Annotated in this window: 23 protein-coding genes (1 of these 23 only partly in view); 7 read left to right on the plus strand and 16 right to left on the minus strand. The window is 39.2% G+C overall.

Annotation, left to right across the window (positions count from 1 at the left end; all coding sequences use genetic code 11):
- The 3 genes from B9A18_RS20185 to B9A18_RS20195 all read right to left on the minus strand — a co-directional run.
- Positions 1-2,823, minus strand: partial view of a SusC/RagA family TonB-linked outer membrane protein gene (locus tag B9A18_RS20185; protein WP_159452709.1) — the 5' portion only. Its footprint begins 618 nt before the window's first position; the window shows 2,823 of its 3,441 coding nt (coding positions 1-2,823); the start codon lies at positions 2,821-2,823; the stop codon falls past the left edge of the window.
- Between the two features lie 277 nt (positions 2,824-3,100).
- On the minus strand, positions 3,101-4,315 hold the full coding sequence (locus B9A18_RS20190; RefSeq protein ID WP_084291358.1) for a FecR family protein: 1,215 nt from the start codon (positions 4,313-4,315) through the stop codon (positions 3,101-3,103).
- Positions 4,316-4,392: 77 nt separating this feature from the next.
- Positions 4,393-5,001 carry an RNA polymerase sigma factor gene (locus B9A18_RS20195; RefSeq protein ID WP_084291359.1) on the minus strand — a complete coding sequence of 203 codons (609 nt, stop codon included), beginning with the start codon at positions 4,999-5,001 and terminating at the stop codon, positions 4,393-4,395.
- Positions 5,002-5,293: 292 nt separating this feature from the next.
- Here B9A18_RS20195 and B9A18_RS20200 point away from each other — a divergent pair, with 292 nt between their 5' ends.
- The 4 genes from B9A18_RS20200 to B9A18_RS20215 are packed head-to-tail and all read left to right on the plus strand — an operon-like array spanning position 5,294 to position 11,077.
- Positions 5,294-7,681 (plus strand): TonB-dependent receptor, encoded by a 2,388-nt coding sequence (locus tag B9A18_RS20200; protein WP_084291360.1) that lies wholly within the window; start codon positions 5,294-5,296, stop codon positions 7,679-7,681.
- Between the two features lie 18 nt (positions 7,682-7,699).
- Positions 7,700-8,959: a DUF4374 domain-containing protein gene (locus tag B9A18_RS20205; RefSeq protein WP_084291361.1), complete on the plus strand. Its 1,260-nt coding sequence runs from the start codon at positions 7,700-7,702 to the stop codon at positions 8,957-8,959.
- A 51-nt stretch (positions 8,960-9,010) separates the two neighbouring features.
- A complete protein-coding gene (locus B9A18_RS20210; protein WP_084291362.1) occupies positions 9,011-10,333 on the plus strand; it encodes a PepSY-associated TM helix domain-containing protein in 1,323 nt (440 codons plus the stop codon).
- Between the two features lie 30 nt (positions 10,334-10,363).
- A complete protein-coding gene (locus tag B9A18_RS20215; RefSeq protein ID WP_084291363.1) occupies positions 10,364-11,077 on the plus strand; it encodes a nickel transport complex protein, NikM subunit, transmembrane in 714 nt (237 codons plus the stop codon).
- Positions 11,078-11,174: 97 nt separating this feature from the next.
- On the opposite strand, the gene B9A18_RS20220 is transcribed toward B9A18_RS20215, so the two are convergent.
- The 11 genes from B9A18_RS20220 to B9A18_RS20265 all read right to left on the minus strand — a co-directional run bounded on the left by B9A18_RS20220 (position 11,175) and on the right by B9A18_RS20265 (position 33,793).
- Positions 11,175-14,375: an MBG domain-containing protein gene (locus B9A18_RS20220; protein WP_084291364.1), complete on the minus strand. Its 3,201-nt coding sequence runs from the start codon at positions 14,373-14,375 to the stop codon at positions 11,175-11,177.
- 35 nt (positions 14,376-14,410) lie between these two features.
- On the minus strand, positions 14,411-15,877 hold the full coding sequence (locus B9A18_RS20225) for a tail fiber domain-containing protein (RefSeq protein WP_084291365.1): 1,467 nt from the start codon (positions 15,875-15,877) through the stop codon (positions 14,411-14,413).
- 461 nt (positions 15,878-16,338) lie between these two features.
- Complete coding sequence (locus B9A18_RS25210; RefSeq protein WP_159452710.1) at positions 16,339-16,509, minus strand: hypothetical protein; 171 nt, start codon at positions 16,507-16,509, stop codon at positions 16,339-16,341.
- A gap of 137 nt (positions 16,510-16,646) precedes the next feature.
- On the minus strand, positions 16,647-19,001 hold the full coding sequence (locus B9A18_RS20230; RefSeq protein WP_084291366.1) for a hypothetical protein: 2,355 nt from the start codon (positions 18,999-19,001) through the stop codon (positions 16,647-16,649).
- A gap of 27 nt (positions 19,002-19,028) precedes the next feature.
- Positions 19,029-21,182: an alpha-galactosidase gene (locus tag B9A18_RS20235; RefSeq protein ID WP_084291367.1), complete on the minus strand. Its 2,154-nt coding sequence runs from the start codon at positions 21,180-21,182 to the stop codon at positions 19,029-19,031.
- Positions 21,183-21,300: 118 nt separating this feature from the next.
- On the minus strand, positions 21,301-23,019 hold the full coding sequence (locus tag B9A18_RS20240; RefSeq protein ID WP_084291368.1) for a RagB/SusD family nutrient uptake outer membrane protein: 1,719 nt from the start codon (positions 23,017-23,019) through the stop codon (positions 21,301-21,303).
- Between the two features lies 1 nt (position 23,020).
- Positions 23,021-26,467, minus strand: a complete 3,447-nt coding sequence (locus B9A18_RS20245; protein ID WP_159452711.1) for a SusC/RagA family TonB-linked outer membrane protein — start codon at positions 26,465-26,467, stop codon at positions 23,021-23,023.
- A 173-nt stretch (positions 26,468-26,640) separates the two neighbouring features.
- Entirely contained in the window at positions 26,641-27,786 is a 1,146-nt protein-coding gene (locus B9A18_RS20250; protein WP_084291370.1) for a FecR family protein, read from the minus strand.
- A 65-nt stretch (positions 27,787-27,851) separates the two neighbouring features.
- Positions 27,852-28,388 carry an RNA polymerase sigma factor gene (locus tag B9A18_RS20255; protein ID WP_159452712.1) on the minus strand — a complete coding sequence of 179 codons (537 nt, stop codon included), beginning with the start codon at positions 28,386-28,388 and terminating at the stop codon, positions 27,852-27,854.
- 326 nt (positions 28,389-28,714) lie between these two features.
- Positions 28,715-30,469, minus strand: a complete 1,755-nt coding sequence (locus B9A18_RS20260) for a RagB/SusD family nutrient uptake outer membrane protein (RefSeq protein WP_084291372.1) — start codon at positions 30,467-30,469, stop codon at positions 28,715-28,717.
- A 12-nt stretch (positions 30,470-30,481) separates the two neighbouring features.
- On the minus strand, positions 30,482-33,793 hold the full coding sequence (locus B9A18_RS20265; RefSeq protein ID WP_084291373.1) for a SusC/RagA family TonB-linked outer membrane protein: 3,312 nt from the start codon (positions 33,791-33,793) through the stop codon (positions 30,482-30,484).
- Positions 33,794-34,182: 389 nt separating this feature from the next.
- On the opposite strand from B9A18_RS20265, the gene B9A18_RS20270 reads away from it, so the two are divergent.
- Positions 34,183-35,580 (plus strand): alkaline phosphatase PhoX, encoded by a 1,398-nt coding sequence (locus B9A18_RS20270; protein WP_084291374.1) that lies wholly within the window; start codon positions 34,183-34,185, stop codon positions 35,578-35,580.
- Positions 35,581-35,639: 59 nt separating this feature from the next.
- On the opposite strand, the gene B9A18_RS20275 is transcribed toward B9A18_RS20270, so the two are convergent.
- Together B9A18_RS20275 and B9A18_RS20280 are read right to left on the minus strand one after the other, a co-directional pair.
- Entirely contained in the window at positions 35,640-37,592 is a 1,953-nt protein-coding gene (locus tag B9A18_RS20275) for a hypothetical protein (protein ID WP_084291375.1), read from the minus strand.
- Between the two features lie 14 nt (positions 37,593-37,606).
- On the minus strand, positions 37,607-39,046 hold the full coding sequence (locus B9A18_RS20280) for a 3-keto-disaccharide hydrolase (protein WP_084291376.1): 1,440 nt from the start codon (positions 39,044-39,046) through the stop codon (positions 37,607-37,609).
- Positions 39,047-39,370: 324 nt separating this feature from the next.
- Between B9A18_RS20280 and B9A18_RS20285 the strand changes: the two genes are divergently transcribed.
- Together B9A18_RS20285 and B9A18_RS20290 are read left to right on the plus strand one after the other, a co-directional pair.
- Positions 39,371-40,240 (plus strand): alpha-L-fucosidase, encoded by an 870-nt coding sequence (locus B9A18_RS20285; RefSeq protein WP_084291377.1) that lies wholly within the window; start codon positions 39,371-39,373, stop codon positions 40,238-40,240.
- A gap of 33 nt (positions 40,241-40,273) precedes the next feature.
- On the plus strand, positions 40,274-40,582 hold a 309-nt coding region (locus B9A18_RS20290; protein WP_144009506.1), incomplete at its 3' end, for a transposase.

Consider the following 40,582-nt stretch of genomic DNA (forward strand, 5'->3'; position numbering starts at 1 on the left):
ATGACTGCTGAGATCGGCAGTATTTTTAAATACACCAAGCACGGTATAGCCATACATAATGCCAAGCGGCTGGCCAACTTTTACCTGGTAAGCGTTATTCCATCCAAAAATAGCAGCAACAGCAGGTAAAGCAGATGGACCTCCAAGGTCAAGTACTTTAGTTCTGTAGCTAGAGAGGTTGGCATTTACTTTCCATTTAACACTGCCAATACTGAAATTTGTGTTGGCGCTAAATTCTAATCCTTTGTTGTTTAGTTTTCCCAGATTAGCCTTGTAGGAAGAAGCATAGCCTACAATAGCCGGCAATGCTTTATTCAACAACATTCCCTCAGAAATACGATTAAAATAATCCACAGTAATGGTAATCCTATTCTCTAGCACGCCCAAATCAACACCAAAGTTGGTTTGAGTATTCTTTTCCCATGTCAGGTAGGGGTTCGCAAAACCTGTTTGTTGCGCCCCATAAATTTTGGTATTCCCTGATGCATAATTCTTGTTGAGCGCAATTGAATTGGCATAAGTAAAGCTTCCAATATTGGCATTACCGGTTTTACCATAGCCACCTCTTAATTTTAGCTCATTAACACGAATCTTTTCAAATATTGGCTTAAAAAAACGTTCTTCACCTAATCTCCAGCCCAAAGAAAATGACGGAAATACTGCGTAACGGTTACCTGGGCCAAATTTGGAAGATCCATCCTGTCTTATGGCTGCAGTAAGCAAATACTTTTTACTATAGTCATAAGTCAACCTTCCGGCATAGGAAACAAAATCGTTGGCATCAAACCCTTCTGTACCAATGGTATTTGTAGAAGCCAATGGACTCTCTACTGCGGTTGTCACAAAAGTTCCCGGTAAGCCGGCTGTATAATTAATCTGCGACGTGTATTTTTGTGCCGAGAATAGTCCCAATAAATTGAAATGATGCTTGCCATAAGTTTTGTCAAATGTTGCTGTATTCTCCCATACCCATCCAAAACTGTTGCGTGCATTATCAGAAGCATAGATTCCGACAAGTGATGGATTGGAAAATGAGGCCATCGGAGACTGGCTTGAAGCCATTGTTGCAGGAATATAAGCGTGAACTAATGTATTCTCTAAAGTGGCACCAATGAAAGTTTTCAAGGTTAATCCTTTAATTGGTGTATAAGTTAAAAAAGCATTACTAAGGGTTTTAAAAGACCTACCCCTGTTAATAGCCTGAGTAATGATATTAAGCGGATTAAAATAATTTGTAGGAAAGAAAGGTGAGGCCGGTGGTAAGATATAATTTAAAGCTGGATCATAAGCCTCCGCAAAATCTCCATTATCACGATAAACAGGCACTACCGGAGGCATTGTAAGGGCTTGATTTAACGGACCCGGAAGATTATAATTTGAAAGAAGACCTGGTACACCTATGAGTTGATCGGAAACACCCGCCCCGCTAAACTGTCCTGAAGCAGGTTGCCTATATTGTTCAGTGTATGATGGTGATACGGAAAATCCGAATTTTAAATTCTTGATGATATCAGCATCCAGGTTTAACCGCACAGTAGTCCGGCTATATTCAGTACCTATTAATACCCCCTTCTGCTTAAAATATCCTGCAGAAGCATTGAATCTTATTTTATCACTACCCCCCGAAGCATTAAACTCTATGTTACTGATTGGAGCATTGCGGAATATCTGCTCCTGCCAGTTAACATCTGGCAGTGTAGTAGGACTTGTATTAAAAATACTCGGATAAGTTCCTTTGTTAATCCGATAAATATCTTTCATATTGGAGATAAACTCATCGCGGTTCAGGACATCAACCAGACTAGTTACGGTTTGTACGCCGGTATGACTAGAAAGTGCAAATACGGTTTTACCTACTTTACCACGCTTAGTAGTAACCAGTATTACCCCATTTGCGGCCCTGGATCCATAAATCGATGCAGAAGCTGCGTCTTTTAATATTTCTATGGACTCAATATCACTGGGATTCAGCAATGTAAAATTAGCAGAAGACTCTAAAGGATATCCGTCAACTACGTACAGCGGGTCGTTAGATGAACTTAATGAACTAATCCCCCGCACACGTATGGTCGGTGCCTCTCCGGGTTTTGCACCTTGATCACTTTGAACCTGAATACCAGCGGCTAAACCAGCTAAAGCCTCACCAGGGGTACCAACAGGCTGATTAGCTAGACTTGCCCCATCAACTTGTGAAATGGAAGAGCTGACCAGTTTGCGCGATTGGGTGCCATATCCCACAACTACAATCTCATTAAGTTTTGAAGAGGCCGACTTTAACTTTACTTTAATTTCAGTTTGTCCATTAATATCGATTGATTGCGATTCATATCCAATAGAGCTAAATTCGAGCGTAGCCTTATTTCCCGGAACATTTAAAGTGAATACACCCAAATTATTACTTGTTGCACCAATAGCACTACCTTTAAGCCGAATAGTAACACCAGGAAGTGGCTTCCCATTTTCATCGGAAACTATACCGGTTATTTTGAGTCGCTGTACAATTTCAGACGGGGTCGTAATAGCAGTGGTATTCTCTTTTAATGCAATTGTCTGCTGTATAATGGTGTAACTTACAGGCAAATCAGATAAACATCTGTCTAGTATCGCATTAATGGGAGCATCATTAAAGTCAACACTTAGTGTTTTCGATTTAAGCACATCCAGTTTACTAAAATATACAAAATGATAGTTACTCTTCTTTTCGATGAGTAGTAGTATTTTTTCAATAGATATATTATTTTCTCTAATAGATATTTTTTGGGCAAAGCTACTGGCATGCAGCTCTGTAAGTGCTATAAATAAAATAATAGCTATTAATTTCATAACCAAAAAAATTTTAGGCATACCGGACCATATAGCCCCGGGCTTTAATTTAAATTTCATACTTTCGTATTGTTTGGGTTAAACGCTTTTAGTTCAATTAATCGAGTCTGATAGTTGGGAACCCAGATACGGCCGGCTAAGTGGACGAACACTTACCGGCTATTTGTTTCCCAAAATCCTAGTTTATTCCAGGTATTTTTTTTTCATGGTTACTGCTTTAGGTTTAATATTTGGTTAATTGGTTGTTTCAGGTTTTATCAACCTGCGGATATTCAATTTATTCGTTCAGTATAGTTATATTTCTTCCTTCAATTTTAAACTTCACACCGCCAAACTGCAACAGATTAATAAAGCCTGAGAAATTTACATTACGCGATATTCTTCCTGATATTTTAAGATCAGGTAAGTTCTTTTCATAAATCACATTTAAATCATACCAGCGTGCTGCACTCAACATCAGCTCTTGGATACTCGCATTTTTAAATTCAAAAACCCCATTTTTCCAGGCAATTGCTTCAGCTACATCCGCGTCGTAATTAATACTAATATGTTCATTATTTGAGCTGGGAGTAACCAGCGATTGCTGCCCAGGTTTTAATATAGCCTGTTGATTTTTGAAAACGACTTTAACGCTTCCTTCCAGCAAAGTAGTTTTCACAATAGATTCTTCAGCATAACTTTTCACATTAAAATGTGTTCCAAGAACCTCTACTTCCTGCGTGTTTGTTTTTACAATAAAGGGATGCTTTTTATCTTTAGCCACCTCAAAATAAGCTTCGCCATCTAAAGTAACCTCTCTCTTTTTAGCGTGAGTAAAAGTTGTTGGAAAGGTAATTGACGAGGCCGCATTTAAATACGCAAAAGTTCCATCCGGTAAAATCACCTGATACTGTTCCCCGTTTCTCGTGGTAAGTGTATTGTACTTGATTTCTCCATTACCCTCACCACTCATTTTATAAACTAACTGTCCATCGGCAGTTTTAGTAATCGACACTCCTGTTTCTTCGGCCAGCTGACCATTCATTGCGTCCGATAATACAATCTTTTTACCATTTGCCAATGTTAAAGTAGCTGTAGTTTTCCCGGCCGGAATATCATTGATATGGGTAGCCGTTAATGACTTATTGTTAATTTTATGTTCATAAAACCAGAGACCACCTGCAAGTACAAAAATAACAGCTGCCGCAACTGCAATTCTGGACCAAAGATTTAGCATAACGCTTCCTTTACCTGTTGTAGCTATTACCGGAAAAGAATCACCAAGCTTTTCCAAAGTTTTATTCCAAACCTTTTGTTCAATACTTTTTGAAAGTTCCTGAAATCTTTGAAGCTTATTTTGAACAATATGTTCATCCATAAGCTGATTAAAATAGATCTTATTATCCTCAGAGGAATTTTTCCACAGATTTAATTCGTCCAGTTCTTCAGCAGTCAGCTGATCCCGAAAGTACCCTACAAGAAGCTTTGAGATATGAAATTCGGTTTCAAACATATGGAGCAGAATTGATAATTTAACATTGGTTTAGTATAGAAGCTCCAAAAACGTAAAAACGCCCAAAAGAATTTCAATTATTTTCCAAATCCATCAATAAATAGTAAAAAAGCCAGATAAAAAGGTCCAGAAAGATTCTTTTTCAAGAAAGCAGTCTTAAGCTGATCAACCGCTCTGGCCTTATGATTTCGTACTGTCTTTACAGATAAATTGAGTTGAAATGCAATTTCATCAGTTTTTTTGCCTTCAAAATAAATAAGGTTGAATACTTCCCTGCATCTTTCAGGTAAAAAATTAAGTTCCTGATCTAATACATTCAGAAATTCAGCTTCAATAATTTCGTGCAAAATAGTATTTCCGCTTTGTTCGAGTTGATTGAAGTAAAGCTGTTGGGCAGCTGTTTTGCGCTTCAAATCTCTGAGATAGGTAAGACATACGTTACGGCAACGTATATATAAATAGGCCTTAATATTCTCTGCTGTTTTAAAATCTGCACGTTTTTCCCAAATTTTCACGAAACACTCAGAGACAATGTCTTCTGTTTCCGATTCGTCCTGCGTTAGCCGAATGGCGAAATAACATAAAGTTTTATAATGTAATTTATAGAAATATTCAAGAGCCTGACTCTCGCCATCCCTGAATGCACTCATCCAATAAGCTTCATCGTTTTTGTCTATTGACTCCATTCATATTTTATATTGGAGAACAATATCTGTAATTATTTTCTAAACACATTATGTGTAATGAAATTACCCTTCTCCAGCACCGACAGGCTCAAGTTCTCTGTGAGGGGTTTTCATCAGAGATGAACTTCAGCAATGAAATTCGGAAATTACTTTTAAATTAATTACCTCCAGTCTTTATTTGGACTTGTTCTAAATAAGTATATATTTGCATCATAAAAAAAATGCCACACGGTTTCGGACCCGTGTGGCTAACCGGCTAATGCCGGCTTACCTTTAATCGTAGTTAAAAGTCATGCAAATTAAGAAAATTTTGCTATTGGGTATGTTATGTACCTATGTAATTTTTACAAAAGCTCAAAGTCAGCTCCCTGGCATTAGCGGAAATCTAAAAAACAGCGCAGGAGTACCAGTTGCTGCTGCAACAATTAAACTCCAAAATTCTAAATATGGAGCCGTTTCTGATCACAATGGAAATTATGAAATCAGGAATGTAAAACCAGCCAATTATATAGTATTGGTAAATGCCATTGGCTTTAAGACGCAAAAAAAAGAGATTAAACTCCTTAACGGTGATAATGGGGTTGTCAATTTTCAGCTGGCAGAAAGCATTGAGCAAATGGAAACGGTAAACGTTATAGGCCGTACCAAAGCACAGGAGGTGAACAGGCAGGCTTTTAATGTGACTGCAATTGATGCAACTAAGCTGTACAATACTACCCTGGATATTTCAGGAGCGCTGGATCGTGTTGCGGGTGTCAGGGTAAGGGAATCCGGCGGTGTAGGTTCCAATTTTAACGTATCCTTAAATGGTTTCTCCGGTCGCCATATCCGTTATTTTATTGACGGGATCCCAATGGATAATTTCGGTTCTTCCTTTCAGATCAACAACATTCCGATCAATATTGCGGAGCGTGTGGAGGTTTATAAAGGTGTGGTACCGATGTGGCTAGGTTCTGATGCGCTTGGTGGGGCCGTGAACATCGTAACAAGCAACAGTAAACGAAATTATGTGGATGCTTCTTACTCCTATGGTTCGTTCAATACGCACCGCAGTGTGCTGAATGCCGCAGCTACTTCAAAAAGCGGATTGACGTTACAGTTGAGTGCTTTCCAAAATTATGCCGACAACGACTATAAGATCAACATTGGAACCTTACTGCAAAACAATATGCAGGCAGACAAAAAGTCGGCTACTGTAAGGAGGTTTCATGATGTTTATCACAATGAGACTTTGATCGGTAATGTGGGTGTTGTTGGAAAATCCTGGGCCGATAATTTATTAGTTGGAATGACGCTGGGTCAGAATTATAAGGAAATGCAGACTGCAGCCAGACCTATAGCTGTTTATGGACAATTGCACAGACGCGGAAACATTGTCATGCCATCACTAAAATACAAAAAGACAGATTTAATTCCAGGATTGGATGTGACTATAAATGCCAACTATAATCTGGGATATGAGACAACAATCGATACGGCTAAAGCAGACTATGACTGGGACGGGATTCGCGATTCTAAGATTAGTATGGGTGAGAATGATGGCGGACAACATATAAAGTACAGAAATAACAATGGACTTGCCACAGCAATGGTTAGCTATAAGCTCACAGATCACCAGGCGATAGCCATCAATAACGTATTCTCCACCTTCGACAGAAAATCGGATAACTTGTTATTCCCTGATCTAAATCAACTGAATGCACCAAAAAAAATGGACAAGAATGTGCTCGGTGTTGGGTATTCCTACGATGTGGACAGCAAATGGAGCCTGAATATTTTTAGTAAGTACATTCTCCTAAAGAGCGTTGTGAACAGCGCTAATAAAAAAAATACAGACCATAAATTTGGATATGGTACTGCCTTGGCTTATTACATCAAACCGGACTTACAAGTCCGCGGTTCCTATGAACTAACCAACCGGATGCCGGAAGCAAACGAGATTTTTGGTAACCTGGAAAATGAGGCCGCTAATCCGTTACTGAAGCCGGAAAAGAGTAATAACTTCAATTTGGGTGTGATATACGGGTTCAAAGTAAACGAAGTTAATCGCTTTTCCGTAACTGCGAACGCCATTTACAGGCATTCTAAAGACTTTATCTTTAGCAGGATTGTGGGTGGTACCGGACCTCTGAGAGACTTTACAACTTCTGATAACCGCGATGGTGTCCGTACCACAGGTTTTGACAGTGAGATCAGGTATTCTTATAAAAACTGGTTAAGTGCAGGCGCTACTGTAACCTACCAGATGCTTAGAAATTTGCAAAAGCGGGACTGGAATCCCAATACAAGAGATTATTATCCGGCAGAAAGTCTTACCTATCTGGATCAGATGCCAAATATTCCTTACCTGTTTGGCAATGCTGATGTATCCGGATCTTTCCGCAATGTATTTGGAAAGGGAAATAACCTGACTATCGGTTATAATCTGCTCTTCGTAAACCGATTCTGGCTGGATTGGCCAAGTTTCGGTAATCCTGTAGAAGAGGATAAATATTCCATTCCAACACAGCTTTCTCATGATGTGAATTTTGTCTATAGCATGAAAAACGGTCGCTATAACATTTCCCTGGAAGCAAGAAATATTACAGACAAACCAGTATTTGACAATTTCGCCCTGCAGAAGCCAGGTCGCGGATTCTATTTAAACTTCAGGTATTTCATCAACAAGTCACAACTATAATAATTTAAAAAAATCAATATGAAAACAACAATTACCAAAACCCTTCTTGCCCTGGCATTTGTAGGTGTTTTAAGTTCTTGCGACAAGAAAGCGGACAGGGAAATAATTCCGGAAAATCCTGGAAATTATATCATTGCAGTTACACCGACCGCGATTGCGGGTAAGGCTGATTACCTGCTTACAGCAAGCAGCCTGGAAAGCGGCGCGGCGTCGATCATCGGTAACGGTGTGGAGCAGGATGGTACCTATAGGTATTATGTAACTGCAAATAACAAGTTTTTTAGCATGCTTTATGGTCAGGGCAGTCCCGGTGCTGTAACTGTTTATGGTGTAAAAGAAGGTAAATTAAATAAACTGAATGATTTTACTTCAGCAACGGTACATGCTTTTGCACCAATAAATGATGATATCCTGATGGTTAGGGTACCAAGGGCAATCGCTGCGACAGGTACACCTACTGTGTATAACTGGTATCGCGTCAATACAGCAACCAATGCGCAAGTGGCCGAAGGCACTTCAGATGCGATAGCGCCAAGCGGTAATGGTGAGATTGCTCACCTGAGCTGGATCAAACAAGTAGGAAATAAGGTATTTGCACCTTTCTTCAGTATTTATGGAAGAAATTTCTGGACTAAATTTCCAGATCAGGCAGGAATCGCGGTATATTCTTATCCGGGAATGCAGTACGAAAAGACAATCAGGGATACCAGAACAAGCTTCATCGGCAGGTATTTTACAGATGGTTTGGGTGTAGTTGAAAATGGCGATGTTTATGCATTTTCATCATCGGTAGCTACTGATGACAACACTGAAACGACAGATAATTTAACTGATTCTAAACTGACTTCTACAAAACCTTCTGCCATTACCCGCATCAATGCAAATGCTACTGAATTTGACCAAAGCTACTTCTTTAATTTTGAGGAAGTTTCTAAAGGATATGTAATCACCAACTGGTTATATATTGGCAAAAACAAGTTTGTCGCCAATATTGAGCCAAAAGCAACGAAAGGTGCTTATGTAGTAGGTAAGCGCTTAGCAATTGTTGATGTGGTAGCTAAAACTGTAACTGCGGTAACAGGATTCCCTGAAGTATCCACCATTTCAAGTGTAACTACTAACAACTATAGCCCAAAAGATGGAAAAACCGGTTATATCGGTGTGAATCTGATAAGTGGAGCTACCTATGTATACAAGATCGATGCGTCTAATGCAACAGCTACGCAAGGCTTAAAAGTTGAAGGTGGTGTGATCACTGCGATCCAACACCTACAATAACATCATAAATATTCTAAATAACACATTCGAAAAGACTAATACAATAAAACAATGATGACTGGAAATAATAATACAAACCAAAAGAAGAAGAGCAAGGATTCTCTTTTTACCAGGATCAACAAATGGCTTCATCTTTGGCTAGGTCTTATCTCTGGTGTCATTGTTTTAATTGTTTGTTTAACAGGATGCATCTGGGTTTTTAATGAAGAGATCAATGGATTGCTGGAACCGGAAACAAAAGTAGAAAGGCAGGACAAACCAGTGCTTACACCTGCTCAGCTGTATGCCATTGTTGCACGCGATTATCCGAAACAACAACCTGCGTATGCTACTTATCAGCAAGGTCGTGCCATCAACTTAAACCTGAAAGATAAAGTAGAAGAAAAAGGCAAAAAAGCACGTGGCGGCGGAAGAAGAGGTGGCGGAACTACACTTAAAATCAATCCTTACACCGGAGACGTAATCGCCAAAGAAGTACGCAAAAAAGGGGAAACAGACTTTTTTAGGTTCATTCTTAATGGCCACCGCTTTTTATGGATGCCTTATGAAATTGGAAGACCAATAGTTAACTATGGTACACTCATTTTTGTGGTGCTGCTGATTACAGGATTAATCTGGTGGTATCCAAAAAAATGGAACAAAAGTACCCGCGATAAGAGTTTTAAAATCAAATGGGGCGCATCTTTTAAGCGTGTAAACCTTGACCTGCACAACGTTCTGGGTTTCTATTCGCTGTTGTTTTTACTAGCTATTGCGCTTACCGGAATGGTATATGGCATTAAGTGGTACAGCGAGGGTTTGTATTGGGTTACCTCAGGTGGAGATCAATTAGCTGAATTTAAACGTTTGGAGTCGGACTCTCTGCAGGCCAATAAACACTATACAGCAGAACAAGCAATGGACCTGGCCTGGAACAAGGTGATTATCAAACATCCAAAATCTCAGGGGTTTTATTACAATTTCCCAGATACTTCACAACCAAAAGCCACTATTGGTATTACAGTATACCCGAACACCGGACAGTTTTACAACAGTCAGGGATATACCTTTGATCAGCATACCCTGGCCGAACTAAAAAGAGCAGATGTATATTCGGCAGATTATCAAACAGCAAACTTCTCTACCAAGCTCAGAAAAATGAACTATGATATTCATGTGGGTAGTATACTTGGATTTCCCGGTAAAGTTATGGCATTTTTAGCCTCTTTAATTGGCGCCTCTCTTCCTATTACCGGATTCCTGGTCTGGTACGGCCGTAAGTTCAAAAAGAAAAAAAGTAAAACTGATAAACCTGATTCAACTCAGACAGAAAATAATGACAGGTTGAGAAAACCAGTTGCAAAACCTGCTGTAAAAGCAGTAATGGTGGATTAATAGAAACCGATAAAAAACAAATTTATACTGATGAAAAAAATATCTTTTGCGATTGTTACGGCCCTGCTTATGCTGGGAACCAGTAACGTTTTCGCGCACGCACTTTGGATTGAAACACCTGCTACGGGTAAGGTGGGTCAGAAGCAAACAGTTAAAGTTTATTATGGCGAATATGCTGATCTGGGACGGGATAGCGTCTCAACATGGTATTCTGATGTAAAGGAATTTAGTCTATGGCTGGTAAGTCCTGACAACAAGAAAACACAGCTTAAAGTAACACCCGGTGTGAACTATTTTGAAGGAAGTTTTACACCTGATCAAAACGGTTCATTTACCGTTATGGTAAGTCACGAGGCTAAAGAACTGGGAGGAACTACAAAGTACCATTTCCTGTCCAGTGCTGGCGTTAGTGTAGGTAAGGTTGCTCCTATAGTCACACAAAATACCAACACGCTTGGATTGCATATAAATGATGCTACCTCACTAAAAGTAAAAAACACGGTCAAAATGAATGCTTTCATTAAGGATGCTGCTGCCAGTCAAAAAGCCGTAACAGTTTTTTCACCGACTGGATGGTCTAAAGAGTTTTATACTGACAAAACCGGTTCTTTTGAATTCATTCCATTATGGCCTGGAAGGTACGTGGTAGAAATCAGTCATATGGATAAAACTCCAGGTAAACATCATGATAAGGATTACTCAGCCACTTGGAAGGGGGCGACTTACAGCTTTGAGATCAATTAAGCCCTTGCACACTTATTATTACCTAAATGCAAGAAGCCTTAGAGAAATCTAAGGCTTCTTGCTGTCCTCCCCTACGGACTGAACTCAAAAAAGGGGCTTACTCCTTTCTTGGAATAGTGATAAACCCTCTGAATTTTGGACTACCATTACCAAAATCGATGATATAGAAATAGGTTCCTTCGTCCAGGGCGGCGCCATTTAGCATACCATCCCAGCTGTTGTCGTAGTTTTTCTTACTATAGATCTGTCTTCCGGATCGGTCAAAGATTTTCACTTCATTATTTGGATAAAAATCAATGTTATCGACCAACCATTTGTCATTATAACCATCACCGTTTGGTGAAAGGATATTGGTGGCTTTAATCTTGGCATAATCATCCAGAATGGTAATAGTAAACTGCTGAACCTCCGTACAACCACTTACATTGCTTACCGTTAGGGTGTACGTGGTGGTTAGCGAAGGTCTGACCGTGAGGATCGCAGTATTGTGGCCGCTAATAATTCCTAAAGCATTTGCCCATACATAGCTGCTCCCTCCTGTGGCAGTCAGTACAGCGATTTCTCCCTTACTCATCTGTGTTCCCTTATCGCTGCTAATGGATGCAACCGGAAGAGGGTTCACGGTGATAACAAATGCCCTGCTAAAGGTATCTGTTCCACCATTAGCCGTTCCCCCATTGTCTTTAACCGTTACAGTTATGGTAGCTGTTCCGGAAACTGCGCCCGCCTTGATCCGGTAGGTTAAGTTCCCTAGACCTCCGTTAGCACTTACATTCAGATTTTCAATTAGCGAAGAATTGCTGCTAACACTTAAAGTGGTACTTTGATTGGTCTCAGGACCAGCAGAAATACCAGTCAGCGGTAGGGATTGTGTAGTTGTGGCATAGCAAATCGCCTGACTGGCAATGGCAGCCAGCGTTGGCGCTTCATTGACATCATTCAGGGTAATACTAAGTTCCTTTTCCAGCCATAGTCCATAGCGGGAGGTTGATCTTACCCTGATCCTGTAGTTGGATTTGTTCTCGAAATCAAGACTGGCAGTTGTACTGATCTTATTTCCGCTGATTGCAAACAAGCTGTTGTCTGTATCACCAGGTCCAGCAACCATGCTGAAAGTAAATGTATCGAGTGGATCTTCGGAAGCACTACTAAAAGTACCTGCATTCGCTCCCGCAGACTGGTTTTCATATAAAGTTATCGCAGCTAATGTAATCACGTTTGGCGCAGCTGGTTTGATTTTCAGAACACCAGGGATATAAGTAATGCTATAGTTGACAGCATTAGCCCCTGCAGCCGTAATGGCATAATCGCCAATCGGACTATTGATTGTGGCGGTGGTACTTAACACCGGCTGAACCGAAAGCACCGAATTATCCTCCCCATTGGCAAACCCGGTATATCTGGCTGTCAAGATCGGATTGTCCCCCCCTGAAAATTTCTCTTTGTCTTCTGCTGTAATGGCAAGTGCCTTTTTTCCAACGCTAAGTATACCATTGGTATAGGCGATGGCATAATTATCGAGGCCAGTTCCGGTAGCTGCAGCGGGGGTAATGGGATATGGAGCTCCTGTTACACTGGATATAGCAGCTGCACCATCACTGGTTAAGGTAACTCCTGTAACAGTATTTCCGTTAACCAATCCTACAGGGGTAAATTCAGTTCCTATAAAGATTAGGGCATCACCATAAGTTTTACTCTGGTCATTTGCAATAATGGTCAGCACTTTTTGGGTGATAGCAAGGGTTGCAGACGCATATGTTAACGTGTAGTTATTGCTCAAGGCTACTGTGCCCTGCATAATTGCATAAGTGTTGATGCTCTCGCCCGGGATGCGGGTCAGTGCACCCGTGAAGACATCAGCACCAACTAATGAACCGGTAGTAACCACATAGCTCAATGTGGGGTCAGCATCACCATAGGTTTTGCTTTTCGCATCTGCCGTTATAGTAACTGGTTTTTTGCTGACAATAAGATCCTGTTCTACCGGACTGGCAGCCTCATAATAAGCGTCACCAGCTTGACTTGCTGTTATTTTTGCTGTACCTGCACTTTTTACGGTTACGATATTTCCACTTATGGTGGCAACTGATGTATTATCAGATGTATAGCTGATGGTTAGTCCGGAACTTGCAGTCGTAGGCAAATTTATGTCGGCATCGCCATATATTATTGCCGAAGGTACATTAAAGGTAATCGTTTGAGCAGCCAAACGAATTATCGTTGCCGTATATGTTTTCGTCGTTGTACCGTCCTGGGCAGTTACCAAAGTGGTCAGTGTATTACTGCCTACATTCAGCATGATAGCGCCCGATGCACTGCCACTTGTTACCGCAGCCCCGTTCACCAGAATGGTTGCATTGGCTTCCTCTAGAGCCGGGGTCACCGTAACCAAGGTTACGCTATTGCCAACCGTGGCTGAATAGCTGGTAGTCCCGGACGCAAAAACCGGCGACAAAGTGCCTTCGTTAAGCGACAGAGCAGATAGGTTGGCGTTGGTAGAGAGTGCTGCGTTAGTTGTAAAGCTTAATACCAAGCCAGAGTTGTCTCCAGCACTATTAGATCCATTAACTTTATAATAATACGTAGTAGATGGGCTTAAGCCCATTAAGGTTGCAGATACAATTGTGTTACTTATTCCTGAAGCCGTACCCGGTGTAGCAGCTATAACCGTTCCGCCTCCGGCCAAAACCACAGACTCATCTGTACTATAGGCAAATGTTATAGTAGTACTTGCAGAATTCGCGTTTACTGTTCCATTTAATGTGGCCCCTGTAATGGCAATCACAGTAGCAGCAGCAGTTGTAGTTGTTGGTGCCGAAGCAGGAGGTACAAAAATTGCCGGATCGGCTGCAGACAATGTAGAAAAACTGGTGCTGGTAAAGGTGTTTTCCAGATACTTATCAACAGTATTTACCGAAGTACCTGCTGTAACGGTATAAGCAATGTCGACTTCTGCGGATTTATAGCACAGTTGCAGCAGACTTTCAGCGTTGCTATTGAGTTCTCCAGTAAAATAACTAAAGCCCAGGGTTCCCGTAAAGGTTAGCGGAGCACTAAATTTATAGCTCCTGTTTATTCCTGATCCCCCATCCCCCGAAACAGGCGTGGCTGATTTCTCTAAACTCAGATCAGTTAATATCAGATCTGCTGAAGGCTTTAATACCAAACCATCTGATGATAATATCGATCCCGCTTTTACATATATACCCTCTGGTCCTGCTTTTAACTGTGCTTGCGCACCTGTTATAAAGGACTGACCCAAGAGGAGTAAAACTATTATTTTATAATACTTTTTCATTCCATATCATTACATAGTGATCAATTACAAGAGTATTACTTCACGGTAGCTGTCATGACTTGCTCCAATGAGTCGAGACGCTGCTTGATCTTTCTTAGTTCTGCAGCTTCGGCAGTTAACTGTGTAATTTTTTGGGATTGCTGATCAATTACTATGGTTTGATTTCGAATGATTTCTTTAAGTGCTTTTGGGTCGGTGCCTTTGGCAATCTTCTCCTGCAGCAATGAATTTTCCAGTTTCAGGCCGGCCATTTCTGACGTCAATTGCCTTGTAAGCGTCAATTGTTCCACAGAACGTTTCTCTAAGCCCTGCAGCATGATCATCATAATGCCGTCCATATCAGCTGTATTCAAAGTCGTATCCGTTCCTATTGTACCTATTTTGTCTTTTCCGAACGCTGAGAAAATTTCCTGTGCCATCGGACCGTAATGGCGCATGCTTTTGTCCTGAACTTTATAGTTCCATGAACCGATACGCAATTTACCAAGCTCTGCCAGGAAATATCCATGATCTGGCTTACTGTAATTTTCCTTTTTGGTAGAATCTGAAATTGAAACCCATGCATTTCCATTAGCCGCCAAACTTATGCCTACCGTTTTAGTGGCGTTTGTAAACAATCTATACCCGTTTGCATATCTTGCGCTGAATTGATTGTTAAGTGTAGCTAACAAACTATCTGTATTAGAAGCATCATTCATTACCATACATCCGCTTTTTCCACTTACAGAAGCACGATGTCCGAGTGCTACAGAATAATCCGCGTTCGCCGTACACCTGTAACCTATTGCTACAGCAGACGTACCATGAGAAATACTGGTATAACCCATTGCAATGCCATAAGCACTCATCGCACTGCTCTGATAACCAAGAGCTACGGTATAGTTACCGGCAGCTTTTGTATTAAAGCCTGTAGCTAACGAGTAAAAACCGTTATAAGTCTCATCCCAGCTATCACTGCCAACTCCTACACCACCCGCCCTAAAAGAACCTTTATAAGCATGGAACATCATGCGTTCGCCAGATCCGCTTGCTGGTATGGTGCCGGTGCCAAGAACCCCTTTAACTACAAAGCCCCCCGCCTTATCCAGCTGAAAATTTAACTCTGGAGTAGTCGAAATTGAAGAATTCCTTACCCCATATACAGTCATCCCACCTTCAGGCAGAAGTTTCATACCGCTAATTGTACCATCAGACGAAAGCGTCTGCGTATTGGTATTCAGATTGGTTGTCAGCGTACTCATACTGCTTATATTTACCCATGCAGTACCGTTGTAGTAATAAAAACCGGGAGTACTATCAGTTTGATAGATCATGAGGCCGGTTGCCGGAGCGGCTGGCCTGCTGGCTAGCGCAACCCTGGGAATTAACAGGCCTTTATTGGTTGAAGCAATTTCAAGCTGCGCGCTTGCATGAGGCGTAATCGTACCAATGCCCGTCTGCGCCTTAACTAAGCATATGTTTGAAGTAAATAAAATTACAAAAATGAAGTAGAGTTTTATCATGGCGATTTAATTAATAATTAATAAATAGGGGTGTGTTTTTTATTATACAAATAAAAGAAACTGATTTATAACAATATAGCAAAATAATAGTTAAGTTTTATATACCTCTAGTTAAAACGCCGCTTAAATTCAATCCATAGGTAGATCCCCCATCAGGGATGTTGCTTAATCCGGTCTTACAATGGTGATATATCCTCTAAACTTCGTTCTGTACGGGGTGCAACAGGTAGGAATGCTTCTGCATTAGAGATAAAAAAAATAAATGACAGCAAACAGGAGAGTAGAATTTTTCTCATCTTTTAGCAGTCCCTACATGCTATTCATTGGATGTTTGCTTTAACGCTTTCATCTTTTCAGCCAGTAATTCTAGTACCGGCTGTCTGGCAATCAAATTAAAGTTCCAGATATCGTCTGTGATAAAAATATAGTGATCATCAAAACTGTAAATAAAATCCCCGCCTTCAATTCCAATAATCCAGTCTTCTTTTTTTAAATCGGGGATAAGTATTTAAGACCCTCCAGCAATACTCCCTGATCTCTTCTTCATCAAGAAAATTGTCCAACATAGGTAAAATACTGCTTTCTTCGCTCAGTCCATAGGTTGACAGCATTTCATCGATCTTGTTTTTCATATTCAGTATAGTAGATGGCATTAAAGTTAGGTGGTAAAGCTGGGGAATTAAAATCCTATTAAACCCAAAAAACCTTAGATTTCTCTAAGGCTTTTCTCCGTACTCATTTATTACCACGCTGGAGCAGCAGAAATTATCTATTTTGAGATTATTTCCGGACTACTAATTGTTTTAATAATAAACCTGTTTGTCAGTTCATTTTCATCAGGAAATCCGCAATCAAATTTAATGGTATGCTTTCCGACTTTCAAGCTTGGAATAGCTTGTTTTAACTCAATCTCCTTTTTAAAACCACCTTTGCTATTGTATATTTTAATAGTTGTTCCATTGCAGACGATTGAATTTCCAGCTTCATATTCGCCTGGCAATTCAAGCTTAAAATAACCATCCAATTCTATCCATGGATTACTGATCACACCTTCTTTTCCCATAACAGTAAGGGTGAAATTTAATGGTTGTTCCGTATTACCATTTACAAATTGCCATTCAGAAAAGGTTGGTTGTCCGGGTTGAAGTACTTGTTTGGTGTGTTCAAATTTGAATTTTTTAGATGGATAAAGCTTCCAGCCCTGATTATTCTGCTCAAGATGAAAATCGTTTTCAGGATTCTTTAATCTTGTCAATTGATCCGCAGAGAAAATTTTCTTTTTATAAGCTTCTTGCCAAAGCTTGATAAGGCCTAGTAATTGAGCAGTATTTGGATTTTTTTGGAGATTTTTATAACGTGCAACTAAAGCAAAACCTGCATTATAACCTGCGGCTCTTGCCATCATCCATTCGATATCTTCTGCCATTGTTGTTGACGAAAGTAAAAACCATCCCAGCATATTAGGCATGTAGTTTCTTTCCAGAAAAGGCTGGTTTTCTAAACGGTAATCGCCCTGAGATTCACGAAATCCACCATACCATGGTTCTCCCCAGTTCCAGTAATGACACATATGCCAATAATAGTGACTAGAGCGGCTTGTGCCGTTAACCAACGTGTGTTTGGTCTCTTTAAAAACCTTTTCGGCAAAAGCCTGCATACCGTAGTCACCTTCTCCGGAAGACAAGCATCCTTCGTGACCATCAAAATCCATTTGCGAAACACCAGTTTCAGTAAAAAAACGACCCAAGTTTCCGGCGATTTCCTGTTGAAGGTTAAAATTTGTGAAAAGTGTATTGTAAGGATAATCCATCATCATACCTGCCGCTGCTCCTTTTTCATGAGCTGATGCCTTTGTTCCATAGGCTCCACGTTGACAATCCAACAATTTATAAGGACGTCCTGATGTGACTTCACGGAAACGGATAATTTCTTCCCCAATTTGCACAGCATGTAAGGTACTTGGTTTTATGTTTTTAAAATACTCATCAGATTCAACTATAATTTCAGTAGCCGACGAAGTTATATTTTCTGTTAATGTAGAAGAACCGGTTAAAGCAAGTCGTTTATCAGGTACAGGTGTAACATAAGGATCATTTGTGTTGATAAAATTACTAAGCGTATGTACACCAATACGAATTCCCTTTTTTGATGCTTTATCAACACAAACTTTCATTCCTGCATTACCATTGGGAAAACTTGTAGGATTTAAAACAAAATGACCCCAGGATTGAAACGGACTTTCATGGTAAACCGACATCAATCCGGCCTGTTTTGCATAATCCAATAAGGTATCTATATTGCTTTCATCAAAATCAGAAATCATATAGGCCCTTCCGGTTTCGGGCGACTGTTTGTGCCAAACACCATTAATCAACGGATGAGGAAGACCTTCGGCAAGTTCAATTACCCCTATATGAGACAACACCTGATTTTCGGGACATCCAAAAAGTGCGATCTTAGAACCTATAGTAGTTTCATTGGGGATGGCATTAACCGGCATATTAGGATATTGATTCCAAACTGTAATTTTCCGGTCTTTTGATCGATCCAGACTAAATGCCTGTAAGCTACTTCCATAAGGCTGACTAACTGCCACCGAACCTCGCGAATAATCTGCCCCTTCAGAATTTTTTAAAACTCCTCCGATAGTTTTCACATTTAATGATTGAAGTCCGATTGCATAGGTGTCATCACGTACCACCCCAACTACTTCTCCAATCGTTTGTCCAATAATAGTTGGATACGAACCCCAGTTAACTGCATTTACTTTATCTTTTGCATTTAAACGAATTAATTCAAAAACCAAATGGGTTTTCTTTTGGACAACTTTTACTTCTGCAGAAACCTTAGAGATTGTAAAATCCAGCGTAATAATACCGGATTTGCTATTAAATACAGCTTGCGTTGGTTCTTCCCAATCGTTGGCGGTGCGAACACTTAATAAAGGGGCCTTTTCTCCAATAGCCAGGTAATTTTTCCCTGTTTTAGGATTCAACATTGTGGTGATCTGCCCCGACGAGGAAATATTTAAGTTCAGATCATCCGTTTTTAAGTTGATTTGTTGTGCAGACAGATTCAAAAAATGAATAAGCAGCGTAAAAGTAATTAAGATTGTTTTTTTCATGATGTCGTCTGTGTGTGTTTCTTTTTTCTATTCTACCTGCACCCAAGTATAACTTTTAGGGTTTAGTGTAACCTTATAGCTAATCTCGTAATTCCGATCCAGTTTATAAGATTTTGCAGGGCCATATTTTTCCTTCAATTTCGCAACGGTTGTTAATCCGGCATAGTACAAAGGGATTTTAATTGATCTTGTAATTTTCTCATCTAGTGGATTATAAAGCATCAGCATGCCTTTTGTTTTTAGCTTTGGGTTCACATGCAACAAACCATCCCAATCTCTTCCATCGGCTCTGCGAAGATGAATTATATCCGAATTTAGTATATTCCTGAATTCTTTATACCAGTTTATCACACCTATTACCATTTTCTTGGTAACCTCTGTATCATACAATCTCGGACCTCGATAACAAGCCTGAACACCCGCACCATAATACTGCATCATTAACTGTTCATAATCTGTCAAATGCTCGTTTAACGGCTCAAGTACAGCTTCTGGCCCTCCCCCCTGGTACACCGTTAACGGAACAAATCCCCAGCTCATAGAACCTGTTTTCTCCCAGGTACCATCAAAAATATTTTGACGATTAAGGATCATCTGATTTTCTCTTGGCAGAGAGAAATTTACTTCTCTATAGCCTATGCCAATTTTATGAGTCCCATCTAAAAAATACCAGTCAGGAGCATTAATATATACTCCTCTTTCACTTAACCAGTGATAAAGCTCTTTTTGGATCTCCATCTGTGTCCATTGTGAATCTTCTAACCCCTTATGACCAGGATGCGTTGTTGAGGCACAAACATCGCCAGGATATGGTCCATCGTTCTCCCATATGTCAAAACCAGTTTTAGCATAAAAAGTCTTGATTTTATCTCTGAATCCAAGTCCCCATTTACTTCCAAAGCATGGAGCGTTTCCAAAAAAAGCGCCACCTGGTTTTCCGGTTTTCGGATTAATTACATCATCTTCATCGCTAATTTTTCTGGAGCTAAAAAGGGTATAACTACCAATAGCCACCTTCTTTTGGTGAGCATAATCAGCTATTTCCCGCCATTTTTTGATGTTAGCTTGGGTTGTATCCTCTGTATTGCAGTGGCTTCCAAAGCTCAGGATAAGTGCTTCGTAACCTGTTGCTGCACATTGGTCTATTGCGGTTTTAACCTGCTCATCATTACGACTTACCAAATGCATAAATATGGGATTACTGTTGGTCCATGGCGCAACGGTCTGATACATTCTTCGTATAGTCAACCCCCTTCTTTCCCGATCATAACTATCCATAAGCAACTCATAAGTCCGTATTGAATTAAAGCTTTCTCCTGGTCTTATCTCTATACCTAGTGCTTTATCCGGATAAACCTCCAACAAACAGGGTGTTTGGTAATCATAATTAACCTGAGACGTATACGCAGCATCTACCTTCCAGTGCGTTGTTTGATCACTAATATCATAACGCATTGCGTTGTTAAAAGCATAATTGCTCTCTATATATATTCCCTGCGGCTTTGCCATTTGATCAGGTCTTCCTACAACAGCACTCTGTTCTTCCACCATTCCCAGGATCTCGTTCACTACACGGTCGATCTTAAATACATTTTTCCCGGTATTTTTGACAGTCAATGACTTTACGATCAATGGTAGGTCATTATACAATTCATAGTTTACCACGACTTCTATTCCCGACAATTCAGGAGCCCCGGCATGATAATAAAAAGACAGTTTTTTCCCGCTCGGCCGCTTCCCGTTACTTGTCCAAAACTTATTTTTCCAGTCGATATGAGACTTGATGATATCCATTTCAATTTTATCAAATTGGAAATCATTCTTGCCTGCTGTCATCTGACCAAGCCATGCTCTTCTTAAGTATGCATTTTCTTTTTGCCCATATAACCCGCCAACATTATAATCCTTTCCATTGATAGTTAACCGGGCCTCGGGTTTTATTGATCTCAATAATTGCTGACCATTTCCAAGATTAACGTAGTCTATACATACTACATTTGGTTTAATTTTAAACACTCTCCGTACCAGGCCATTGTTAAGTACAATATCTTCGCCTGATTGACTAATCTTCGCCTTGTAGGCATCGGCGCTCAACAACCAATCTGATTGTTTCTGGTTCTGACCTAAAACAGGGAGCCAGATACTTAAAATAAAAAATCCTATAATAATTAAGTGCTTCATATATTGTAAATAGTTTTTTTGGTGGTCTTTACAAACAAGTACCCTATACCGTGCTAATGACTCAAAAAAAATCAAAAAATTACATCAACAGAAAATTGTCTATTTTACAAATCAAAGTTTAATACTCTAATGTAGGATTAAATGTTCCACCATCCCAGCCAACATTCTGAATAAGGTTGGGATTTTTATCGATTTCGATTTTATTAATTGGAAAGAAATAATAGGCATTTGGCGTCGACATCACATTTGTACCATTTCCCAAAAGTGGTAATATCTTATAAGTAAAATCTTCCGGTTTAAGTAAATAAGCGCCACCATCTGTAGGATTCCTGCCATCTTTTAATGTTGCCAGCAAGCCATTTTTCCTCATTCCATCCGTTTCATTTAAGCGCCTTGTCCTTCGCAAATCATCAAAGCGCTTACCCTCAAAAATAAATTCAATTCTCCGCTCTCTGTATATCGCTTTTCTCATATCGTCTTTACTCAGACCCGCTCCAATACCATAAAGGTTATTTGCTCCGGGTTCAATACCTGCACGCTTACGTAGACGAAGCAACATATCTAATGCCTCATTAGTCTTTCCTGTTTCATTTGCTGCTTCCGCAAAATTTAGTAAAACTTCTGCATATCGAAGTTCTATCCAGTCTGTTTCATTATTGGTTACATTAGTTTGTGCTAAAGCAGGATCCATTCCTTTTAAAGGATAAAAACCTGTTCTTGGATAATTTTGTCCAGGGCCAAACATATCATCCTGATGAGCTATACCAGCAGCGGTGTATTGTTTACGACCAGTTTTACCACTTAATTCATAAGTAGCTCCATTATATATTACAGAAGCATAAAATCTAGGATCACGATTCGTCCAATAAGTTTGCAGATTGTAAGTATAAGTTGGAGAAAATCCGGGCTCAAAACCATCTTTCATTGGGTAGGTCTGGATCATTTCCCATATAGGCTGATCTCCGCCTGTACTATTTTTAGATTCACTTAATGGCCTGCAATTATCTTCTTGTCTTCCATTAATTTTATTCGGTTTTTTATATACAATACTAAATATTGCTTCCTTATTCCCTTTATTATTTTTATCCCAAATCCCTGCATAATCCTGATTTAAGTCATATCCCAGTGCTGTTAACTGATCCTTTGCTTGCTGATTTGCCTCATACGCTCTAATCCAATCTGTATTACCGTATGGATTAGCCGGGTGAAACTGCGGACTGGCTTTATAAAGTAAAACTCTACCTAAAAAAGCTATCACCGTCGCTTTATCTATTTTACCTCGATGATCTCCGGTGAATCTATCAGGTAACAAAACAGAAGCTTTTTGGAGGTCTGATTCTATAAAATCAAAGCACTCTTTGGTTGAGTTTCTTTTAACCATAAGGTCATCATTAATGTTCTGTGGTTTATCAATAATTGGGACTCCACCATGATAAATAACTGTATTAAAGTACAAAAATGCTCTCATAAAGTAAGCTTGGCCTTTAATAGGATCTTTGGCTGTAGCTGATATGCCCCCCTTGTCGATTTCACTAAGCAAAACATTTATATTTCTTACTGTTGCATATGGCCATCTTTTAAATGTGGTATTATTGGGGGTCACAGCATCAACGCCAAGGTTGCCAAATAATTCATCAGCATTACCACCATTATTAACTGGCCATCCACCAAATACATTAGGATATATATTATTTAAATATGCCTGTGCCAATTGTGCATCATTCCATACTTTATTGGGATCAAATGCCGAAACATTTTCTATATCAAGAATTCTCTTACATCCTAATAAGGATATAAGAAAAGCTAGAAAACAAACTGTATAGCTAATCTTTTTCATGTTAAAAAACAATATTTAATCCTCCGGTAAACCCTTTCATAATCGGATATGAGTCGAGGGCTAATTGCTCAGGATCATACGCTTTAAAAGCACTTATTGTAAGTAGATTTGTTCCAGTAAAAAATGCCTGTGCTTGTTTGATTCCAATTTTATTTATCCATTTCCCGGGAAGGCTGTAGGAAATATTAACATTTTTCAATCTCAGGTATGCCCCACTTCCAATCCAAAAAGATGAAGGAGCGAAACCTAACTCTTCATATCCCCATCCAATAATTTTCGGGTATTTGCCGTTTGGGTTTTCCGTTGACCAGGCATCTGTCCACAGGCCAAAATAAGGTCTATCAAACTGAAATACGCCCCCGTCATTTGTATTTGCAGTAGAAACCATTTTATCATAAGCACTAACACCTTGTAATAGTATGTCGACTTTAATAGCTTTCCATTCAACGGATAAATTTATGCCATAATTGATGCGGGGGATTTGATTATTTGAAAGATATGTTTTGTCATTCTCATCAATTTTTCCATCAGGTCCTTCAGAATAATTCACTCCACGGATATCTTTAAATAATAATGCGCCAATCATTGGGTCTCTTCCAAATTGCTTAAACCCTTTGATTTTGAGCACATCAACAACACTTTGATCTCTGATAATTCCTTCAGAAATATATCCGTTCAATCTATTGGTTGGTTGTCCAATCTGGCTACGCCATGTTCCTTGTATAGCTGCAGGCTCATCATAAATTACCCATTTATCTGTAGCATAACCAACATTTGCACCTATTAAATAAGAAATCTCACCAGTCCTGCTATGGTATTGCAAACTGAAATCAAAACCACTTACATCTTTTTTAGCATAGTTTACTTGCGGTAAAACTGCTCCAAAGGTACCCGGTAGGGTTTGTGCTCTTGTTTGAAAAATATCTGATATCCTGCGTTTAAAATAATCAAATTCCCCACTTAATGCTCCATTAAACAATCCAAAATCAAGTCCCAAATCATACGAACTTGTTTTTTCCCAGGTTATGTCTGAATTAGGAAATCTTCCTGGTGCTATTCCGAACTGGTCGATGTTTCCAAATACATATGAAGAACCCGGATAATAATTGTTTTGCCATTGATAAGCTGCAATACTACCGTCGGTAGTACCGTCATGACCTGTTGTACCGTAAGAGCCTCTTAGTTTTAGTTCGCTAATAAAATCTACGTTAAAGAACTTTTCTTTTGAAATGCGCCAGGCTGCAGATGCCGATGGGAAAAATCCGAAACGATGACCAGGCTCAAATATATATGATCCATCTTCCCTGAAGGAAAACTCAGCAATATATTTGGAATCATATTCATAGTGTATCCTTCCGATCCACCCTAATCTTGCATTAGCACTTTCGCTACCGTTAAAAGATCTGTCAGAAGCATCCTTTGAAGCTGCCATTATCTGGTCTATATCACTCGATATTAGTCTACCTGCAGAGCCCGTTAACACTTTAGCGTTACTCTCACTTTGCTCATATATCAAATTAGCTGAAATATCATGTTTATGAAAGGTTCTGCTGTAATTCAAAAACCAATTTAACTGGTATGAGTTTCTCAATGTTACATTTTCTACAACTGCTTCTAAAGCATTGCTCAAATTGTGAATATTCGGATTCTCAAGATCCAGGCCTACAGGCAAATAATTCCTTGTGCTAACCCCATCGCTTTTGAACTTAATGGGATAGGACTTATTGAATTTGATGAATGATTTATTATTTCTGGTATTAACATTATAATTACCCATAACACTGGTGCTTAAACCGGGAATAAATGGGATTTTTAAATCAATATTTAAAATACCATTCAGCGTGTTGTATACTGTTTTGCGGTAACCTGCATCATAGATGGTTTCAACAGGATTCCAACCACCACTTCCATAAGCAGGTAATCCTTGTGGATCTAATCTATCAGTAGCAGTACCATCTAACTTGGTATAAAAAGGATAAAGTCTGGACCAATTGAAAGTCGTCCTGTAAAAATCTTGTACTGTTTGACTTTCCTCAGCATCATACGGCCAGTAAAATCGATCAAGTCCGCGCCTGTAACCACTCAGATTTAACCCTATTTTTAATTTTTTAGAAATGCTGGCATCAACTTTACTTCTAAAATTATATCTATTATAATCTGTATTTTCAAAAGAACCATTTGCTTTGTTAAAACCGGCCAGCATAAAATATTGAATTTCCTCACTTCCACCGGAGACGGTCAGATCATATTGCTGAGCGCTTGGATTTCGCCACACATAATCCATCAGGTGGTATGACTTGTCTTTATAATAATCAAAAGCCGCTTGTCCATAAGGCAAGGCCCCAATTGGCTGCCCTGCAATTTCCTGCTGATGTATATACTGGTTATTTTTATACACCAATTCGTCCGTTGCCGTATATCCTGGAATAGGTTTCGTTGTACGATCTGTAGAGGTATAAGCTTTAAGTGTAAATTCTGCCTTTTGGTTAATTCCACCTGATCTTGTTTTTACTAACAATACACCATTTGCCGCTCTTGAACCATAAATTGCTGCTGTACCTGCATCTTTCAATAATGTGATCGACTCCACCTCATTTGCGTCCAGCACATCAAAATCTGTTCTGGAAGCGACCACATTATCGATCACCACGAGCGGATATGTACCTCCTGTGCCTGAACCAACTCCACGAACCAATATATTCGAGTTTGCGCCAACAAATCCTGAATTATTAACAATTTGTGCTCCCGGTAAACGACCTGCCAGCAAATTAGATAGACTTGAAGTTGGTGTTGATTGAAAATCTTTTGCATTTACCGTCGACACAGCTCCGGTTACACTAGTCTTTTTCAAGGTACCATAACCAACAGAGATCAGCACGACCTCAAGATCAGTTAATTTCAATGACATATTCACGATGAGATTCCCCGCAGCAGCGCTAACCTGTTTCGTATGATACCCCACAAAAGAGATGATGAGTTCTTTGTCCTTATCAAGCCCCTCGATAAAGAAGTTACCATTTACATCAGAAATGGTTTCCTTTAATATCCCTTTTACTTTAATTGTTGCCTCAGCTAAAGGCTTCCCATTTTCATCGAGAACACTTCCCATGACATCAAAAAGTGTTGCCGAAGAACCAGGACCAACTGATACAGAATCCCGTTCCCGGAGAACAATAGTTTTATCTTTAATTATATAAGTTAAGGGTTGATTTTTTAAGCTGATTTTAAGTACCGTTTCGAGAGGAGCATCATGGAAATCGGCATCAAAAGCGGCCATATTCTTTAGCTTTTTCTCTGACCAGATAATACCGTACCCTGTTTGTTTATAAATCTCGTCAAAGAGTTGTGATAGTGATGTTTTTTTCTTTACATAAGTAATACGTTGAGAAAAGCCTGCTACAGAAACGAGTAACAGACCGATGATTAAAAGAATAACGGTTAGCTTCATTGTCAAAAGTCTTTTAAGCATGTAGCTATTTAATTTTCATCAGTATATATTTTCTTTTAAAGGTTATGAAGCTATCATAAGCATATTTTTCACGTAGCATTGATTGATTCTGCCGTTCAAGAACTCGCAAGCTCGGTTCATTGCTGTTTGTACGCCGTATGCTTATGATGGTTTCATTTCCTATTTTTAATAATGATGGTTCTTCCTTTAAGTTCAAACGACACTTCTCCTGTAAGTTCAAGCTTTTCCAATACCTTGGAAACATTTACATATTTTGTCATTACCCCTCCAAATTCAATAGCTTTAAGTGAGGGAGACTGAAACTCTACGTCTACATTATACCACCTTGAAACTTTCCGCATCACGCTTTCAAGGGTTTCACCAGTAAACCTGAAATAACCGTTCTTCCAGGCTATTATACTTTCCACGTCAGCAGGCATTACTTTCAAAACTCCATTTTCATTTATGGCTTGTTGTTTTGGCTTTAGCAAAGTACCATTTACATCTACACTTCCTTCAAGAAGCGTAGTTCTTGTTCCGGCTTCATCCTTATAACCATTGATGTCAAAATGAGTTCCATACACTGTAACCAACTGACCATCGGATACCACTTTGAAGGGCTTGGTTTTATCTTTAGCAACTTCAAAATAGGCCTGTCCGGTGATAAACACTCTACGCTCTTTTGATCGGGCGAAATTAATCGGAAATTTAATCGAAGATGCTGAATTTAACCAAACATGGGAATTATCCGGCAAAATCACCTGATATTGTTCGCCTTTGGCAGTAGTTAGCGTATGGTATGCTAATTCTATCGATTTCCCAACAGCTACCTGTTTATAAATCAATTCTCCTTTTAGATTTTTCTGTACCTCAACCCCTGCTGCTTTCAATACCCCTGTATTAACCACTGAGGATAGTAAAATTCTTTTTCCGTTAGCAAGGGTCAATGTTGCCCCACTGCTACCTGGGGGAATATCATTTTTATCAATTTTTACAGTCTTTTCTACAGCGCTCTGATCATGTTTGAAATACAATATTCCTGCACCTATAGTGCAAATAAGGAGGACAGCTGCCGCAATCCCTCTCCATAAGGTTAACATTCCTGAGCGTTTAGGTCCTAACTCTATCTTTATCTTGTTAAAAATAGCTTCTTTGTGTGCCAGTTCATCATTTGCAAACAAAGCAGGAACTTCTACCGGTTCATCTGAAGTTTGATTAAACCAATCATCAACCTCATTTTTTTCTTCCCTGGTAAGATTACCCTGAAGATATTTGTGGGCAAGCTCCTGGAGCCTGATCTTATCTTTTATTTCGTTCATCTTTCTACGTAGATATATATTAATAAGTATCCCAACTCAACCAAATGATACAAGAAATATACATTTTATAGTAGGAAATTAAATAGGAAGGTGTGCAGGCCTGCACGAAGTATTTTTTTTGTTCTGACCAGATTGGAATTAACCGCCTTTTCTGACATCCCCATCTCATATGCAATTTCCCTATGGCTTAGCCCATCTTCTTTATTCATGCGATAGATTAGCGCACTCTTTTCCGGAAGCAGGCAAATCATTTCCTCGAGGGCAGAACGAAGCTCATCAAAATCAAGATATTGCTGAGTAGAATCATCCAACAGATCATATGTCAACCCATTACTTTCTTCAGCTAATCTTTTAGTCCGCTCCCTGTTTAAAAACTTCAATACTCTATACTTTATAGAGACAATTAAATAATTCTTAAACTCTGACTTGATCTCCAACTCTCCTCTCCTTTTCCATAGAGATACAAATACGTCCTGGACAATATCTTCAGCCGCGGTCATATCACCCGTTTTTTGAGCAGCATAATAAAGCACCTGCTTCCAATAGCGGTTATATATTTCTGTAAAAGCATTCTCATCACCATCACAAAGTAATGTGATCAACTCCGAATCAGTAAAACAAGGATATGCCCTCATATAATTCCCCCCCAATCTGACTATTATTTAATAAGAAAACTGTATCAAAAAGATTTTCATTAATAAACTATAGTTAAACGCCATATATTAAATATAGTCATTTGACTTTACAATTTCATAAACTTAAGAGGGTTACTAACGAAATTATAAATTACGAAACCCCATTTATTAAGAGTTTTCATCAAAATATTAAGCGTATTTGGCAAACACTTGCGATAACACTTTTTTAATAAAAAACGAGGTAATGGAAATTACCTCGTTTATAGTAAACTTTAATAAGAAGTATGCCTTATTTATAGTTCAGGATTAAATGTACCACCCCAGGCAATATTTTGCTTTAAGTTAGGGTTTTGATTAATGTAGCTTAATGGAATTGGAAAGAAATAATAGGTATCAGGCACCACCATTACGGTAGGTCCTGAAGTTATCAATTCTGTAACTGTATAACCAAAATTCTCTGGTAATAATGAGTAAGCGGCTGCGCCATTCAAATCAGTTTGATTTACCTGGTCTGCAGTACGGCCGTTAACCGTAGCGGCCATCATACCATATTTACGTATACCATTTAATTTAGTGGCAAATAGACGATGGCGGCGTAAATCCCAATAACGCTTTCCTTCGAAAGCAAATTCCAGATACTTTTCATCTAAAATGGCTGTACGCATCTCAGTGCGGGTCATACCTGCTTTTAAACCATATAGGTTATCTGCCCCAGGTAAAATACCGGCCCGCTTTCTTATTGCAATTAATGCCGCCAACGATTCATTACCATGCCCGGTTTCATTTGCACTTTCCGCCAGGTTAAACAAAACCTCTGCGTACCTCATTTCGTTCCAATCATAATCGCTGGTTGTAGGCGGCGCAGGTAAAGCTAAATTTAAACCTTTACTTGTAAAAAAGCCTGTGCGATAGTGATTCTCGCCCTGAATTGCAAAACCAAAAGCATCAAGTGATGAAGCTATATTCTTCATAGTGTATTGACGACGACCTGCTTTACCACTTAACGCAAAAGGAGCACCGTTATAAACGATGGTCTGAGCAAAACGCGGGTCTCTATTTAACCAGAAACTTTGCTCATTATAAGTATAGGCAGAAGTTGGGTCGGTTATTTTTTTCCCGTCTAACATTGGATAAGCTTGCACTAAGGCCCAAATGGGCTGATCACCCCCCGTGGCATTTTTCGATTCTGAAAGTGGGCGAACGGCATCATCCCCGCGTAAATTCGTTTTGCCTGGATTTAGGCCGATTATAGACAGAATACATTCTTTATTGCCTTTTACTGTAAAAACATCACTGTATTTATCCAACAGACCATAACCGTTTGCATCTAAAAAGGCTTTGGCTTGACTATTGGCCGTATAAGCAGTTGTCCAGTACTGATTGTCGTAAGGATTTCCAGAGTTAAATTGTGGAGATGCTTTGTACAGCAAAACCCTGCCTCTAAATGCTTTAACCGTTGCCTGATCTATTCGCCCCCTATCGTTTCCACTATATTTTGGAGGCACGCCAGCTTCTGCATCGTTCAAATCACCTTCAATAAAAGTAAAACATTCAGCAGTTGAATTTCTAGGTACTTTTAAGTCGTCATTTAGCCCCTGCGCTTCTTTAATAATCGGTACCCCACCATGATAAACTACGGCTTTAAAGTATAAAAATGCCCTCAAAAATTTTGCTTGTGCAACTAAATTAGTTTTCGTTGCATCAGGCAAGGTACCTGCAGGTATTGAATTTATAAATATATTAAGTTTTCTAATCTCCACATACGGCCAAAAAGACCTCGAACTGTTTGGGTTAATGGCATCAGCTGGGGTAATGCCACCACTTTCATCTGCAGAATTACCATCGTTTACTGGCCAGCTGGCAGGTAGTGAAGTACCATATAAATTGGCTAGATAAGCGTTTGATTGTGCTGCATTGTTAAAAACACCATCGGCTGGATACTGACTCAAATTTTCTGCTTCATCCAAAACTTTGTTACAGCTACTAAAAACTATTGCTATAATAAATGTACATAGCAATGTATATAAATTGAATTTTAAATTTTTCATAATTTTTATAGATTAAAATGTAACATTTAAACCTGCCGTATAAGTTTTCATTAAAGGATAAGAATCTAAACGTTCCTGTTCAGGATCATGTTCTTTAAAGGCTGATGCTACAAATAGGTTCGTACCATTAGCAAACACCCTTACTTTTTGTAAGCCAAGGTGTTTAACCCATTTGCCAGGTAACTCATAACCCAAGTCTATATTCTTTAAACGTAAGTAAGCCCCGTTACGAATCCAAAAAGTCGAAGGTCCACCCCCAACATTCTGATCGCCAAACATATCGGATGCCATTGGATATTTAGCATTAGGTGTTTCAGGAGTCCAGTAATCTTTGGCCCATATTGCAAAATATGGTCTGTCTCCTGTTTGGAATACCCCTCCTGATGCAGTATTGCCGGTATTTACTATTTTATCATACGCAGATACACCCTGAAAAAGGGTAGATAATGAAATTCCTCTCCAGGCTAAACGAAAGCCAAAACCAAAATTAATGCGTGGAATTGCGTTATCGGATAAGAAAGTCACATCATTAGCATCAATTTTACCATCAGGGCCTTCTGAGAAGTTTGCACCTCTGATATCTTTGTATAAAATATAACCCAATTTTGGCTTAAGACCATATTGCGTATAAGTAGCTGGTAATGCATCTAATTGTGCCTGAGTACGAATTATACCTAATGATTCCAGACCAGATATCCGGTTATTGGGCTTGCCAATCACGCTCCTCCAATTGTTCAGGTAGGTACCATCAGTGTAGGCAGCAGGTTGATCAAAAATATCCCATTGATCTTTTGAATAACCCATATTTGCAAAAACGGAGTAATTTATTTCTCCTTTAGTATCACTCCAGCCAGCCGAGAATTCAAAACCTTTCCAGGATCTTTCAGCATAATTTACAGCAGGCAAAGCTGCACCTAAAGTGTTAGGGGTAGAAGCTAATCTTGGAATTAAAATATCCGAGGTTTTTTTAGTAAAATACTCCGCAGAACCGGTTAATCGATTATTAAAAAGGCCAAAATCCAAACCGATGTTAAGCATTTCTGAGGAAGCCCAGGTGACATTTGGATTAGGTAAAGTACCTGGGGCAAGGCCATCAGCCAGACCTGATCCAAAAACGGTACCACTGGCTTTGTTAAAATATTGAGCCCATTGGAACGGAGCAATTGCATCTGATGAAATCCCAGCTAAGTCGTTACCAGAGGTACCAAAGGATCCACGCAACTTTAATTCAGATAACCATTTTATATCTTCCATGAAGCTTTCCTGACTTAAACGCCAGGCGGCTGACCCGGAAGGGAAAAATCCCCATCTGATGCCCGGTGCAAACCTATAATTACCATCTTCACGGAATGAAAATTCTGCAATGTATTTATCCGCATAACTGTAGTTTACACGACCAATAACTGAGGAACGTGTTTCGATACCTTCACGACCTGAAAAGGTGCTATTAACAGCATCATCCGATGCATTAAAAAGTTGATCAATACCATTGATAAGCAGCTTTTGGCGCATGCCGGTCAAACTTTTTGAATTTGTTCTCGCTTGTTCATAAACTGCCATAGCGTTTATGGCGTGTTTACCGAAGGTTTTATTGTAGTTTAAAAACCAATTTAACGTATAGCCATCGCCCAATCCAAATCCTTCCCGAATATTTGGATAATTATTACTCATCGTATGAATATTAATTTGTGCGGGATCTATTGGCCCCGGAACATATTTATTATTTGGGCTATTTGGGTTCGATTGAAATTTATAAACCTCATTAAAAACAACAAATGATTTAATGTTATTATCATTAGCATTGTATTGCGCCTGAAGCGAGGTAGATAAACCCGGTAGATATTCGCCTAAATCCAAATCAAACCGCAAAATTCCGTCAAGCGTACGCAGTTTATTATGGATATAAGCCGGGCTGTTATTTACGGCCCAAACAGGGCTCCATGAACCTGCAATTACCGGAAAATCGTTGATATTGGTAGATGGATTTCCAGCAGCATCTACATAAAATGGATACAAACGGGTCCAGTTAAAAGTAGCACGATAAAAATCTCCAACAGTTGTACTTGCCGGATCATCATAAGGCCAATACCATCTGTTGTAATTACGTTGGTTACCACTTAGGTTAAAGTTAATTTTTATTCTTTTTGACACATTGGCTGTAACGTCAGCGCGAAAATTATAGCGATTAAAATCCAAATTATTATATGAACCATTTTCGTCATGATAGGATAAGTTCATATTATATTGTATAATTTCTGAACCACCTCTTAACCCTATATTATGCTCCTGAACGCTTGGATCCCGCCAAATGTAATCGTTGATGCTGTAATTCTTATCTTTAAAATAATCGAAAAGATCCTGACCAATTGGTTCAGGCACCCCCTTTCCTCTTGCTACATTATTGTTGTATCTTAACTCTTCTGTAGCGGTAAAATCTTGCTGTGCCTGTGTTGTTTTGGAAAATGAAAAAGAGTTCGAGTAATCAAAAGTTGGTTTTTGCACAAGACCTTTTTTGGTGGTAACCAAAACAACCCCATCGCCCCCTTTTGACCCGTAAATAGATGCCGTTGCAGCATCTTTTAAAATACTAATACTTTCTACCTCATTCGCATTTAACGCATCAAAATCAGCTTTCGTTTTTATGATCCCATTAATTACATAAAGTGGTTCAACAGAACTACCGCGTACACGAATGCTTGACGCAGCACCGGCTAAACCTGATGAACCTACAATTGTAGCCCCAGGTAAACGTCCTGCTAGTGCATTTGATAAATTACTGACTGGAATACTGGCAATATCAGTCGTTTTAATTGTGCTAATGGCTCCGGTTAGATTCACCTTTTTTTGTGTACCATAACCCACTACAACTACTTCATCTAATATTTGGTCATCTTCTTCGAGTGTAATGGTCAATACTGTTTTCTCATTTGAAACGGTAAACTTTTTAGGAATATAACCAACCGCGCTAAAAGAGATTACATCTCCCACATTTGCTTCAATTTGAAAATTACCATTTCCATCTGTTTGTGCTGAGGCACCCGTACGGCCGACTTTGACGCTAATTCCCGGCAACATATTCCCTTTATTATCAACCACTTTACCGTTAATAATAGCAAAGGTAGCATCGGTTTTTTTTTCAAACAATGGGTCCAACGCTTCGTTTTGACTCATTGTTTTAGGGTCTATATGTTTTTTCTTGCTATTTGGTCTTGCATTCACAAGTGCCGGGTGGCTTAGTTCGTTTGCTACCGATGCTAAACTTCCACCCACTAATACCAGCATAAAAAAAGATGCCCTACTAAAAAGTAAATTTTTAAGTTTCATACATTTGGTTTATTTGTTCTTGGTTTATTGATTTGTTGATTGATTGGTTGGTTGGTTCTGTCTGTTTCTTAGTTTGTTCGTTTTGATTAATATTTGTTTATTGCCTGCGTTCTTTCCCGCTATTATCCAATAGCGTTTGAAAGACGATCATCTTCTATAGGTGGTTATTTATTAACAAGTACCTCAAGTGATCTAAATGATTCAAAAAAAACACAAAAACTTTCTTAATACCGGATAACAGGGAGGAACTCCGATGTGAATTGATTCAGGAAAGGAAAAAATAAGCCTTTAATGCAGATTTGGGCGGAAAGGAGCTTTATAAAAATATGCTATTACCAAAAGCTCAGGAAATTAATATTAACTTAATCCTGTATTAGTAAATTCACCATATGAACAGCTCAAGAAGAAATTTTATCAGAAACACCAGTCTGGTTAGTTTAGGCTTTATTGGTCTAAACAACTTCGCTGCCAATGCGGCGATTGATTTATTGGCAACTACCCGGGAAGGAGTTGGATTTGGTCCACTCAGTTATCAGCCAGGGGACACACTTAGCTTACCAAAAGGATTCAGTTCCAGAATCATCTCCCGCAAAGGAGACCTGATGAAAGATGGGCTGTTTGTACCTGGGATGTATGATGGAATGGGTGCATTTTCAACTCCAAGCGGTAAAACAATATTGATCAGAAATCATGAAAATTCACCAGGTGCAGATCTGCTCGGCCCTTTTGGAAAAAACAATGAGCTGATCCATAAAATCAATAAAGACAAGATATATGACTTTGGCAATGGTAAAGATACCTGTGTTGGAGGCACTACTACCTTGGTTTACAATGAAAAAACACAAAAAGTAGAATCACAATACCTTAGTTTAATTGGCACCGTAAGAAACTGTGCGGGCGGCATAACCCCATGGAAATCCTGGATCACCTGTGAAGAAAGCAGTTTGAAAGCAAGTGACGGCCTGGAAAAAGATCATGGTTTTAACTTTGAAGTACCGGCAACAGAGAAAATTGGGATCGCTAATCCCCATCCTATTAAAGCTATGGGACGTTTCACACACGAAGCCGTTGCTGTTCAGCCTAAAACAGGCATCGTTTACCAGACAGAGGATGAGGGAGACAGTCTTTTCTACAGGTACCTGCCCAATGCTTATGGCAAATTACACAATGGCGGGAAACTTCAATGTCTTGTCATTAGAGAATGGAAAAGTGCAGACACCCGTAACTATCCAAATTTAACGACTGACAAATTTCCTGAAAAGAAGTCGTTTGAGGTAGAATGGATAGATCTTGCTGATGTGGAAGCGCCTGATAGTGATTTGAGGTTAAGAGGATTTAAACTGGGTGCTGCAAGGTTCTCAAGGGGGGAAGGTATATGGTATGGAAAAGATGAACTGTTTTTTGCCTGTACCGATGGTGGTAGTAACAGAAAAGGACAAATCTTTAAGTACACGCCAAGTAAATTTGAAGGCCAGGCTAGAGAAAAAGACGCCCCCGGAAAACTGGAACTCTTTATTGAGCCTAACAATATTGAAACCTTTCAAAATTGTGATAACCTGACGATAGCTCCCTGGGGAGACGTAATCATCTGTGAAGACAAAAAAGATGCAAGGGTGATCGGGATTACACCGCAAGGAAAAACATATGTCATTGCAAAAAACATCGGTTACCGAAATTCAGAATTTGCAGGGCCTGTATTTTCACCCTCTGGAAACACGCTGTTTATCAATATTCAATCACCAGGACTGACACTTGCCATCACTGGGCCATGGAAAAATATATTATAAAAACAAAAGCCTTAGAGAAAATCTAAGGCTTTTAATGTACACCAGCTAGGAATTATTTATCATTTCAAAGAGTTGATCCAGTTAGCTATTTTAATCCCCTCTTCTTTAGTCACCTGCGGCATTGGCGGCATCTCTGTCGCATAACCTGGCCAGTTTTGAGGCTGTGGATTGTGGATTAAAGAAAGAATCTTTTCTGCAGTATATTTACGTTTTGCAATCTCAATGAATGCAGGTCCGATCTGCTTCTTTGCCTGGTCATGGCAAGCAATACAAGTATAGTTTGTTAATAAACCTTTAACCTGAGCATAAGTTGGAGCTGCAGCAGTTTTTGCAACAGCTTTCTCAGTAGCAGTTGCTTTAGTATCTACCGCTGTTTTTTTACCCGTTACTTTTCCAGGAACTACCTTAGCTACAGCATCAATAGTAGAGTTTTTGGTACTTAAACCATTCATCGATAATTTCTCTCCGTTGGGAATACTGTTTAAAGTATAGTAAGCGGTCGGGTGAATTAATTGATAAGCATTCTCTTGTGAACGAACACCTTCAACAGTGATCGTATGGATATAATACTGACGAAGGTTATCAACCATAAGTCTTGCCCTTAAACCATCAGCAGATACTTTAACACCTTTTATTTTTAATTTTTCTGTGTTAACTGGAGGCGAACCATAAACTGGGTGATATTTATATAAGAAGCTTTCTACCTTGTAAGAAGCTAAATCTTCTGCTGATTTTAAATCAACAGGTTTAGTAAATTCGATTTCAAAACCATCAGGCATTGCTCTGACAGCTTTCATTTCGAAAGGTATTTTGTTGTTGTAAACTAAACGCTCAAGACCTTCGTTTGCATCACCTGCAGAACCCCAACCACGGTTAGTTTCTCCAACAAATAATGAATTATCATTCCCCCATGCCATTCTTAATACGCCAGAGCGGAAACCACTTCTGAACAAGAATGCAGCACCTTGTTCTACACCATTTACAGTTTCAAAGAATATCCTTGAAATGAGACTCATACCCTGATCGCCTACTAAAACCTGACCTTCGAAAGGACCAAAAGCTCCCTGAGGGATTTTAATGGGTTCTGAATTTGAAATACCAAGGATACCATGTGGAAGCCATACTGATGGTAATCTTAATTCAGGGAAGTCTTTTTTCATTTCCCATAACATCTTGAAATTTTCATTCACTCTGTTTTCAGGTTTGATAGCTCTTCCTTGTGCGTCTTTGTCTCTTCTTTCGTCGATTTTAGACCTGAAGAACGCTTCGCTAAGTTTAACCGGAGAATCAGCTCTTCCTGTCCATCTTAATCCGGCAGGGTTACCTAAAAAATCTCCCTTTTCTACTTTCCAGATACCACCAGAACCGAACCAGTCGCCTTGGTTATCTGTATAGTAAAATTGTCCGTCGATTACGTTTGGACCTGCCGGCGAACGCATACCTGTTGCCCATGGCTGCATTTTTCCTTCTTCAGTAATGTTCATGGTCCAGCCACGCATGGGTACACGACTTTCGCCACGATACCACATTTCATCACCAAAAGCGACGTTAGCAGTTACAAAGAAAGAACCATCTTTAGCAATTTTTGGCCCGAAGCTATATTCATGATAGTGACCGCTTAATGGCCAGGCATAAACAGTTTCATAAACATCAGCTTTACCATCTTGATTTTTATCGATCAATTTGGTTAGTTCACCTCGTTGTGCACAGTACAATGCACCGTCTTTGTAAGCAAGACCTAATACTTCGTGTAAGCCTGATGCAAACTTGCGGAAGTAAGGGGTTTTGCTTGTAGGGTTTTCTACCATGTAAACCTCTCCTCTCCTGGTTGAGATACCTAGATCTCCATTTGGTAAAGTAACCAATCCACCAACCTCTAAAATTGGACCTTCAGGCATCCTTACCTTATTTATTCTGAAGAAATTTTCTTCTTTTGGTGATTCCTGAGCAAACACCATTGTAAAACTAAAACTTAAAGCCAGCATTGCCAGCGTCTTAAAAGTATATTTCATGACCTAACCCCTTTTTAAAATAAAATCGAATAATTTAACTTACCACGAACAGGAACAATAAGTTGTTTCCTGCCGTCAACATCCCTGATCACAGGTTTGTCTTTGGTATCGTCAAATTTTAAATAAAAAGATTGTCCGGCTATAAGGTAAAGTCCTTTAGAGACTTCTTCAACACTTGAAGCATCAGCTATTAATGCATAAATGTTATCTACTGGAGTTTCAAGAACGATCTCTCTGCTTAATCCCTGACCATTTTCAAGTGCTTTGATGGCATCAGAAACTTTAGTACCGTAGATATTATAGTTAAAAGTAGGGTGCCCCTGACCATCTAATGTATAGCCTTTAGTTTTAAATCCTGTACCGGTAGTATCAACTAACCATGCTGCTCCCTTGGGATCGGTAAGTTTAGTTAGCGTAGGAACTAGCTTTTTAGTGAAGGTTGTTACACTTCCGCGAGGTTTTGAAGTACCGTCACCTCTTTCGTGCCACATTGGAGTTGCATCCACAAACTCACCATGCCAGGCCTGGAACAAAATACCATTGTCTAAGTCATAGCTAAAGTGAACCTGAGTAGGACTACCTACAGAAATTGCGTGAACTACTTTTGGTCCTCCCTGAATATTAACAAAACTGCGAATATTTGGAGTTGTAGCAACATCAATATAAATTGGATCCGTATCGTTTCCATTTCTTGGCCCACCATTTAACATTTCGGCAGGTAATTTGGAAATTTTAATATCTCTGAAAGCCACCGCACCATGATCGCCTTGCAAGCGTAAAGCACCAATTGCTTTTTCTTTATCGTTTGCACCTCTGGTTGCACCAAACAATTCAACATTATCTTGTATAAGTACACCATTCAATTCTACACTTAAAACTCTTGCATTAGCGATCTTGTTGCCAGATGCATCGAAACTTGGAGCCTGGAATGCGATTTTAATATGTTGCCATAACCCTGGTGCTTTACTTGCATTTTGGCGAGGTGCATATCCCTGATATCCTTTTTGACCTTCTGGTTTTGAATCATCCCAACGCTGGTAAATACCACCATTATTAGCTGATGTTGGATTTAATAAACCCCATGAATCTTCTAATTGGATTTCATAGATCCCCTGAAGATAGATTCCTGAGTTTGATCCTTTTGCTAGTAAATAATCTAACTCAAGAATGATATTACCATGCTCAGCAATTGTTAAAAGATCTGATCCATGATCTTTTTTAGAAGGTACATTCACTAAAATTCCAGTACCCTTTGCAATGTTTAAAACGTTTGTTTCGTTTAAATTAGCCGTAACGCCTCCTGCAAGCGCCCAGGTATTCCCCGGAGTCTTAAATAAAGAAAGATCTTTCAGATCAATTTCTGACTGACCAGCTAGTTGCTGACCAGACACGAGTGCAGTTCCTAACAACCATATAAAAGCGGTTGTTCCAAACCTTAGATAATTAAGTTTCATGTGTGTGTGTTTGTTAAAAAGATTATATATAATTACATAGATGAAGCATCCAGCTAGCCCTTTTGAAAGAATGAATATGGTTCTGTAATTAGCAATTTAAATTTGTTAGTAAAATAAATAGATAAGGACGCAAAATAACAACAACAGTCTTTCTAAACAATTCAAACATTGATCAATGTTGATGTTTTTTTAACCCATTTCCAATACTATCATGGAGATTTCAAAACATTCAGACCAATTTCACTTAATACTTTGCTGATATCCCATTATTTTCATAACACATCCATCGCTAAATTACCTCTTTATACAAACAAACCACACACAATGAAAAAAACAATTTTATCGATTTTATTACTGCTAAACCTGGCACTTACAGTAAGCGCTCAAAAACGGCTTGGCAAAGAAACTACTGCCGAAAAAACCAAAAGAATGGAATGGTGGACAAATGCCCGCTTCGGTATGTTTATCCATTGGGGGCTTTATGCGTTGCCGGCCCGCCACGAATGGGTAAAAAGCTATGAACACATTACAAATGAGGATTATCAAAAATACTTTGACAAGTTTAACCCCGATTTATTTAACCCAAAGCAATGGGCAAAAGAAGCTAAAGCGGCCGGCATGAAATACGCCGTATTAACCACAAAACACCATGAAGGTTTTACACTTTTTGATAGCAAGTATACCGACTACAAAGCAACCAATACACCGGCAAAAAGAGATTTGATAAAGGAATTTGTAGAAGCTTTCCGTGCCGAAGGCATAAAAATAGGATTTTACTATTCCCTTATTGATTGGCACCACCCAGATTTTACTGTAGATGCTATCCATCCCTTAAGACCAGAAAAAGGCAATGAAGATGCTTATACCGCCTTAAACAAAAACAGGGACATGGCCAAATATCGTAAATACATGTACAACCAGGTAACAGAACTACTTACTAAATATGGCAAAATAGATATTTTTTGGGCCGACTATTCCTATCCTGGTAAGCATGGGAAAGGGCGTGATGATTGGGGATCTGTTGAACTGCTAAAACAGATTAGAAAACTGCAGCCTGAAATTATTGTCGACAACCGTTTAGATCTGAAAGATTATGAAGATGGTACTGATTTTGAAACACCAGAACAGGTTGGACCCAAAGAATTGGAAAAATACCGTGGAAAAGTTTGGGAAACCGGTCTTATCCGTCTATAACTTTACAGTTTTTGAGAAAAAACTAAGTTTTCGATGAACAAAGAAGTAATGGCAAGGTTAGATTATCCTGCAGAATTTAAAGAAAAATTGATAGAGCTGGTCGTCTACCAGAATCAATCCACAGCAGCTGTTGTAAAAAAGTATGGATTACCAAACACCTATATTCTAACCAATTGGGTTAACCGGTATAAGAAGAAATTAGAGAAAGGAGCTGTAACTTTAACTCCTATGGAAAAGCCAAAAACTAAAGACACCGCAGAGTTAAAAAAGCGCATAAAGGACTTGGAAAAGGCCTTGGAGAAAGCGAATGTGCTAATTTACGGCCTGAATTCAATGATTGAT

It is taken from the genome of Pedobacter nyackensis (assembly GCF_900176505.1).
GTDB classification, from domain to species: Bacteria; Bacteroidota; Bacteroidia; order Sphingobacteriales; family Sphingobacteriaceae; genus Pedobacter; species Pedobacter nyackensis.

Bases quoted from the DNA above. Each gene is read 5' to 3' on its own strand.
- B9A18_RS20190 (WP_084291358.1), bottom strand. From the start codon at position 4,315: ATGTTTGAAACCGAATTTCATATCTCAAAGCTTCTTGTAGGGTACTTT.
- B9A18_RS20195 (WP_084291359.1), bottom strand. From the start codon at position 5,001: ATGGAGTCAATAGACAAAAACGATGAAGCTTATTGGATGAGTGCATTC.
- B9A18_RS20200 (WP_084291360.1), top strand. From the start codon at position 5,294: ATGCAAATTAAGAAAATTTTGCTATTGGGTATGTTATGTACCTATGTA.
- B9A18_RS20205 (WP_084291361.1), top strand. From the start codon at position 7,700: ATGAAAACAACAATTACCAAAACCCTTCTTGCCCTGGCATTTGTAGGT.
- B9A18_RS20210 (WP_084291362.1), top strand. From the start codon at position 9,011: ATGATGACTGGAAATAATAATACAAACCAAAAGAAGAAGAGCAAGGAT.
- B9A18_RS20215 (WP_084291363.1), top strand. From the start codon at position 10,364: ATGAAAAAAATATCTTTTGCGATTGTTACGGCCCTGCTTATGCTGGGA.
- B9A18_RS20220 (WP_084291364.1), bottom strand. From the start codon at position 14,375: ATGAAAAAGTATTATAAAATAATAGTTTTACTCCTCTTGGGTCAGTCC.
- B9A18_RS20225 (WP_084291365.1), bottom strand. From the start codon at position 15,877: ATGATAAAACTCTACTTCATTTTTGTAATTTTATTTACTTCAAACATA.
- B9A18_RS25210 (WP_159452710.1), bottom strand. From the start codon at position 16,509: ATGAAAAACAAGATCGATGAAATGCTGTCAACCTATGGACTGAGCGAA.
- B9A18_RS20230 (WP_084291366.1), bottom strand. From the start codon at position 19,001: ATGAAAAAAACAATCTTAATTACTTTTACGCTGCTTATTCATTTTTTG.
- B9A18_RS20235 (WP_084291367.1), bottom strand. From the start codon at position 21,182: ATGAAGCACTTAATTATTATAGGATTTTTTATTTTAAGTATCTGGCTC.
- B9A18_RS20240 (WP_084291368.1), bottom strand. From the start codon at position 23,019: ATGAAAAAGATTAGCTATACAGTTTGTTTTCTAGCTTTTCTTATATCC.
- B9A18_RS20245 (WP_159452711.1), bottom strand. From the start codon at position 26,467: ATGAAGCTAACCGTTATTCTTTTAATCATCGGTCTGTTACTCGTTTCT.
- B9A18_RS20250 (WP_084291370.1), bottom strand. From the start codon at position 27,786: ATGAACGAAATAAAAGATAAGATCAGGCTCCAGGAGCTTGCCCACAAA.
- B9A18_RS20260 (WP_084291372.1), bottom strand. From the start codon at position 30,469: ATGAAAAATTTAAAATTCAATTTATATACATTGCTATGTACATTTATT.
- B9A18_RS20265 (WP_084291373.1), bottom strand. From the start codon at position 33,793: ATGAAACTTAAAAATTTACTTTTTAGTAGGGCATCTTTTTTTATGCTG.
- B9A18_RS20270 (WP_084291374.1), top strand. From the start codon at position 34,183: ATGAACAGCTCAAGAAGAAATTTTATCAGAAACACCAGTCTGGTTAGT.
- B9A18_RS20275 (WP_084291375.1), bottom strand. From the start codon at position 37,592: ATGAAATATACTTTTAAGACGCTGGCAATGCTGGCTTTAAGTTTTAGT.
- B9A18_RS20280 (WP_084291376.1), bottom strand. From the start codon at position 39,046: ATGAAACTTAATTATCTAAGGTTTGGAACAACCGCTTTTATATGGTTG.
- B9A18_RS20285 (WP_084291377.1), top strand. From the start codon at position 39,371: ATGAAAAAAACAATTTTATCGATTTTATTACTGCTAAACCTGGCACTT.